The organism is Treponema denticola, from assembly GCF_024181605.1.
GTDB classification, from domain to species: domain Bacteria; phylum Spirochaetota; class Spirochaetia; order Treponematales; family Treponemataceae; genus Treponema_B; species Treponema_B denticola_B.
Window position 1 is genome coordinate 173,014 of sequence record NZ_CP054477.1, and the last position, 57,671, is coordinate 230,684.

Here is a 57,671-nt window from a genome sequence, read left to right on the forward strand (position 1 = left end):
TTTGAGCAAACCAAGCTCTGGGAGTATTGTAAACTCTGTCTTTTTCGCTTGATGTTCCGAAGATGTGTCTAAAGTTAAAACCTTCTCTGTCAGGATTCAGCTTATGCTCATTTACAAATTCCTTGATGCCTTTTGACCACATATAATAATCAGGCTTTTTAAAATCGATTTTTTCGATTGAAACCTGATTTGGAGCTACGGCATAGCAGTCATCGGGAATTCTTACGGCAACCCAATGATGGCCGCAGGGAATTTCCATGTACCAAATCTCATCGAGGTCGGCAAACAAAATACCGTTACCCTCGGCTGAACCGTATTTTTCGATAAGTTTTCCCAAATAGCTTACGCCTTCCCTTGCAGAGTTTATAAATGGGAGAATGATGTCGTTGATTGCATCTTCTGCAATTCCGTTTTTTACCAGCGGGTCATATGCAAGCACCCTAGCGTTTCCGTAGACACTTTCGGTAGAGCTCAATGCTACGTTTTTTTCGTTGATTCCCGCTTCGCCGTAAACGCCTTGGTTTTCTTTATCGTTCGGATAAGCTTGCGGAACGGAGGTGTAGCGGTATGCCTTTGTAGGGAGGGGGATTTCCACGCCTGTGTTTTTAGATTTATAAATCCGGTTTGCTTCGTTTACCGCCTTTTCTAAAACAAAGATTTTGGGGCTTATTGCCAAGTGGAAATCCTCATTTCTTGCAATAAGAATTGAGCCGTCGATGCTGGCTTTTTTGCCTACCAGCACTGTTGTACAGTCGGTGTGTGCCGAAAAAGATTTTATATTATTCATATTTTTCCTCATATGTTAAATTATATTTACAAATAAAACTATACCCTAAAAACGATATTTTTGCAATATTTTTTTTAAAAACTATTGACATTTTCTTTTATTTTTGATAAAATGGCCAAATCTTATGGGGGCGTAGCGAAGCTGGTTATCGCGCTGGCCTGTCACGCCGGAGATCGCGGGTTCGAGCCCCGTCGCTCCCGAAAAAGCTCACCGCCTTTAGTGGTGAGCTTTTTGTTTTTAAGGCTACCTATTTACGGGCAGTAGCGCAGGGGTAGCGCGCTTGGTTCGGGACCAAGAAGTCGGGGGTTCAAATCCCCCCTGCCCGATTTTAAAAAAATGGAGCGATTAGATCTGCGAGTAAGTTTACCAAGTTAAGATCTTCAATTCCAAATTCTTTTTTTCTGATTTCCACTACAAGATAAATTACGGCTTTTATCTTTCCTTTTAGGATAATAGGGAGAAGAATGACAGAATTCCAGTTGGGAATTCCTGTTATGTTGCTTTTTCCCGAAATATTTTCCCAGTCGATTTTGCACAGTTCTTTTTTTTCTGATATGACTTCAGCTATGAGATTTTTATTTACGGGAAATTCCGGTTTTGGAGTAGTCTTATATTTAAATACATTTTTGGATGTTTTTTCCTTAGTAGGGTAGACAAAAATTCCTGAGTCCGCACCGGCAGCATCGATTATCTTTTCAAGGCAAATTTCAAGTTTTTTTGTTTTTGGTATAGAACGCCGTATTAGAGAAGCGGTATCTATAAAACTTAGAATGTTTTTTGTGTCGTTTAGAGTGTTCCCGGTTAATATTCCGGCCAGCTTGTCGGCCTTTTTTTTACCGGGTGCAAGGCCTTCTTTCCATAAAACAGTTTGGTTTCTGCCCCTATTTTTTGCAGCATATAGGGCTTGGTCTACTTTTAACAATAGGTCTTTTTCCGTACTGCCGTGTTTTGGGAAGAGAGCTATACCTATACTGATGGTTATCCCAATAGCCGGATTATCAAAATGCAAAGCTTCTACCTGTTTTCTGATTTTTTCTGTGATTATCAATGCTTGTTCTTTTTCGGTATTGGGAAGTAGGACAATAAATTCCTCTCCGCCTACTCGTCCTAATATCTGTCCCTTTTTTAATATGTTCAATACGGTATTCGCTACAGCTCTTAAGACCGTATCGCCTGTTTGGTGTCCGAAAGTATCATTTATTTTTTTAAATTTATCCAGATCATACATTAGTAAAGCAAAACTGCTATTCTTTATTTTGGAAGCCGTTAAAAGATCGCTTAATGCATCTTCAGTATATTTTTTGGTTAATGCAGATGTTAGTTTATCTGTAGCAGCTTCTTGTTGAACTTTATAACTTTCTATCAAAAATGCAAATATATTCTCGATACTAAGGCAAAAACTGATTCCAAAATTACCGAAGTTATTTATTTCTTTATTTGATACAAAAACCAAATAACCTGTTACGGTATTTCCAGTTTGCTTATTACAATGATAATTTATTGGAATAACAAGATGTGATGAAATTTCGTCATCGGTTTTGATATTTGTAATTTTGTATGTAGATGATTCTATCAATTGTGCAATTTTTTCTATGGTTTTATTTTTACCGAAATTAAATAAAGATTTTATTTTACCGTCATTTGTAGTTATAAATATATCAGCTGAATTTGCAAGAAGATTTAAAGTTGTAAAATTTAAAAGAATTTTTATGTTTTGTAGAAAATCATCTGTAAATTTTTCTATTATATTATCAATCGATTTATTTTTAAATATACTGGATTGTTTTGTTTGTGCTATAATATTTAAGATAAATGCCGGATTGTTTTTTAGTTTTTCAATGTTATTTTTTGATAAAAGCCGTTTTGTTTGTTCATATGATAATGCCTCAATAAATTTTTTATAATCGGGCTTCATGTTTTTATTGATATAGTCACAGATGATTAATGGAGGTAATCCATAGTGGTGGGCATTAAAATAACTTTTTCTGAATTTTAGAGGTATCTTCTTTATAAAAATATCTATTAGTTTTTGAGCTTCGGCAAAGTTAATCATTGCCATGTTAATATTATTATTAATATAGATTAATCCGAGTTTTATGTTTATATCTATACTTAGATCCAAGATATATTTATTTTCAATTAAAGATGCTGCTTCTATAAGTTTTTTTTCCGCATTTTCAGGATCCATATATGCTTCTAAAAATAATAGAGGTGCTTTTATTAATGGATAATCACTGTGACACTTTATCCCGAGTACCATGTTGATTATTTTTCTAAAATCAATGTCATATCGGAAGATGATGGTTTTTCTTAAATAATAAATCAGCTCATAAAACACGAGATATATATTATTCAATAATTCCGGATTGGAAATTATTTTGTTGAGGTCATCTTCCAGTTGTTTTGTTGAATTTATTTTACCTTGTGCAATTTTATTCAGGTTAATACATAATGATGAGAAAACGGATTCAACGCTTTTGTTTTCATCTTTACTGTCTGTATTTTTATCTTGAATTTTATTTGCAGTTTCGAAACTTCCCATTGCATAATAAAACATAGCTTTTGTTTGATTAAAAATATTTATTTCGTAAGAATCTTTTAATATATTTTTATTTTTTAGTGTTTTTTCTATTTGGATTTCAATTTCTGATGTTTTATCATACATGCACATGGACAAGAAGATATGATGCATAAAGCTATAAGCAAAAAATATTTTATCGTTATAAGAATTTTGTATTATTTTTTTTATTGCCTGATTACAAATCCCATAGGCTGTTTCATAATCATAAAAATGTGAATAGGTAATACCTAGATTAAGTAGAGCTATTGTTTGTGAAAGTGAATTCCCTGATATACTATTATTTTTTAAAATTTTTGTATAATATGTTATTGCTGCATCAAAGTTCCTATATCTTTGTTCTTGGATGATAGCTAAGTTATTAAAGAGTATGTCTTCAATATTGATATCGCCTATTTCTTTTGCAGTTTTAAGAGTTTCCAAATAAGCTTTTTCTGCCTCTTTATATTGGCCCAAATAAAACTGATTATTTGCCAGATCCAATAGTGCTTTTGTTTTTATTAATTTAAATTCTTTTAAATTACCGCATTTTAATATAGTTTTTTTTGCTTCATCTATGGCTTCGGCATGTTTTTTTTTGTACTGTAAAAATACTATCCGTGCCTTATCAAAAAATAATTGTATATAAGTATTATTTGCTTCAGCGGTAGACTTTTCAGCTAGGGCTAACGATTTGGCAATTTTTTCGGAACTAGATCTGAATTGAATTTCTTGAATCGTTTTTATTATGTGGACTTTGGCTACAAATATTTTATTCGCATTCGATTTTGTTATTAATTTTTCGGCCGATTTTATTTTTCTTTTACATTCTATTAAATTATCATTTTCCAGATATGATTCTGCAAGGATAAGGAGTATATTCAGTTTTTTATTGTTGTCATCGTTTGGGATAAATGTATATATTTTTTCAAAAATATCTATATAGGCTATGTGAGTACATTCTTTCTTTATTTTATCTTTATATTGTATACAATAATTTACCGCCTCTTCAAATAGTTTTGCATTTTCTGCATGCCATAGAAATTCATAAATATCGATTTTTTTTAGTCCCTTCATTTTTTGTATTATTTTTTTATGTATTTCCATTCGGTATTGATAATCGAGTTCATCATATAAAGTTTTTTGTAAAATTTTATTGACAATTCCATATTCATCTGTATATGGTTTTGTGGCTTTTTTTATGATGTTTTGATCTAAAAATTTCGGTATGTATTTTTTAACGGATGTGTCTGTTATATTTAAAATTTCCGGTAAAATTTGTATTTTAAAACTGAATTTGAAGATACATAAGTCTTTTAAAAAAAGTAATTCATGTTTATTAAGGTCCTTTATTTGTCTTTTTACGGCTTGCTGTATGTTTACAGATATAGGTATAGGGATGGAAGGGCTAGATAAATTTACAGAGAGCTTACATAGTTCGGTTCGCGTATCCTTTTTTAATTCACCGGATATCGTAAGCTCTTTTAAAGCTTCATTAGTAAATAGGGGATTACCTGATGTATTTAAATATATTTTTTTTAATAATATTTCAGGTACGTTTTTTATATTTATCGTGTTTCGTATTAAACTTTCAGTTTCTGCTTCAGATAGGTTTTGAAGATTTATTTTTTTTATAGATGCTTGATTCGATAATGTTTTAATAAGTTTTTTTGCGTGATGATTATTATTAACTAAACTTTCATTTAGAGATTGTATCAGTACTATGTTTCTTTTATCTGAATTTTCTATTGTTATGTATAATATTGTTTTTGTTATAAATTCGCTTATCAAGTGTATATCATCAATAATAAAAACTATCGGTTGCGATGATGCATTTTCTATTATTAATTTTGTTATTAGGTTTATAAGTTTGTATTTAAGTACGCTTATTTTTGTTATATCTTCGTTGGCCTCTATTTCAGATTTTAAAGCATCAAGAATTGAATTTAATTCTTTTTCATAATTTTTTTGAATCAATGCATTCTTTAAAAATAAGCTTTTCATGAGATGAAGAATAAATTTGATATCATCCATATCACCAAGACTTGGAATATAATAAACATCGTTTTTTTCAAGCAATAGTAAAAAATATAACTCATATAAGAAAAATGTTTTACCTACACCGAATGCGCCTGTTATCAATATATTTCTGTTTTCGAGTTTAGACGGCTTTATTTGTTTAAATATGGAAAATATTTCTTTTCTTTCCTTTTCACGATCGATAGAAAACTGATAATTTTTTTCAATACTTATCGGAGTCGAAACGCTATAATTTGTATTGATCTTGGAATTAATGTCCGATATTATTTCATAAAATGGATAAGTTTCTTTTTTTACTTTTCGTGCATTAATTTCGTTATATATATTAAGAAAACATGAATAAAGCTGTTTTTCATTTTTATTGTCTAATTGATGTTTTTTTATCTGTTGCAGTTCCTGAAAATATCTTTCATGATTCTTTATTATATTCTTTTTTAAAAGCAAAGATAGAATAATTGTTTTTAAAATATCATAATTATAGGTAAATGTACGAATTTCCGAATCCGTTAATAAACTTATTTGATGTGAATATTGATTTTTTTCTGTAACAATATCTTTTGCCTTTAAAAAAACTCGGCCGTTGTTTCTTACCACATAAATATTACTTAGATCAAAATTATTATATACTATTCCGTATGTTATTAAATAGTTTAACTCCTTCAATATTGCAACAAAAAGTTCAAAAATTTCTTCTGTTTTAGCATCAAGTAAGAAGTCCATCATAGGTTCTTTTTTTTCTATATATTCAATTGTATATAAGTATATGTCTCCATTTACCATTTTATCATCTATGCTTATTAAACGTGTAAAATCATAATTTTTTATATGAGCTGTTTCTTTTAACTGCTTTATCAGGATAAATTTTTCTTTGATAAATTGCATAAAATCTTCATCCATATTTGAAGCATATATTAGTCTTAGCTCAAACACTCCGCCTTTATCGGAAGTTAAATCTTTAACAATAAAACCGGCGTTGTTTTTTAATTCTAACGGGAGTTCTTTAATAATTCTATATCTGTTATTTAATATTTTCATTTAATTCTCCCCTATATATTTGCAGATATCATATCCGCTAAAAATTTTAAAAAATTGAATTTGCTTAAGTTAAATTTAGCATGTTTTTCGGGAGCCGCCAGGTAAATTACTCCTATGATTTTTTCGTTTTTTATCATGGGAACAACCATCACTGAATTCCATTCCGGCATACTGGTTATGCTGTTCCTTTTTACGATTGAGTCCCAATCCACTTGGAAAATATCCAACCCGTCTTCAGCGACTGTATGAACCAGTGATTCATTAATCGGATAAGATTCAAATCCTATTTTGGTATTAATCTTAAAGATAGATTTATCCGATTTCTTGTTTACAGATCTAAGAATAATTGCTCCGCTCTCAGCTTCAAAGAATTTAACTATTTTTGCCAGAAGCGCTTTTGTCAACTCTTGTTTAGGTATATTCAGCTTTAATATATCACATAGTTCTATTGTAGTGGTTACATTTTCACTAAAAGAAGCTTCATCTGCTATAACAACACCTGTTTGATTTATTTTATTTCCTTTCTTATTAATTATAGATGGATTCCATATGGTAGTTTTGTTCCTGCCGGTATTCTTGGAATGATATAAGGCTTGATCTGCACTTGTAAGCAGTTCTGAGGCCGATTTTCCATGCTCAGGAAACGCCCCAATCCCAAGGCTTATTGTAATGGTTTTCTCAAACTCGGTAAAAATTAATTTTTCTATTTTTTTTCTAAAATGTTCGGCTATTTTAAAGGCTTTTTGTGAGTCGGTATCGGGTAAGATTACGGTAAATTCTTCACCGCCGTATCTCCCCAATATCTGTCCTCGATTTAAGGAATCCAAAATTGTTTGCGATACTCTTTTGAGGACTATATCGCCTACAAGATGTCCATAGGTGTCATTTATATTTTTAAATTTATCCAAGTCATATAAAATAAGAGAAAATTTTGAATTAGAGTTATATGCATTTTTGATAATATTTTTTAAAAAAATATCAAAGGCTTTTCTTGTATAAGCACCGGTTAGTACATCATAAGCAGAGGATTGTTGAAAGTTTTTGTTTTCAACAATCATTGTAAAAAGGTTAGAATGTTTTTTACAAAAAATTCTTCCCTCATGAGAAAAGTTATTTATGACTTTTTCGGATATAAAGATCATAAGACCTAAAACTTTATAATCATTAGCACTAAAATTTTGTTTAGTGACAGGGATTACCATACACGGTTTATGTAAAACTTTTTCTATTGTAGTTATATTTTGGTGTCCGAATTTTATTATAGCATCAAATATCTTCTGAAAATCACCGCTGTCATCTTTATGGTGTAAAACAAAATGCGGTTCATCAGATTTACTTATATCTAAAAACTCGTAAGATGAGGCAATTACATTTAAAGCTAAAAATTTCATTACGCAAGCTATATTTTGCTCATAATTGTCAGTAAAATTATTAACAAGTTCAACTGATGTTGTATGTTCATAACCTTCATTTTTGAGATAGGTCTCTATCAATTCCTTTTTAAATTTTTTATCTTTTTTTATTATATTTATATGTTCCAGCTTTAATATTTCCTTTAGCTCGGATGTTTCTATATTTCTGTTATATTTTTTTTCTTTTACTATTGTTTTTCCTTTTATAAAATCGGAAACTATATCGAAAGAGCGGCTTAAGTTCCAATTATTAAATAGTTTTGTTTTATATTTTTCGGGTGTGTTTTTAATTATATCTGCTATTTTATTCTGAGTTTCTAAATAATGTACGATAGCTAAACTTTGCATTCCGGCTGCATAATAATAATCGGCTAATGCCTTATTAATAAATAAAGTTATATTTATAAGATTTTTATGGTTTATAATATGGAGGTTTTTTTGTAAAACCTGTTCAAATTCGGTTTTGTTTAAATAAGTTTTTAAATAACTCATACCCGAAATTTGAAAATCATATAATCTCGGCATATCGAATTTGATTATCTGTATTATTAAAGGTATAAAATCAATATCCGGACGTTTTATAATCATTGTAATAACGATATCAAATAAATTTTTAGTCAATTTTCTTTTACTTGATTCTCTATTTTGTTTGGGACGTATATATGAATTAAAAATTTTTATTAAATTATTAATATCGCTTTTATCTTTTTTAATGATTTTTAAGGCTTCAAGCGTAAAATATACCATAAATACTCTTCCGCTAGGTTGGTATTTTTTTATTTTTATGCTTTTTTTTAAATATACTATTGCTTTACTATTACAACCGAACTCCTGATGCATTCTTGCAATTAAGGTATAAAATATAAAGTTAGTCTCATACACAGATTTTATTTTGTTTTCTCGAGCTATTTTTATATACATTCTTTGATATTCACAAAAATCTTTATATCTATTTAGATTTTGTGCAATTTCCATAAGTGTTATTATACATGGAAGTTTTAATATTGACATATTGTAAGTAAATATTTTACCTTCCGCATTTTTTGCATATTCATAAGCTTCATAATTATTTTGAATTTCAGCAAGGATTTTTGCATAGTTAATTGTTGCAATAGCTTCAGTCGATAAAAAACCGTGTTTTTTTGCCAAATTTATAACATTTTTTATGTATGACATGTTTTTTTCAATATTCGGATGTATCTCCCAATATATTAAAGATATATTGTACATTGCAAGAATCCCTGTTTTAATGTTGCCGGATAAAAATGCAAGTTCTTTTGATTTTTGAAAGTATTTTATGGCCATCCTTCTATCCGATTTTCTTTGATAAATATAGCCTAAGAATATATAAGATTCAGCTTTATAAGCCGTATATTTGGGATTGTTTTTTGTTACCTCCAGTATTTTATGTGTGGATTCTTTAAAGTCACTATTTTGTTGTGTTATGTGATAATACAAGCATTTTGCGTGTTGTAACCTGAGATTTATGATATCTTTGGGGGATTTTTCATAAATGGCTGTCAATTTTTTTATATATACAAGAATTTCACTATCATTTAAATAAGGATATTCATATCTTACCATTAGATTGTAATAATACGATAAGAGATCCGTATTCTTTACTTTTGGCAAATTCTCGTCAAGGCTTAATTTTATTTCAGCTTCTTTATCTTTTAATCCCATCTGATTATAAAGTTCAAATATTTTTAAAAGTATCTTAAATCTATTTATAACATTTTGGCTGATTATGGCAGATGGAATTTTTTCATATATCTTTACTACAGCATCTATATTTTTGGTTTTCATTTTTTGTTTTATTACATCAAGGTAACAATCCAAAACTGCTTTGTTATTGCCGGATTCTTCCAAGTGCCAAATGAGTTCATTTATATCAGCGCCTGATTCTTTTTTTAAAATGTCGGCTATTTTTTTATGCTGCAGCATTTTATGTTCAGGATCTATAAGTCCATATAAAATATTGCGCATGATTTTATTTGTAATTGTGTAGCTTCGTATGTCTCCTGATTGAATAATGGTAATCAAGCCTTTGTTTATAAGATTTTTTATAGTTTCATCTATTTGTTTTGGCGGCAGGGGTGAAAGTTTGTACAGATAGTTTATTTTGAATACATTTTGAAATAAGGATGTTTCAAAGTATAGTTTTTTTTCGGTCGATGAAAGAGCATTTAATTGATTTGTTAATGTTTCTTCAATTGATTTCGGAATTCTTTTTTGAAATTCATCAGTATATAGTTTTTTAGAAATAAGCCAAGCGCCTGTAAGTATATTCTTATATATCGTTCCCGAATTTACGAATTCCTTTATCATTTCCATTATAAAGGATTGGCCCCCTGCAGTATATTTATATAAAACAGGCCCTAAGTGTACCGGAGGATATTTTAAAACTAAAATATTTTTTAGCATTTCTATAGTTTCTTCTTCAGAAAAATAATTCAGCTCAAAAGTTTGACATTTTTTATTACTATTTGATATGCTTAAAAAGTTCTTAAATTTACGTGAAACAGGAACAACCGCTTCGTTATAGGATAAAATTACACCAAGACGTTCGGTTTCTGTAACTTCAGTCACTAAATATAGAATCATATCAAGCGTAAAATCATCTGCAAATTCCAAATCATCTAAGATAATAAAGACTGGAAGCGGACCAATAGTTTTAAAAAATAAATTTTTAGCCTCATTGAAAATTTTAAATTTCATACTCTCATATTCTTTTTTTCCATTATCAATGGGCTGCTGATCTTTGATTTGCTTTATGTTTCTTATAAGCTTTTCTCTTTCTGTTATATCCTGAAGGGAATAGAAATTTAAAAAAATCTTTTCTAAAAAATCTTCCAAAAAATGATCAGGGCTTGAATTTTTAAAATTATAATTAGAGTATATATTTGCTCCTTCTAAGGCTAACCTGTATTCGGCTTCTTTTAAAAACCTTGTTTTACCTGTCCCCTGATTACCCTTGATAAGAAAGAGTGTTTTTTGCGCTTTTCCTGAACTTATTTCTTTTATTGATTGAGATATCATGTTTATTTCATTTTTCTTTCCTACTAATTTAGGCTTGAAGGTTATGCTGTTAAGAGGAGGAATAACATCTACAGGGTAGTTCCGGCCGAGTTTCTTATTTATATCTTGAATGATGGTGTGTATTTTAATTTTCTCATTTTTATTTTTATACCGAATTTGTTTTTTTGCTATTTCATACAAAGTATTAAAAATATCTGTGTCATTTTTATTTAAATTTTTATAATCGGATTTTAATTTTGTAATAGCCGATGATAAACTCGTATAAATTTCTTGTCCCGTAAGAAGTGTAATTATAAAAAAAATAATCGTCTCTACATTTTCGCTGGTTCCCGTATAGTCTTCAGCTTCTTTAAAACGTATCGAGGCATTGTTCTCAAGTTTTGCCGATACAATATCTTTTATTCTTACTTGAAATCCATCTTTTTTTTTGACTATCATTACATTATCATGTGTAAATATATCGTATTCAAATCCTCTGTTACTAACATGAACAAGGCTTTGGCAAACGGATACTACTATTTTAAGGATATCCTCCATTGAGCATTGTTTTACGAATTCTAAAACAGGTATTGCATTTTCAATATATTCTGTAGTAAAAATATATAAAATTTCGTCAGGACTTGAAGGCGGTAAAGAAGGGTAAGCCAGAAACAAACTCGAAAAGCCGTAATTTTTAAGATAAAAATAGTTGTCGATACTGCTTATGGTGATAAAGTTATCTTTAAAAAAAGCAAATTCTTCTTTTGATAGGTCTAAAGAAGAGACAACCTTTAGGTTAATCTTAGTATTCTTTGACCACGAATCTACAGCCAAAAATTCCTGTACATGAGATATAGCATTGTTTATTTTACCTATAACTTTATACCTGCTATTTATAATTTCCATAGAAAATACCTAATATGATACTTGGAACTAAATTAAGGCCACACTATCGCAAGATACTACCACATTTTATCAAAAAAGTCTAGCCTTTTTAGTCTTTGTATTTTTGAAAACTATACGGTATTTGGAACCCCTTTGTCAAATCTAAAAACTTGTGCTACAATGAACTATGCTGATTTCCGAAATACAGGGTCCTCTTACAAATATTGCCGGAGTAGGTGCTGCCGCAGTCTCACAGCTAAAAAGGCTTGGTGTAGAAAATGCCGGAGACCTTTTAAGGCTTTTCCCGCGGGATTGGGAAGACCGCTCAAAAATAAACGTTTTTTTGGATTGGAACAGGGTGCAAAAAATACACGTAGAAATTACAGTTGCAGGCCATGAATGGTTCGGCTTCGGAAAAATGAGAACCTTAAAACTGATAGTTGCCGACAAAAACGGAATGACTGCCTCCCTTATATGTTTTAACCGCCCATTTTTAGAAAAAAGCTTCCCTGTCGGATCTCGTGCCTTTGTATATGGCTCTTTTTACCGCAAATACGGGGAAATTCAGTCCTCCGCATTCGATCTTGAAAAACCCGAAAACATGCAGGCTAAGATACTGCCCGTTTATCCCCTGACTTCAGGGCTTGGACAGGCAAAACTGCGGAAAATAATTGCTTCCGCCCTAAAAATGTATGCCCATGGCATAGATTCCGAGCTTCCCGATTCTATTTTAAAAAAATACGGCCTTCCGCCTAAGCAGGAAGTGCTTTTTATGCTCCATACTCCAAAATCTATGGCAGAGGTAGAAAAAGGCCGCTATGCCCTCATCTTTGAAGAGTTCTTTTTGTTTCAATATGCCATAGGAATGAGGTCTATTGAAAGGCGAGGAAGGCTTCCCAATCTTGAAGATGAAAGAAATATAGATAAAACCGTCAAAAAAGAACCTGTTTTAAGGCCTCTTCAAAGTTCTCTTTTGGCAAGGCTCAACTTTAAGCTTACCCAAGACCAGCTTTCGGTTTGTGCCGAAATAAACGAAGACTTGGACGGCCCTAATCCCATGGCCCGCCTTATGCAGGGAGATGTCGGCTCAGGGAAAACCCTTGTTGCCTTTTTAGCCTGCTTAAAGGTAATAGAACAGGGAGGGCAAACGGCATTTTTAGCTCCTACAGAGCTTTTAGCCCGTCAACATGCCGAAAATGCAGCCCGTCTCTTGGAGCCCCTCGGTATCCGCCTTGCCTTTTTAACCGGAAATACCAAGGCCAAAGGAAGGAGCAGGCTTTTACAGGAATTGCAAAAGGGAAATATCGATTTGATAATCGGCACCCATTCTCTTTTTTCTCAAGGGGTGCAGTATAAAAATTTAAGGCTTGCCGTAATCGATGAGCAGCACCGTTTCGGTGTTCTCCAGCGTTCGGCCATAATCCAAAAGGGAGCTGAGAGCAATGAAGAAAAGAGGAGTCCCCACCTTCTTATGATGAGTGCGACCCCTATTCCCCGCACCCTCGCTCTTTCTATCTTCGGAGACTTGGATATTTCGACCATTAAAACCATGCCGCCCGGAAGAAAGCCGATTATCACCTATGTTGCAGGGGAGGATAAGGCTGAAAGGGTTTATAACTTTATCGGACAAGAGATTCTACAGGGTAGACAGGCTTATTTTGTATATCCTTTAATAGAAGAAAATGAAGACCTTTCCTTAAAATCAGCCGAAAGGATGTTTGAAGAATTAAAGACGGGCTTTCCCAATCATAGTTTGGCCCTGATTCACTCCAAGGTTGCGGAAGAAGAACAAAAAAGGATAATGGAAGAATTTAGGTCGGGGAAGCTTAATATTTTGGTTGCAACCTCTGTGGTGGAAGTCGGCGTGGATGTTCCCAATGCGACCTGTATGGTAATAGAACATGCCGATAGGTTCGGCCTTTCCGCTCTTCATCAGCTTCGCGGAAGGGTCGGGCGTGGAGACCTGCAAGCCTATTGTTTTTTAATTTACGGAAAAAAAATTACCGAGGACGGAAAGGCCCGGCTAACCGTAATGAAAGAAACAAATGACGGTTTTATAATTGCCGAAGAAGATTTAAGGCTCCGCGGTCCGGGAGATATAGGAGGGGTTGAGCAGTCGGGCTATCACCTAGGCTTTACAATTGCCGATCCTGCCAGAGATTTTAAAATCTTGCAGGAAGCCCGAACTGCCGCCTTTGCGATGCTTGAGCAGATTAAATTTTAGAGACCGTCTAGCATCCTCTTAATCTGCATTTGCGGCTTGTCCGCAATGTCAGGGTGAAGCGGGTGTTAGAGCCACTTATTGTTATAATAAATGCTCCTTTATCTTTTCCAAACATCATATTACTAAAGTAATCTAATTTCAAATCCCAATCATATAATAACTCAGGATCGCAAACTCCGTTTTTCTTAAAAAATTAACATGTGCACATTATCACTGTCAAAATTATCCATAATGTTTGCACTATGTGAAACCAACACAAAAGTTTTATTATTGTTTTTCACCAGCGACTGCATAATTTCATAAAGCCATAAGCGTGCTTCGTTACTTAAAGCAGAATCAGGTTCGTCCATTATAAAAGCATCAGCATTACTATTTAATAATTTCAAGATATGTACAATTTGTTTTTGACCGGCACTTAAATTTTCACCAAAGTTTTCAACTTTTGTTTCAGCATCAATACCGACAAGTTGCAAAATAGTACTTACATCAATATTTAGCTTTCCAGAATTTTCAGTGATGTTTTCTAACACTGTTCCATTGCGCAAGCATGTTGTATTTGTAATGTAGCATAATTTTTTCGGTGCAGCCGCAGAAAGTGTACCATTCAATTTTATTTCAGGGATATATGTATGCTCCAATCCGCAAAGACTATTCAGTAATGTCGTTTTTCCTTTTCCGTTTGCACTACGAATTATATTTATTTTGTTGTATTCAAAATTAATGCTTTCCCTTGAATCCTCCCAAATTATTTCTGCGCTTTGCGGCAAATTCTCCGGCACTGCACCGGAATGCTCTTTTGCATAAAGATTATTTATTCTGTCAATAGATGCACTTGCCATACTTAATTGATTCTTAGCATGTAAGCATGAATAAAAATATTTCAGTGCTTGCGAAATCAATGTACTGATTTGTACCACAAGACCTGCTGTAATTGCAGTATCTTTTTGTTTAAAAAAAAACAAAATAATGAATGATAATAAAATAGTTATCGTACTTACTGTTGTATACAAAAAACTTGAAATCTGGCTATGGTATGCAATCTGAATGGAGGTTTCATTCAAGACTTCATTTACTTCATTGAAGTCATCTAAAGTATTCTTTAATCTTTGATTTGCAAAGATATACTTAAAATTATTATACATGTTGATAATAAAACTTTCTTTATGCACATGCGCTTCTCGCTGTGCATTACTATCCTTTTTTAATATCTTATCAAAAATGTATGAAACAAAAAATAAAATTACAAATGCAATCAAAAGTAAAACAGTAATAAGCATGCTTTTAAAAAACAAATACACACAGTAAAAAATAATTGCTAAAATATTTATTGCGAGTACCGGGAAAAAGCCAAATAGAATCGGCATGAGCCTATTTATATCATTATTCAAAAGTTTAACTGTATCAGCCGCATTACATGAATACACATCATACCATTTCAAATTTAAAAACTGATATATCAGTCTTTGAGACAAATCAGCATAAACTTTTTTTCCTACATGCTTTGCTAAAAGCACATTCAAAAAATTCACACACACTAACAAAACTATAACTAAAATATATTTCAGAAAGCCATTGTAATTTTCCGGTATCGTTTGATTTGAAAAATAAATATCAATAACTTTTTTTAAATAATATGTTTCAAAAAAAGTTATTATAGCAATACCCCCATGAACACAAAACCACAGTATTTGAACTTTCCAAAATAGCGCACCAAGCCATTTAATTAAATCTTTCATAAATCCTCACAGTGCTCACATTCTTCAGTATACACACAATACTTTTCATGCAAGGCTCTTGACTCATCTAAAACAGTCCTAAAGTTCCCATAGCAAAACAAATTATCTTAAGAGTGTAGCATATTTATTTTTAAATATCAAGATAAAAATATTCTTTTCTCATAAAAAATTAAGTATTATAAACACAAAACAGTCCAGAGGACTTATATTTTATCACATCCTCAATGAGTTAAAATATCTAATATAAAAGTTTTGTTTTCCTGATTAAGTTTTTATGTATATTTATATTTTAGAAAGCTGGTTTATAAGGCCAGCCATATCCTTAGGGCAGCTTGCACTTATTTCGATTTTTTCCTTGCTTATAGGATGAAAAAATTTTAAGGAATGAGCATGGAGGGCAAGACGCGAGATTATAGGACACTCTTCATATTTGTCGCCTCTCCAATTCTTTTTTAAGGCCGATATGTAGACGGGCTCTCCGTTTCCGTAAAGATTATCGCATAGGATAGGAAGCCCAAGGTGTTTTAGGTGAGCCCTTATTTGATGGGTTCTGCCCGTTATGGGACGGGCTTCCAAAAGGCAAAAGCGGCTGAATTTTTTAAGAAGGCGGAATTCGGTTAAAGAATCTTTTCCTTTTTTTTCGTCTATGACGGTGCGGTGCAGCTTATCCCCGTCTATTCTAAGTTTTGCCTCAGTCTTAAAATTTTCTTCTTGAGGAATGCCGGCCGATACCGCATGATAGATTTTTTCGATTTTGCGGTTTTGAAAATCATCGTTTAAAATTTTATGGGCTTCCGCATTTAGGGCATAGATGATGAGGCCTGAAGTTTCCTTATCGAGCCTGTGGACAGGATAAATTTTTGTTTCTTCCTTATCCTTGTAAAGTTCTTCAAGCATCTTATCAAGGCGGGGTGCTTCGCTGTCCCAGCGGTCGGCTCCTACGAGGAGGCCGGCACTTTTATTTACAATGAGAATATCCTTATCTTCATATAGAATTTCGTAAAGCTTTTTTTTCATTATAATTCCAAGTTTGTGATTTTTAGCCTTGATTACCGGTTAGAAAGCTGTCGGTACCTTTCCGTAAAATAAGCTCAAGGCTCCATCGGTCGAAATTAAAACGTCTTCTTTTGTATCGCCGTTTGTATCATCGTCTGCCTCAAAAATAATCAAGTCCAATTTGTCAAGATTAAAATCTTTTTTTTCGTTGACTGTTTCGGCTCTAAGCAAGGCTTTGGTATTGTACAAAAAAATCCAGCCGATTTCTTCCTTTAAAATTGAAAACTTTAAAACCGAATTTTTGTTTAGGGCAAAATTTTTTACTTCCGTTTCTACGCCGTCTTTTACCATGAGATTAAAATCCCTTACCCTCCCCATGCTGACCGTTTTTGCTCCGCCGTCAAAGGCATAGACTTCGTATGGCTTAAGTTTGGTAAAGTTTTTTTCGTCATGGCTTATTTTTAAGTCTCCGTTTAATGGAGAAATAAACCTGAAAAACCCCGGAAGAGGGGTAAAGTCTGATCTATCCAAATCGACGGTAGCGGAGCTTAATCGGAATAAAAAATCTCTTTTTTTATAATCGGCTTCATGCGGATAAATAAAAAGCTCCGTTGTGGTGCCTCCGCTCCAGTTTGAAGTTTTAAAATCTTTTTCTCTATAATGTGTAATTTTCATAAGTTAAATCCTTTTTGCGATTAACGATAAAATATTATCCCGACCCGTTTTTTTTGCAGCAGAGCTTATTATAATGAGATCTTCGTTAAAGTTAAAAAAAGAGACCCAAGCATTTTTTGCCTTTATCTGATCATTTTTGCCTATCTTATCGGCCTTGGTTCCGACTATTACAACCTCAATATTTAAGCCGTGAAAAAAGCCGATACTTTCTTTTTCGGTTTCGGTAGGTTCCCGCCTCATGTCCATTAAAAAAAAGATGGTCTTTAAGAGAGGGCGGTTTGTACAATATTCGTAGAGCATCTTGTCGATTTGCAAGGTCATTCCGCCTGAAAGTTTTGCATAGCCGTAGCCCGGAAGGTCTGTGAGCACAAACATGTCTTTTGGAGCCGGCCCTGAAAACTTTTTAGTCTTAGGGTTAAAATTTAAAGAAGCCGGACGGTTTACCAAGAAAAAATTTACTTCTCGCGTCATTCCGGGGCGGGAACCTGTCTTGACCAAATTTTTTCTGTTAACAAGCATATTTATAAGGCTCGACTTTCCTGCATTGGAGCGTCCGAAAAAAGCAAATTCCGAAACACCGATTTCAGGAAACTGTTCAGCCTTAACGGCACCCTTTATAAATTCCGCATTTATAATTTTCATAAAAGAAATTCCGAAAAAGCTTTGAGGGTAGGGGGCATATCGTTTGAAAGCACCTTCTTTGCAAGGGTTTTTCCGAGCTGAACACCCTCTTGGTCAAAGCTGTTTAAGTTCCAGATAAAACCTTGGAACATCACCTTGTTTTCATAATGAGCAAGGAGGGCACCGAGGTTTTCGGGGTTTAGCTCTTCCCCATAGATTAAACTTGCGGGGCGGTTGCCTGCAAAGTCCTTGTTTTTGTTTTCATCGGTTTTTCCTGCTGCAAAGGCCATAATTTGGGCTGCCAAATTTGCATTCAGTTTTTGCATATTGGTTGAGCCATCGCTTTCGATATCAAGACCGATCTGGCTTTTTTTAAAGCCTATAAACTGCAAGGGGATTATATCGCTTCCCTGATGAAGGAGCTGATAAAAAGAATGTTGTCCGTTTGTTCCCGGCTCTCCGAAAATTACGGGACCCGTTTTATAAGAAACTTTTTCGCCGAAACGGTTTACCGTTTTTCCGTTCGATTCCATGTCCAACTGCTGGAGGTGGGCAGGGAAGCGGGAAAGGGCCTGACTGTATGGAAGAATGGCCGTTGCCGAGCAGCCTAAAATGTTTCTTTCATAAACACCGAGAAGGGCATCCAAGAGGCTTGCATTTTCTTTTATTTTTTTGTTTAGTGAAAGCTTATCTCCTTCGGCTGCTCCTTTTAAAAAGGCCTCTACCGTTTCCATGCCGAAGGCAAGGGCGAGTACTGCCGCTCCGCAAACCGAAGTTGAAGAATATCTTCCGCCTATAAAATCGTCCATATAAAAGGAAGTAAGATAGTCGGGGTTATTTGCTAGGGGGCTTGTTTCGCTTGTAACGGCAAGCATTTGTTTTTTGCAGTCAAGGCCGTTTTTTTCGAGAACGGATTTTACAAATCTTTCGTTTGCCAGAGTTTCTTGAGTTGTGCCGCTTTTTGAAACGAGGATAAAAAGGGTGCTTGCAAGATTTATGGAGTTTAAAACTTCGGCTGCATCGTCGGGGTCTACATTAGAAATAAAATGAGCCCTCATCTTTGTATTTGCCCGATTTTTTAAGGCTATGTACATGGCTCTGGGGCCTAAGTCCGAGCCGCCTATGCCGATCTGAACCACATCAGTAAAGACTTTTCCTTGAGAGGTTTTAATCTTGCCGGAATGAACAGCCTCGGAAAATTCTTTTATTTTTTTGAGCTCGTTGAGGTAAAAGCTCCTCATGTTTACACCCTTATAAACTACATCATTTTTTAATTGGCCGCGGGTGAGCTGATGGAGTACCATACGGTTTTCGCCCGTATTTATAAAATCTCCGTTGAGTAAGAGCTCATACTTTTCGATCAGCCTTTGCTCATCGGCTAGGGACTGCAAAGCTTTAAGAATCTCATCGTCTACAGGCTTGGCCGCATAATTGTATTTGAGGTTTCCGCCCATTTTAACCGAATAATTTTTTACTCTTTCAACCGAACTTTCAATATTGAAAATATCTGCGAGCTTTAAATTTTCAGCTTGTTCTTTATGAACTTTTTGTAATTGTGTAAAAGATGTACACTTATCTAAATTTTTCCATTCCATAAATTCTATTCTAACCTTTTTTGAGAAAAAAAACAACTTGTTTGGCAAAGCTTGTTTGGAAAAGCTTTAATTGGAGCAGTCTATAAGCCAGTCTTTAATCGTACGTTTTTCTTCATCAAAACTTGAACCGATTGCTATAATTTTTTTACCGCTGCCTGAGTACTTGTCTTTGTAGCCTTTTTCTTTTATTTGTTTTACGGCATTTTCCGCCGTTTCATTTGAGATAAGCTTAAATTCAAAGATATAAACCTTATCTTGAAATTCTACAATGCAGTCAGCACGTCCGGTTGCACAATGAACTTCCGTATGCACAAACTGGTTCATCAATGCAAACACAAGATAAACCGCTGTCTGATAGTTTTGTTCACGCACAGCTAAATCTTTTTCGGTTAAGGTGTCGTAGGGTATTCCTGAAATTATTCCCTTCATCTTTTGCATAAAGCCGTCTACATCTCCGGCTTCAATTTGCTCATAAAATTCCCAAATCGAAAGTCCTGTTTTATCTGTTCTTATCGGTGTGTAAGCCGGAAGCAAGTTATCCAAAAAGCCGTAACGCACTTCATCATTCGGAAAGCCCAAGCGGTACAGCCTCGAAAAATCGTTATAATCTTTAATCGTTAGATATCCCGATTGAAAAAGAATAGGCAAGGGATTTATTGTATCGGCTCGATAGGCTTCCAGACCGGACTCGTTCATCTTTACATTTCCGTCTAGGTCGGGAATATTATAATAAGCTTTTTTTAAATACTCGACCAAAAAGGTAGGAGTACCTGTTGCAAACCAATAACTTGAAAACTCTCGGGAAGCAAAAACATTTAAAAGACTGAAAGGATTATACATTGCCTTTCCCTTTCTTGCAAAAAGGTAGCCGTCATATCTTTGCTTTAACTTTGTAAGAGCTTCCTCATAAGTCAAGCTATTATTTTCTGCGAGGGCTGCAATCTCAGGTTTAAAATCGGTTTCAAGCTCTTCTTGCGAGATACCGCAGATAACCGAATAATCCGACAATAGGCTTAAATCACGTAAGTTGTTTAAATCGCTGAATATGCTGACCTTACTGAATTTTGTGACTCCGGTCAAAAAAGCGAAGCGGAGGTATTGGTCCGCACTTTTTATAACGCCGAAAAAACCTTTGAGGATTGTGCGGTAGGTTTCGTTTAAGGCTTCATCCTTCCACATCGTTTGAAGGAGTGGTTTATCATATTCATCGATAAGAATAACAGCCTGCTTGCCGGTTTTTTCATAAGAGCGGTTTATCACTCCGAAAAAGCGTTCGGTAAGAGTATTTTCGGAATCCTTACTGCCGTAAAGTTCTTCCCACCTGCAAAGATGATTATTTAAAAGGCTTTCCAAGTCTTCCCTTGTTTCGTATTTTGCAAGGTTAAAATCCAAATAGAGTACAGGATATTCCTGCCAGATTTCACGTTTTCCTTTTTCGGCTTCTTCAAGTTTTTCGATAGCCAAGCCTTTGAAGAGTTCTTTTTGCCCCAAAAAATAGGCTTTTAAGGTGGAAAGCAAAAGGCTTTTCCCGAAGCGGCGCGGGCGGCTTAAAAAGTGGACTCGGCTTTCGTTTACTAATTTCCAAATAAGCTCCGTTTTATCTACATAGACAAAACTTTCTTTTCGTATAACTTCAAAACTTTGGACGCCTATGGGCATTTTTCTAATCGTACTCATGATTGTATTATATCAGAAAAATACGTGGTTTGCAATTGAAAAATAAAAACCTATTTCTGCTATTGACAAAAACGGATTAAAGCTACATCATATAAGGTATGAAGTTATCTAATATTTTTACATCATCGCGGCTGGTGCTGGCGCCCATCATCTATGTTTTGTATTTTTTACCGGATTGGGTTCCTTTTATAAGTCCTAAAATTACCATTCTTATTATAATTCCGATTTTTATCTTTATGGAATTTACCGATTTTTTGGACGGCTATTATGCAAGGCTGCATAATCAGGTGGATGATTTCGGAAAAATATTTGATCCCTTTGCGGATGTAGTTGCAAACATAACGGTTTTATTTTGTTTTTTGATGGACGGCTTTTTGTTTGCTCCCTTCTTTTTGATTATAGTTTACCGCGAATTCGGCATCATGTTTTTGAGGATGAAGGCCCGCGGCGAAGGCATAACGATAGGGGCTAAGATGGGCGGAAAAACGAAGACCGTGCTTTATATTGTTGCGGCAAGCGTTTCAATGTTTTTAAAACTTGAAAAGATTTACGCATTTTTACCGCCGATACTTACCCGATACATTCTTTATTTTAACTGGCTTCTTTATTTTGCGGCGGTCATTTTGTCGCTTGCTTCATTTACCGATTATATTACTTCATATTTAAATACAAGGAGAACTGCTGATGAATAATCAGGACGAATTCAAATTTGAAATTACAAAAAGCTACGGAATTATCTCCGAGGGGAAGGGCGGTTGGAACACCGAACTCAACGAGGTATCATGGAACGGCCGAGATCCTAAATTCGATATAAGGCCTTGGTCCCCCGATCACCAAAAAATGGGAAAAGGAATTACCCTTACAAGGGATGAGCTTATAGCTTTAAAGAAGCTTTTGGACGAGGCCGGGATCTAGCTTACGAGTGAGAATTACATCATTTTTTGGCAGGCTTCAACCGCAAGGCGATCGCAGGCTTCGTTTAAGGGATTTCCTGCGTGGCCTTTTACCCAAATCCATTCAGGCTTAATCGAGGCTGAAAGGGAATCCAGCTCTTGCCAAAGGTCTTGGTTTTTTACGGGCTGTTTGGAGGCCGTCTTCCAATTATTTTTTTTCCAGTTAAAGATCCACGAGCTTATGCCCTGCTGCACATATTGAGAATCGGTGTGCACCGAAATACTTTCATAGTTCAAGGTTCCTCCGGACTTATCGGCTAAAAATGCAGGCTTCTCTTTTACCTTTTTTAAGGCCCTTATAACAGCCATGAGTTCCATTCGGTTATTGGTGGTAGATTTTTCGCCCCCGTTTTCTCTGCATATTTCTTCTTTTGAATCTTTGTTTACCATTATATAGGCCCATCCTCCGGGGCCGGGATTTTTGGAGCAGGCTCCGTCCGTGTATATTTCAATATTCATTTTTGCTTCCTCGCTTTGTATCTTTCATAGATTCTTAGTATTTCTTTTTGAGTTTCTTCCCAGCCTAGGCAGGGATCGGTTATGGATTTACCGTACTCGCCGGCATTCTTTGCTTTTTCGATCGAGGTGCTTCCCTCTTGGATAAAGCTTTCAATCATACAGCCCCTTATATAGTCAAGAGGTTCATTTTTATCGAAGCGGAGCTTTAAACTTTCTTCAAAGATGTTTATTTGTTTTTTCGGGTCCTTTCCCGAATTTCCATGGGAACAGTCTATTACTATGCTCGGTTTCAGCATTTTTTCTTTCATAAGAGAAGCCGCTTTTTTAACTTCTTCTCTATTATAATTGGGCTTTGAAATTCCTCCCCTTAAAACCAAGTGGGTGTCCGGATTTCCGGTTGTGTGGATTATTGCCGAAAGTCCGTTCCTGGCAATGCCTACAAAGGCATGGGGCAGGCGGGAAACAATTACTCCGTTTATAGCGGCCGTTATGTCTCCGTAGGTTGTATTTTTAAAGCCGACCGGCATTGAAAGTCCTGAGGCGATTTCCCTGTGGATTTGACTTTCGGCCGAGCGGGCACCTATCGAAGCCCAGCTTACAAGGTCGGCAATGTATTGGGGAATCATAGGGTCTACCGTTTCGGAGGCGGCAGGAATGCCTATTTCGGCAAGCTTAATCAAAAATTTTCTTGTCTTTTGAATGCCTCCTTCAATATTGATAAAGCCGTCAAGTTCCGGTTCTACGATAAGGCCTCTCCAACCTAAAACGGTTCTGGGTTTTTCAAAATAGGTGCGCATTATAATATAGAAAGAATCGGAGCATTTCTTTTTTAGCTCTAATAGGCGCATAGCATAATCCTCGGCTGCCTCCGTGTCATGAATCGAGCAGGGGCCGACTATGAGTAAAAAACGCTCATCCTTTCCGTTTATTATATTGCTGATAGTTTTTCGGGCTTCGGCTATAAAAGAATAAAGAGAATCGGATGCGGGTATTTTTTCTACCATTTCGGCAGGAGAACTTATGCAATGAATTCTCTCGATTCGGAGGTCTACAAGGTTTTTTATCATCTTTAAAAACTCATCTTTTTTACTTCTCTTTGAGAGTATGCCTCTTCTAAAAGGCCGTCTATTTCCATTCTTTCGAAAATTTCGGCAGCATCTTTGAGGTTTGAGTGTAAAATAGGGTGTTTGGGTGAAAACATTACACAGCAATCTTCATACGGTAAGATTGAAGTTTCGTAGGTGCCTATTTCCTTGGCTTCTATCGTAATTTCTTCCTTATCAAGGCCGATGAGGGGCCTAAAAACAGGAAATTCCGCATAAGAGTTTGTTACGGTCAGGTTTTCTACCGTTTGACTTGCAACCTGAGCAAGGCTTTCTCCCGTGATAAGGCATTTGGAATTTATACCCCTTGCCGTCATATTTGCTATTTTCATCATGCATATTCTCATCATTAAAGTTAGATAGGCCTCGGGGCTTTTTTCTCTGATTTGCTGCTGCACCTTTGTAAAAGGAATTATATTGAGGTATCCGCCGAGGCCGTAAGCGGCTAAGATTTCAGCCAGTTTTTCAACCTTAGCTTGAGCTTCAGGCGAGGTATAAGGATGAGAGTGAAAATAGATATAGTCCAGCTTCATCCCGCGGGTAAGCATTTTAAAGCCTGCAACGGGGGAGTCTATTCCTCCCGATAGGAGCAAAAGCCCCCTTCCCGAACATCCGCAGGGAAGACCCCGCCGTCCCTTGTGCTCAAGGCCGTAGATAAATGCTTTTTCTCTTACTTCAATGGAAATTACAATGTCGGGATTATGAACGTCTACTTTTAAAATCCCTTCAGTATGGATTACCCCTCCTACTTCCCGTGAAATTTCGTAGGATGTCAGGGGGAAGTTTTTTTCTCCTCGGCGGGATTCTATTTTAAAGGTTCTAGCCCCTGCATCCCGAGCCCTTATAGCCTCAGCTCTGGCTGTTTCGGTAATGGCTTCAATAGTTTTTTCGGCAGGAAGGGCTTCTGCCCAGCCTGTAATGCCTATGAGTTTATTTAGGGCTTCTTCGGTTTTTTCTTTAAATTCGGGCTTGACGCTTACATACATTCTTCCGGCTCGAACGCGTATATTGGGTTTAGCCTCCGGTAAATAGCTGCGTAAATTCTGCGAAAGCCGTATTTCAAAGTCTTTTAAATTCCCTTTTTTTAGGTTAATCTCGCCTATTTTTGCAAGGTAGAAAAGTTCTTCCATATTTTTATATTTTATCGTAAAAATGCAAAAAAGTCCATCAGGGGGAATTTTATTAATTCCCATCTTGACCATTCGGCAAAAAAGCTGTATCATTTAAGGATTGAGGTATGTATGAAAAAGATTAAAAAAATTGTTTTTTTTGTTATGTTTGTGTTTGTAAGTTTTTCTGCCTTTGCTTTCGAAGAAGGCTTTACTCTGGGACTTAAAGCTAATTTCTCCGGCTCTTACACTGACCCCCATATAAATGAGGCTGATAAAGAATATCTGGGCGCCGCTTTTATGAGGGGTATGGCCGGTTTTATTATGAACGGAGAGGCTGAACTTACCTATATTTTTGATTCAAAAAGATATTTTAACTATACAAATAATAATATCTTCGGAGGTCTCGGGCTTGCCTTTAACCTCGGTATAGGACAGGGCTTTTCAGGGCAGATTTCAGGTCAGTATAATGAACTTATAGGTAAGGATATTGAAGTTTATTGCCGCGTCTACATGACGCCCATAGTAACTTTTGGAACGGCAGTTAAGGCTATGCTTTTTAAAAATAGGTTTGCAGTCGGTTTCGGTCTGGGCGGAAGAATGCTTGCCGATCCCCAGCCCACCTATGAACTGTATACCAATTTGACGGACGAAGAAGCAAAGAAGCTGTATAACAATGGTAACGGCCCCGACTTTTATCCCGAGACGGGAACGCTCTATATCCCTGAATCCATGATGAAAAAAATGAATCCGCTGGGGCTTGTACTAAAAACTTCGATAGAATATAATCAACCCGTAATTACCAGAATGGATATTATGATAGGAGCCTATGCATCCTATACCGTTTACAAGCCTGGCCATGTCGCTTTGCCGAAAAAAATCGCAAAGGCTGCCATCGAAAACGGTAAGAATAAAGGCATAGATGTCAATTTTGAACGGGACCCTATAAAATCCTTTTTTATGAATAGTGTCGATTTCGGTGTAAATTTAGGACTCTTATTTAAAATTTAAGGAGGCGTTTATGAAAAGGAAAAAATTCTTTGTTTTAAGTTTGCTTATTTTTACGGCTGCTTATATATGTTTTTCATGCCAGCCGGCCTTAGGTTCTTCGTGGTACAAACGTTCCATTAAAGACGATGGCGATAAAAAAACGCTGACCGTACAATCGATAACGGTATGCGGAGTAACGCTGTATCCTGAAGCCAACGGGGAAGACTTTATAGGAAAAGTAAATGCAAAAGATTCAATACTGTATCCTGATGATGTAAGTGCAGCTGTAAAGGACAATACCGGTGCTGCTGTTGAAGTTTCAATAACGATAAAAGGACCAGGCGGACAGGCCAATTTAAAAGAAGGGGAACCTGTTACCGTGCCCATCATGTTGAAGACCATAGACGGTTCAAATCTTGAAATACAAAACTACCTTTTTTTAGAGCAGGACAGTTCTATGGCAGGAAGCGGAGGTGATCCTAACCCCAAAGACCCGCACGGTAACAGTAAATTTATTATAAAAATCAAAACAGAACACATGGAAGCCGATCCTTGGACTTATTATAAAGAAGGAGAGCCCGACAGCAGTGATGATGGAAACTTTGATTCAGCTAAATTCGATAATTGGATTCTTAATATGCCCAATATGGACGGCATTGTTGCCTCGTACAAGTTCAGGGAAGGAAGCTGGAGCGGCAGTCCTGAAATGGTCGACAACGTTCCGTCCGGAATAGGTTCGGGTATAAAAAAAATTTGGGATGTAAAAGTTTATCGTTATAAAAATAGAACCGATCGATGGTCCGAAATAGGGTATAAGCCTAATCATGACCCGAAAGACGAGCGCTTTCACTTTTTTAAATTTACGGCAAGTTCTGCCGGAGGCGCAGTCGGCGGGGAGCACGGCAGCTCCATGTTCTGTGTAGACCGATATTCCAAATTTTTGTTTTATTACAGTGAACCGTCTGAGATGCCAAGTATATTTGGGAATAAGGTTCCTAAAAATTGGACGGATTATGCGGCGCCCTCAACGGGAATACATGAACAATTTTCCGAACCCTTTTATCTGACCGACCCCGTCGGCTTTGTAAAAGAAGACGGTTCCGTTGTTCTGTACCAATGGATAAAGGATAACATAAATAATGCAGACTATAAACCGAAACAGAATCCTGCTTATACACAGCCTGCCGGAAGAAAAGCCAACAAGGCGGGTTTTTCTCCATATAGAGAAAAGCTAAAAATAATAAAAAAGACCATAACCAAAGATAAAAATCCGAAATATACGGCTGTTAAACCGGTTATTTTGGAACAGCCTAAAGATGCTTATGCAAAACTAAACAGCCCCGAACTTGTTTTTGAGGTAAAAACGGCACCCGTACCCGACGGCGAAACACTCTCATATCAATGGTATAAGGCCGAAAATAAGACAGACGCTGGAACTGAAATTCCAGGTGCAACGGAAGCATCATACAAAATAACCGATACCTCAACCGAAACAAAATGCTATTTTTACTGTATCGTCAAAAACACGAATACGGATAACAATAAATCGGAACAAACTGAAAGCGAGCGGGCAAAATGCCACATAACTGACGGACAAATTCAGTCCGATGCTTTAAACCCTGAAATAACGGAACAGCCTAAAGGCAAAACCCTTCGCCTTAACAGTGCAGAACAGCTTACCCTTAGAGTAAAAGCTGAGTCCAAAGACGGAGGCACCTTATCATATCAATGGTTTAAGGCCGTCTCATCTGAGGCAGAAGGAACGGCCGTAACAGGAGCCGATAAAGCCGAGTACACCTTTACACCCGATACCACCTCAGCCGGAATAACATACTATTATTGTGTAGTTACAAATACGAACAATACCGTACACGGAGAACAGACTGCAAGCAAAAAAACTGCTTATGCCGCAATCGAGGTCGAGCAGTCCTATAAGATTGAATTTTTCGTAGATGGAGAGGGCGGAGCCCTTACTGCCTTGCACAACGGGAAACCCATCAAATCCGGGGATTATGTAAAAAAGGGTGAGAAGGTCAAATTTATCGCAGCTCCGAAACTCCGGCACATTGTTAAAGAATGGGAAGGGGTTATTCCCGAAGCTTCCATTGCCGATAAAACATATGCCGTATTAACGGTTGGAGCGGCAAATGCTGCCGTTTCGGTTTCTTTTGAGCCGAAAATGCGCCTTACTATAACTCCTAAAATTTCCAATGAAAGTTTACAGTCATGGAGTACGGCAGACGGTGATCACTTTAACCATAAATATATTGATGGGGTTCATATTTCGCATAAAAGTGCGGTTCAGGTAAGCGGTGGAAGCAATGTTACAAAATCGTGGGATCATATGTTTCCTATTAAGAATAAGAGCGGAAAATGGATTATCGTGAAATCGGAGGATTTTATCAACATAGGAACCGCTAAATCAGCGGAATCCGGCTGGTTAAATACCGAATTTTCTTCATTTACAGATTTAAAAATAAGCCTGACCAATTACCTACTCAAGGCGAACCGTCACGATTATTGGTATGCAGAATGGACAACACTTGGTGGTGGGGATGTATATCCTCTGCAAGCCATCGACGACAACAGCATTTTTCCGCTCGTTTATAATGAAACTACAGGGATGTGGACGGTAGACAATGCTAATGTTAATATAAAACGCTCTGATGACATTCCGTTACCTGCCGAATTTGCAGGAACGAAACCGAATCCTGACCGCAAAATTTCCTATAAGGGCGTAACAATTACCTATGACGAAAACTTTACCCTTCGTGACGGTGAAGAAAAAGACTTTGTCATTACGTATAAGGTAGATAACCATGATGAAACACGCTCGAAAGGCACGGTAAAGGTAGTTTATACAATCAGCTGGAAGTAAATTTTAAAAGCCGAAGGCTCTACGTGAGCCTCCGGCTTTTTCCAAGTTTAGGAATCTTATGAAAAAATTAAGTTTAAAGCTTTTAGGTTTGTTTTTGTTTCTCTTTTGTTTTGTGAATTTCCTAATAGCCGGGGACTTAGGGGACCATAGTATAAAAGCTAATCCTGAAAATCCCGACTGCATTTACGAAAAGGCAAGGCTGGGTGATTGCCTTATCCATATGGCAAAAATTACCTCTCCCTCAAAGGGGTCGGCACCGGCAGTTGAGATCCTTTTTATTTCCGATTTTAAATGGGAGTCTTGTTCTCCTCATGAAGACTGGGGGAAAGAAGGGAAAACTTATCAATATCGGGAAACCGAGGTGCCGGGGTCTTCCGTGTTTTTAGGCATAACAAATAAGATAAGCGATGTAGTTTATTTCAAGGTAGAAGGGGGGCATCCCTTTGATTTACCTCTTTATGATGACCCGGCTGAAGCTAAAATCCTTGAACGTTTTATCTTTTTTAAATTTACCGCTTATGCGGCTAAAGGCGGCCTTTTTGAAAATGCTCTCAATAACTTAATGTGTGCACTTGATACCCATACTAAACTTCTTTACACCTATGGAATGCCTAGCGAGTACAAAAAAATAATCGGAAACAATTATATTCCGCAAAAATGGCTTCCCTATGAAATACATCCGAATACGGCTGATTCGAAATTAAAGTTTTATGAGTATGATCCAATCGGCTTTGTTTCTCTCGAAAAAACTCACAACTTTTTGGGCGTAAAGACAAATGTTCACTTATATGATTGGTGGAATGAATCTGTAGGAGCCGGCTCTTCGATGAAGACCGTAAAAGAAAAACGCTTTATGCCCCGTCTTTCCGGAGAAGCTCTTGAGGACTGGACTATCCGAGATGCCTCTAAGCCTGTCCGTTCCCCGTATAGAAAATTTTAATCAGCCTTGTTATTCCTATTGTCAATATTAAGACGATGACCGACACGAGGGCTGTAAAACCGCCGGGGGCGACATTTAGGTGATAGGACAAAACCAAGCCGAGCATTATGTCTGCGACACTTATCAAAATAGAAAAAATCAATGTCTTTTTAAAGCTCATTTTTAATTGAAGAGCCGTTGCGACCGGTAGAGCTATCATCGAGCTTAAGACCAACATTCCCACTATTTTTAATGAAACGGCTATCGTTGCCGCTGTTAGACCTGAAAACAAGTAGTTGATAAGGCGGACCTTAACACCCATTATTTTTGCAATATCTTCATCGAGGGCTATGTAGACCATCTTGTGATACATGAGGCCGAGAGTAACCAATGACAAGATACTTAAAGCAATCACGGTAATCAAATCCGAAGAAGAAACGGTTAAGACGCTTCCGAATAAATAGGTTTCGGCATTTGCTCTAACGGTTCCTGAGCTTATGAGGGTAATAGCGATTCCGACACTCAAGGACAAAACTATTGAAAGGATTAAATCTTGGTATTCTTTAAAAGCATTCCGCAGGGCTTCTATCAGTGCCCCTGCCGCTGTCGTAAAAATAAAGGCACCGAGGATGGGGTTTATTCCTGAAGCGAGGGCGAGGGTGACGCCTGCAAGGGAGCTGTGGGAAAGGGTATCCCCTATGAGGGAGTATCTTCTGAGTACTAAAAATAAGCCGATTGAAGGACAAAGTATTCCTATAAAAAAAGAAACGATAAAGGCATTTTGCATAAAGCCATATTGAAGCATTTTATTTTTCCCCCTTTGGTTTAAATTGAACAAAGTTCGGATTAAAAAATTCCGAAGTATATTGTTGAGGATTACACAAATGGCCTTTTCCGTTTTTTATGTGAAATATTTTTGTAGAATTAAAAATAGCTGCATCCAAATTATGGTCAACCGAAATGACGGTCAGCCCCTTTTTAATGTTTAAATCTTTTACAAAAGAATAGATTTCTTTTTGTCCCTGAACATCTATTCCGGTAGAAGGTTCATCTAAAATTAAAAGGTCGGGATCCCCGATAAGGGCACGGGCGATGTAGAGCTTTTGAAGCTGGCCTCCCGAAAGTTCTCCTACAAGGCTGTTTTTGTATTCGGTTAAATTCACTCTTTCCAGGGCTTTTAGAGCACAATCGCTTTCCCTTATCTTTAATATTTTTCTATAAGAATTTAAAAGTTCAAAAAGCGTAATCGGGAAATCGTTTAGGTTTTCTTTTTTTTGCGGAAGATAGCCGATTTTTTTTGCATTGATAATAATTTCACCTTTTTGTATTTTCAGCAATTTTAAAATCAGCTTTAGGAGGGTGCTTTTTCCGCAGCCGTTTTCTCCCACAATCGAAATATAATCGCCTTGTTTTACTTCCAAATTTATATTTTTTAAAACTTCTTTTTTTGAATTCGGATATTTAAACTTGAGAGAATTTATTTTTACCATAGGAATCGCATTTTACTTCTTTTTTTTAAAGATTGCAAGACGGACTTGTATTTATTAAAGATTGTTTATTTCGTCTTGTTTTAAGCCCGTGGCTTGCATAATGACTTCGTGTGCCACGCCTAGATCAACTAAGTTCTTTGCTGTTTCGAGTTTTGTTTGATATACGCCTTCTGTATAGCCCTCGTGTTTTTCTGATGCCATATCGTGTTGATATTTCATGCGGGATTCATAGAGCCATTTGTCTCTAGGACTCATTTCCATTACTTCAATAGCTGCATTTGCTTTTTTCATCGTTTTGGAATTTTGTGCCAACATCTTTCTTACCTCCCTATCATCTGTTTCAATAAATTTCAGCCAGCTTAATAAGCGTTTTGTTTTAATGTCCGTATAATTTGATTCTTCTAAAAGCTTTGCTGTTTCAAGATTTATAATATGAATCTCAAGTTTTGAAAATAAAGGCTCTTTTGTGTCCTTTTCCATAACGAAATATTTATTGTGCAAACGCTTATTTTTATTAAAGCCTTTTCCTATCAAATTTATTGTAATACATTTCGGAAGATTTGTATAGTCTTGACCTTGTTTTATACTTTCGTTATACATTTTTGACCAATAATATACGCTTCTTTCAGGAAAATCTCCTCTCCTCCTATTCTGTATTTCAATATTTATAATTGTTTTGTCTTTTAGTCTTAACTTTATATCCAAGATACCTAGTTTTTCAGTCAAAATTTCTTTATGAAATTCTTTATCCAAAAGTTCTAATCCTGCGATATTTTCAGGTAGAATGTCGAGTATACATTCCAGCAAATTTTGTAGGATGTCTGTATTTTCCTCAGTTCCAAAAATACGCTTAAAAGCATAATCATTTCGTAGGGTTATTTTGAAATTTGTATCATCTTTCATTTGTTCCTCTCATACCTCCTATTATATTTATATGAAAAAATAAGATTTATGAGTAAAATTTAAAAAATATTTTGTAATTTCTAATTAAAAAAGCTTAAAAGTTAGCCTATTGTTATTTTTATTTGTTTCCTATAAAATAAACTATATCTTCTTAGAGGTTAGTTATGATTCATAAACGCCTGACAGGGTCGGTGCCGAAAAGTAAAAAATGGATATTGCTTTCGGCTCTTTCTTCATGGATTTCTCTATTGTGCAATACGGCTATTACCTTTGTAACTGTGCGCTTTATTTTCGGCCTATATAATTCTTCGCTTGATAAAAAAACGGTTTTTGTGTTGTTGTTCGCAGCTTCGGCTGCCTTGATAATAAGAGTTATTGCCGTCCGTAAGCGTTCTTACTTTTCGTATAGGGCAGGAACCGAGGTTAAAAGAACTTTGCGCTCGATGCTCTACGATAAATTTATTTCGCTAAAGCTTAATTATTCTCAATATATAAGCATGGCCGAGGTTACTCAAATAGGCACTGACGGAATCGAACAGCTCGATTCTTATTTTGGGGCCTATCTGCCTCAGTTTTTTTTCAGTATGGCGGCACCGGTAACTCTTTTTATAATTCTTGCACCGATAAACTTTTTTGCCGCCCTTGTGCTTTTTGTCTGCGTGCCCTTAATTCCCCTTTCGATTGCAGCCATTCAAACGGTTGCAAAGCGTATTTTAAAAAGATACCTTGACGTTTATACCGGGCTCGGAGATTCCTTTTTGGATAACCTCCGCGGCCTTATCACCTTGAAAGCCTATTCCGACGATGAAGCTCAGCATAGGGAACTAAATGCCGAGGCGGAAAATTTTAGGCGGGTAACGATGAGGGTTTTAACCATGCAGCTTAATTCCATCTTTGTGATGGATACCGTTGCCTACGGAGGGACTGCTCTCGGAACAATCGTCAGTCTTTATCAGTTAAGAGCCGGAAATCTTTCGATAGAAGGGGCATTGCTTTTTATTTTGCTCTGTGCCGAATTCTTTTTACCTCTGCGGGCACTGGGCTCGTTCTTTCATATAGCGATGAACGGCATAACCGCAGCGAACCGCCTCTTTGAATTGATGGATGTAAAAAGCGATTCGGCTTCAGTTTTAAGCGAAGCCGAACTTGAAGAAACAGCAAAAAAAATTAAAGGGTCTCAGCCCGGCAGTCAGCCTGATTCTCTGCAGGGCAATTTGCCTTCACTCGAAGTAAAAAATTTAAACTTTAATTATAACGAATCAAAGCAAGCTCTAAAAAATGCTTCTCTTGAATTTTTAAAACCGGGCTTTTACGGCATCGCAGGAGAAAGCGGTTCGGGTAAATCCACTGCGGCGGCCTTACTTATGGGCTTACAAAAAAACTATTCCGGTGAAATTCTCTTATCGGGAATAGAAGCAAAAAAACTCCCCGACGAATTTAGAGCTAGGTATATGAACCTTGTTTCTACCGAAAGCTTTTTATTCGGAGCTTCGGTTAGAGAAAATCTTTTAATAGCGAAGCCTTCTGCAAGCGATGAAGAATTGATGAGCGTATTAAAAAAGGTTCTCTTAGACGAATTTATTTTAAACAGAAAATATTCGGAAGACGGTAATTCGGGTTTGGATTTTTATATTGAATCGGGCGGAAAGAATTTATCGGGCGGACAGATTCAGCGGTTTGCTCTTGCGCGGGCTCTCCTCCATGATACAGACATTTATATTTTTGATGAGGCTGTAAGCAATATCGATGTCGAAAGTGAAGAGCTTATTTTAAGCACTCTTTATGAATTAAGCAAAATCAAAATAATTATCTTTATTTCGCACAGGCTTGCAAACATTGAAAACGCAGACCATATCTATGTATTTGAAAAGGGAGAAATAAAAGAAGAAGGAACTCATTTAAACCTTATTGAAAAAAACGGCATCTATGCAAGGATGTATTTACAGCAAAAAGATCTTGAAAAAATACGGATGGGTGTAAAATGAAAAAAAGTGAACTTATAAAAAAATTGATAGTATTTGTAAAGCCTCTTAGCGGAGTTATGACTATAACGGTCATCTTAAGGGTTTTGGGCTTTATCATTGCAGCGGCCATCCCTGTTTTGGGCGGAGTCGGCATTGTCTCTCTTTTAGACTTAAAGATTTTTAACGTTTCGGTTTCCTTGAATTTTGTAATCATAGGCCTCATCGTCTGTGCCGTAAGCCGAGGTATCTTTAGATACGGCGAACAGCTTTCGGGGCATTACATAGCCTTCACCCTTTTGGCCTTGATACGGGATAAAATTTTTACGGCTATGAGAAGACTCGCCTTTGTAAAATTACAAAAAAAGGATTCAGGCAGCCTTTTGTCTATTATAACCGCCGACATAGAATTGCTCGAAGTTTTTTATGCCCACACAATAGCACCGGCAGCTTCTGCAGTTCTCTACTTTATTTTTGCCTTAATTATCTTTGCTAAAATACACATTGTTTTGAGCCTTACGGTTGCCCTTATTTATATAGTTATCGGCTTTTTCCTTCCCCTCCTTTTTGCTAAGATGGATGATGGGGCCGGTGTAGAATACCGAAAAAAAATGAGCTCCCTTAATTCTTTCTTTTTGGATTCCCTCCTCGGAATAAAAGAGATTATCTTTTTTGACAAGATAAGGGAACGAAAAGAGAATATTGAAAAAAGAGGCGAGGCCATAAGCGGAACCTTTAAGCTCTTAAAAAACTTTGAGGGTAAAACATTTGCAATTACGGAAGCGGCTCTTACTCTTTGCAATTTTTTAATGCTGGGCATTTCTGCCTTCCTTTTGGTAAACGGAAAAATCGACTTTGCCGCTTTTTTGATTTCCAATCTAATGCTTCTTTCAGGTTACGGCCCGATAATTGCGGTTTCAGGTTTGGCTGTAAACTTGCAGCAAACCTTTGCTTCAGCAGAAAGGGTTTTTTCTCTGCTTGAAGAAAAACCGGAACTTGATGAAGTTACAGACGGCGAAAACCTAAGCTTTGAAAAAGCCGAAGCCGATAACATCAACTTTAGATATGACGACATGGAAGTTTTAAAGGATGTAAGTATCTCCGTTAAAAAAGATGAGATAGTCGGCCTTTGCGGCAAAAGCGGAAGCGGTAAGAGTACATTGCTCCGCCTAATCATGCGCTTTTTCGATCCCCTGTCGGGTGAGGTAAAGATGAACGGTATCGATATTAAAAAGATAAACACGGCAAGTTTACGGGAGGCTGTTTCTTACATTACCCAGCAGACCTATATTTTCAAAAAATCTATTTATGAAAATATCCTCCTTGCAAACAGGAATGCTTCAAAAGAGGATGTTATCGAAGCCGCCAAAAAAGCTGCAATCCACGATTTTATTATGAGTCTACCTGAAGGCTATGATACGAAGATGACAGAGCTTGGAGGAAATCTTTCGAGCGGTGAAAAACAGCGTCTCGGTCTTGCCCGAGCCTTTTTGCACAAGGCTCCGCTTTTGTTACTCGATGAGCCGACCGGAAACTTGGACAGCTTAAACGAAGCCCTCATTTTAAATTCGATATACCAAGAAAAAAAAGACAAAGGCGTTTTAATCGTAAGCCACCGCAAATCCACCGTGAACGCCGCCGACAAAATTGTCTACATTGAAAAGGGAAGGGTAAGGTAAAAAAATAAAATCCCCCATCGGAGGGGCGGAGTCTTCCGATGGGGTAAGACTTGTTTTAATTTTGATTAAGGTTACTATAGCTATTCAGCGTTCACTATTTGGACAGCAGTATAATCTGAAGATTTTGTTCCCACTAAATAAAAATCATCACCGTCTTTACCAATAGTCAGCGTATTTCCTTCTATTTTGAAGGTTGTAGTTTCATCTTCATTATCGTCAAATATTATCTTGTTGCCTGATATTGTGTATTTCGCTTTCTACAACTTATATAATTCACCTTCTGCTGCTAAAAGAAGGACAGCTAAAAATATTTTATTTTTCACTAAAATCTCCTTAAGGTCACTTGGATATTTTGTTTAAAGCTTTTAAGAAAAAAATCTGCCATTCTTAAAAACTTTGCAAGTGCCTATGGAGCTATACCATACTGTCAAGCCCTTGATAACTTTCTGAATCTTACTCCCTCTCTACCATCATGGTTGTAATAGTTTTTATAAAATATTTTTATAAATTTTACAATAAAACACAAATAAATAATACAATAATTATGATAAGGAGAAAAATTTATTATGAAAGAAGAATTTTTAAATCCCAAGATGGATTGGGTATTCAAGTTGATGTTTTCTAAAGGAAAAAAGGGTAATAAGGCTCTTATAAGCTTTTTAAATGCTTTTTTGGAAGATTCTTACGGTAAAATCAAAAAAGCGGATATTTTAAATACCGAGCTTATCCGTGAAACTCCAAATGGAGAGACTTATCATCTTGATTTTTTAATTAAAACGGACACAGGCCTTATTATAGACCTTGAGATGCAGCAGTTTTGGAAAGCAAACTATCCTAGACGCAGTCAAATGTATCTTTTGCGTTTGGCTTCCCGTTTTTTGAAATTGGAATCAAAAAAAGATGACCCTTTTTATGCCGTAAGTATTTCGGTTTTCGGTTGTAATGTTCCTAAAAATGCAAAACTTGTAAAAATGTCTGAAAATTCCGTTATTCAATACATTTACATTGAATTAAATGAGTTAATAGGTTATACTATAAAAAAGAGCCTAGAAGATTATACCTTAAAAGATTTTTGGATAAGGTTTTTGACTACTTATGAACAAGACAAAAAGAGCGGTATGCTGAAAAAATTATGTGAATTAGCGGAGGGCATCAGGATGGCAGAAGAAACAATTCTTAAGGTAACTGAAGAAGAAAGACGTATAGCTAGAGAATTATCTAGGGAGAAATATCAGATGCTCTTAGAAGCTGAAAGAGGTGATGCCAGAAGGGAAGGTCTGGCCGAAGGCCGTGCAGAGGGATTTGCTGATGGTGAGTATCAGGCAAAACTCGATATGGCAAAATTGATGAAGACTATGAATTACTCCCTAGATGATATTCATAAAATTACAGGCCTTGCTATTCAGGAAATCAAAGAGTTTTAAGAGTTGTATTAATTTAAACTTTCTGAATCTTACTCCCTTTCTACCATCATATAAAGCAGGGCGTTTATAATGGAGGCGGCGACATTGCTTCCGCCCTTGGTGCCTACGGTAGAGATTTGGGGAAAGGGTTTTGAACGCAGTGCTTCTTTCGATTCGGCAGCTCCTACAAAGCCTACGGGAACGCCGATAATAAATTCGGGGGAAACTTTTTTTTCTTCGCAGAGCTCCAAGAGCCTAAAAAGAGCCGTCGGGGCATTGCCTATGACAAAGGCCTTGGCTCCTTCTTGGACTGCAAGGTCTACGGCTGCCGAAGAGCGCGTTATTCCGTTTTCTTTAGCCATCTTAAAAACCCTCTCGTCATCAATCAAGCATAAAAGTTTATTTTCGGTTTTTGAGAGGGCGGGTTTATTGATGCCTGTCAGCACCATCTTGGTATCTGTAAAAATAGTTATGCCCTTTTGAAGAGCCCTTTTAGCCGATTCTATAAAATTATTTTGAAAAACGATTATCTTTCGGTACTCGACATCGCCCGTAGTGTGAATCATTCTCTTGGCTATAATTTTTTCTTCTTCCGTAAAAGAAACATCCTTCATGCTCTCTTCAATTATATCCATGCTCTTATTTTCTATTTCCATTGGTTTTTTAATGTACATTGATTTTTTCCTTTAAGATGCTTTTGGGATATTTATAGATTGAGCCGCAGTTATGGCAATAAAGCTCTATTTGCTCAGGGCCGTTTTCGTACATGTCTGCAATTTCTTTTTCAGGTAAGGTAAAAAGTTTATCGCGGAAATTTTCTTTCGAGCAGGGACAATAAAAGTCTATCTTTCTTTCGATTAAAACTTGAGGATTACAGTCACGGAAAAGGCCGAAGATGACATCTTCCCTGTCTCCGCCTTCTGCAAACCATTGGCCTATCGAGGGGCAGGCAGCAAAGGCTCTTTCCGCCTTTTCTATCAAGGCTTCTTCGGCTCCCGGCATTAGCTGAATATACATTCCGCCTGCCCCGATAATTCTTCCTTCTTTGTCGAATTGAATGCCCGTATTAAATCCCGTTACCGTCTGCTCGGATTGTAAAAAATATTCGGATAGGTCAAGGGCTATGTTTTTGTGTTTTATTTCGACGATTCCGGTTAGGGGTTCCCTAGTGCCTTCAGGGAAGCGGATAACCGAGATTTTTCCTTCCCCGAAAAGAGGTTTTAGGTCCCATGTTTCTAAGGGAGTATCCGGCCTTATGGGGTCTTCCAAAAGATAGCCCCTTACAAAGCCTTCGCTAAAGGCTTCGACACTAAAACCTACAAGGGGGCCTTGGGTATCGCATCTAAATATGATCCGGTCTCTTCCCTTCATTGTCGGAATTAAGAGTGCCCCGCAAAGTGAGGCGTGGCCGAGGGCCAGGCTTTCTAAAATACCTAAATTGTGCTGTACCCGCATCTTATTTACAAAACGGGTTCCGTGAAAAAAAGCTCCGCGGATTTGGCCTTCGCCTAGCATAAAGACCGTCATTCCATCTTCGTGCATGGTTTTAAATTTTTCGATTAAGACGGGATCGGTTATCGGTTTATCTATCATAGGCGGATTATATCAGAGTTTAGGCTTTTGTACAAGGATTGACACCTTCCCTTTTTTTGTATAAAATATCCTGCTTTTGTATATTTTAAATGTTTTTAAGGAAGAAATTATGTCAAACGAAAAGAAATTATTACATTGGGCGGATCAGACTGCCGAAAAAATCATAAGAGAGAGGGGAGACCTCGATGTTTATACCTGCGCTTCCGGTATTACGCCTTCGGGGACTGTTCATGTAGGAAATTTCCGCGAAATTATTTCCGTCGATTTGGTTGTGAGGGCATTGCGCTCCCGCGGAAAAAATGTGCGCTTTATTTATTCTTGGGACGACTATGATGTATTCCGAAAGGTTCCCGCAAATATGCCCAAGCCCGAAGTGTTGGAAAAATACCTCCGCTATCCGATTACGATGGTTCCCGATACATTTGAGAGGGATGAAAATTATGCCCGCCACCACGAGCATGATGTAGAAGCCGTATTGCCCCGCGTCGGAATTCATCCCGAATATCTTTATCAGGCCGAACGCTATCAAAAGGGACTGTATGCCGAAGGAATGAAAAAAGCCTTGGATAACAGGGAAGAGCTTAAAGACATTTTAAATACTTACCGAGATGAGGCACATAAAATTACCGAAGAATACTGGCCCGTTTCTGTTTTTTGTACAGCCTGTAATAAGGACACGACAAAGATAGAATCATGGGACGGAGACTGGACGCTTAAATACTCTTGCGAATGCGGACATTGCGAAGCCGTGGATCTGCGTAAGGCAAAATCTGTAAAGCTGGGCTGGAGGGTTGACTGGCCCATGCGCTGGGCTTTTGAGAAAACCGTTTTTGAGCCGGCCGGAAAGGATCATCATTCACAAGGAGGTTCCTTCGATACGGCAAGTTTGGTTTCCGATCGCATTTATAATTGGCCTGCTCCCGTAAGTTTCCGATATGATTTTATCGGTTTAAAGGGAGTGCCCGGAAAGATGGCCTCTTCTAAGGGAAAGGTTGTAAGCCTTGCCGAAGTACTCGAAGTTTATCAGCCCGAAGTTGCCCGCTATCTTTTTGCGGGTACAAGGCCCAACACCGAATTCGTTATCAGCTTTGACCTTGATGTAATTAAGATTTACGAAGACTATGACAAAACCGAGCGCATTGCGTGGAAGGCAGAAAAGGCTAAAAACGATGAGACATTCGAAAAAGAATATAGAATCTATGAGCTTTCTCAAATAGACGGAATGCCTGAGTGTATTTCCTATCAAATTCCTTTTAGGCATTTATGCAATCTTTTACAGATAAATTCGGGCGATATTGAAGCCGTAATAAAGGGGCTTCCCGATGTAAAGCCTGCTCAAGCCGATAGACTGAGATCCCGTGCCGAATGTGCCTGGAACTGGATCACGGACGGGGGTGCTCCCGAAGAATTTAAGTTTGCTTTAAGAGCTGACGGCTCAAAGGCTGAACTTTCCGAGCCGGAAACAAAGGCGATTAAAACGATAAGGGATTCCCTTTTACCCAAAATGGACGCGATGGACGAAAAGACATTTTCGACAGCCCTTTACGATGCGGCAAAAGAATGCGGCTTGGAGCCCAAGCAAATGTTTGTTGCCGTTTATCAAGCCCTTGTTTCAAAGGATCAGGGCCCGCGCCTTGCCGGCTTTATGAAAACCATCGGCAAAGAAAGACTGGAGAAAATATTTAAAGATTATTAAAGAGCGAAGGCTTTTATTTTTTTGCAAATTGTGCTAACATTCTTTTTATGGCTAATGATAACTTGTACACACGCAAGATAGAACCTGCACCCGATAAGCCTGTACAAAACGGAAAATCGAATTTCGGCACTTTTTCAGGCTGCTTTAAAAAATTCGATATAAAAGGACTTTATCGGGTATTCGGTAATCTACCCATTCCCAGAATAATTACCAATGGGCGGATTTCGGGGACGATGAGGTTTCTATTCTGCGATGATGAGATAATAGGCGAAATAGTATTTTTTTCGTGCTATATTTTCTCCTTTATGGAAACAACCTTTTGGGTTCGTAAGACCCAGCAAAAATATGCCTATCGGCAATACCTGCCGGGCGGCTTTATTCATATTCCTAAGCACATAAGATACAGTGTTACTGCCTGCCGTAAGCCATATAGATATGCCCGTATTTTTTCCCGTCTGTCGCACGGAAAACTTCATGCCGATTTTGACTTTTCGGCCCGTGATTCCCGTCCCTCATGCGAAGGCCGTTTGGATTTGGATATTCGGGATAAAGAAGCCTTGGATTTTTCGTGCGTAATTCCCAACTATGTAAGCCGGCGATGTATGGCTATGTACATGCAGACAGGGACGGTAAAGGGCTGGATAAGTTTGGGTTACAACGAAGATATTCAGCTAAAAAAAGAAACGGCCGTGGGCGTTTTTGATGTGAGAAAGTCCTATACCGGTTTTAGGTCAAAGCGCACCCTTGTAAACGGACTAGGCAAGCTGGATGATAAGTCTTTGGTTTTTTATCTTGCAAATTCGATAGCTGCTGACAGCAATAAGTATAATGATAATATGATGCTCTATGACGGGAAGCGTACCCCTCTTCCTCCGGTAAAAATAACCCGTCCCTTCGGCATCATGGGAAAATGGATAATACAGGACACCGAAAGCATGGTCGACCTTGTGTTTCTTCCTGTTTCAAAAAATTACAAAAGGGTAAATGCCGCAGTTTTTAGGACGGAATACAGTACCGTTTACGGTCATTTTGAAGGTACCCTGCTGACGGCTGACGGAGAAGAATTAAAGCTAAAATCTTTTCCCGGCATAGCTAAAAAATACAATCTTAGAATATGATGCTTAAAATAGAAGGGGTTGAAATCGAATGGGCCGAATCAAAGGGGCGGAAACTCAGACTTACCATATCGCCTAAGACGGCTATTCCCTGTATCCATGTTCCGAAAAACTATTCTCAAACTAAAGCCTTGGACTTTGTAAAAGAAAACATTGCGTGGATAAAAAAACATCAGGCACGAATAGAGGAAAAGATTTTTAAGAAGAATATAAAAGCCTCATTAAAGGACGGCTCCACGGTAAGTTTATGGGGAGCCGACTATAAAATCAAAATACTGCGTGCTAAAAAAAATGCAAGCGTCGCAGTCGATGATGATTTTATCTATTTAAAAGAACCTCCCGGAGCGGATCCCAAAAAACGGCCTTCAATTTTGAACCGCCTTTATAAAAAAGAATTGGAACTTTATGTTGAAGAAATCTTGCCCTTTTGGGAAGCTAAGATAAAGGAAACCGCCTCCGAGATAAAATACAGGGATATGAAAAGCAAGTGGGGTTCCTGTAATTCTTATACGGGTATAATTACCCTAAACACAAAGCTTGCTGCCCTTCCTTGTGAATGTGCCGAAATGGTGCTTGTGCACGAGTTCGTTCATTTTAAGGAAAGGCTCCACAACGACCGCTTTAAGCGATACATGACTAAATATCTTCCCGACTGGAAAGAAAGAGTGAAGTTGTTGAATTCGGAAGATTATTAGGGGAATCGATAAGGGTTAATGTGTAATGAGTAATTAAGTTATCAGCTATCGATTACCGATTATTCATTACACATTAACAATTAGTTTAAACTTTAAACTTTCCGACCTCTTTAGAAAGATTTTCAATGCTCTCTTTATTCTTTTGACTTATTGTGTTTACTTCTTGCACGGCATTGCTAATCTGTACGGCACCGGAGGCCATTTCGTTCATACTGTCGGTGATGACGCGGGTAAGTTCATCGAGTTTTTGCATTTCTTTAGCTACATTCTCGCCGCCGCGCAGCATTTCGGCAGAACCGTCATTTACTTGATTTGTTACCATATTGATGTCGCGGATTGCAGTAAGTACTTCCTTGCTGCCGTTTTCCTGCTCGCGCATAGCGTTCATTAGATTTTGACTCATCGTTTTGACTTGTTCCGAAAGAGCAAAAATAGCGTTGAACTTTTCTTCTGCCGTTTTTGCAGAGAATGAAAGAGCTTCAATTTCTCCTGAAAGTATTTTAAGCGTTTCGGTAATGGTTTTACCTTGACTGGAAGACTCTTCAGCGAGCTTACGAATTTCGTCGGCAACAACGGCAAAGCCTTTTCCCGCTTCACCTGCGTGGGCGGCTTCGATTGCGGCATTCATCGCCAAAAGGTTGGTCTGGCTTGCAATGTGTTGTATAACACTTGAGGCTTCCAATAGACCGCCTGACTCTTCGGCAATACGCTGTGGGTAACAGTGTTTGCTCCCGTAACTGTTTCCTTGCCGTCGGCTGTGGCGGAAGCAAGAGTTTTTATAACGTCATCGGTTTTACCGAGGGTCTGTGTGATAGAAGCTATGTTTCCTACCATTTGCTCGACGGCGGAAGAAGACTCTGCAACACTCGCCGCCTGATTTTCAATATTGCTATTCAGCTGTTTTATGGTGCGGATAATTTCTTCGATGGTAGCCGCCGTTTCGCTGACGCTTGCGGCTTGGGTAAGAGCCTGTTGTTTTACCCCGTCTATGTTCGCACTTATTTGGTGCACAGCACTTGCCGTCTCTGTCATATTGCTTGCAAGTTCGTTACCGATATTTGTCATGTCTAGAGTATTCTTGCCGACAGTTTTAATCGACGAGCCGATTTTAGAAATTGTTTGATTGAAGTATTCCGATAAATCTGTAACTTCATCGTTGCCGTGTACGGGCAGGCGCACGGTTAAATCACCTTCGCCTTGGGCTATATCTTTAAGGGCTCCAACGACAACCTTTATAGGTTTGACCATGGCGCTGGCGGTAAAGAAAACGATGATGAGGGCTATCGTCAGGATGATTACTCCGATAATAATCATTTCAAGCCTAAGTTCATTGACCGTTCCCATAAATTCTTCTTTCGGAGCATTTATGATAACCGTCCAGCCGGTGGTTTTCATCGTGGCGTAAGAGGCGATCTTATTCACGCCCTTGTATGTGTAAAAGCCGATGGAAGGCTCGTCTATTTCGACTGCCATCTTTTCGAAAGCGGCAAGGGAAGTAAAAGCAGCATCTTTTTTTGCCTCTTCATTGAAATTCATACGGTTTTTTACCAATTCCCTATCTTTATCGGCAATGGTAGTTCTGGTAAGTCCCAAAATGTAGCAAACCCCCGTTTTACCGACGACGATATCCGCTATGTCTTCCGATAGCTGTAAACCATTGACGTCGGCGGATAAAATCCCGACGACGGTATGGGCAGAATCGAAAACTGGAACTGCAAAAGTCATTACGAGTGTTCCAGTCGCTCTTTCTATGTACGGTTCGGTAACGAATTTTCCTCCCGAAAGAGACTTTTGAAACCATTCCCTGTCGCTTACATTAACGGAACCTCCCGCATAGTAAAAGTTTCCGTTTTTATCGGTTATATTCAGTTCTTTTATTCTGTTATTAAAAGCCGCTTCTTTTGTTAAATACGCCGTTTTCTCTTGATATGAAAGAGAGTTGTCTCTGAGTATCGGTGTACGTGCAATACCTTCTAAAAATTGAAAAAACGCTGTAACCCGCCCATCAAGAATTTCTGCCGTATCGGTTGCCTTATCTATAAGGTGCGTTTCCACCTTTTCGGTTACGGCTTTACGAGCGGTGCGTATAGCAAAAAAAGCCAGTATAAAACTGACTGCAAAAATAAGCAATCCAAATACAATTAATAGTTTTGTCCTCAATGATCCCTTTTTTTTCTCTTTCATTGTTAATCTCCTCTTTTAGGTGTAATGCATTTTGTTTTTTGGATTGATGGGTCTCAATCCTTAAGACATCCGCTGAAAAATGTACATCCTTGTACATTTTTCAGCTTAGAGTTTTAAACTTGCGTCTAAAACTCTTGGAAGCTTGGAACCACCGCCGTCCATGGCGGTTGGGGAATGTACATCCTTGTACATTTTTCAGCTTAGAGTTTTAGACTTACGTCTAAAACTCTTGGAAGCTTGGAACCACCGCCGTCCATGGCGGTTTATTGAATACATTTTTTATGTTAAGGCTTAGTTTAACAGAATATCGTGTTGCAGCATGGACAGTATTATAGGCTAAAGGTATGAAACTGTCAACTATGTATGTTGTTTTGCCGTTTATTCAAAACAGAAAATTGTGTATTGGTTGTCTTTGTGTTTCTGCTCTGTTGATTTTTTTAAGAAAATGGTGTAATATAACTTTTGTTTGTAAATTTGTATCTGTTCTGTATAAAGAAAATTATAGTTTGGAGAATGTATATTATGAATAAAATATTACCCGTCAAACATCTTTCTACAAAGTTTGTTATAGGTGTCCTGCTGGATACTTTTTGGGTTACGGTTGGAAGTGTGCTTGCGGCAGTTGCATTGCAATTTTTTCTTATTCCGGGAACAATTGCGCCGGGAGGTGTCAGCGGTTTGTCGGTTGCAATCGAAAAATTGACCGGTATAAGAGTTTATATATTGAATTTAATTATAAATGTTCCTTTATTTATTTTTGGAGCAAAACTTTTGGGTAAAAAATCGGCTGTTTTTACCCTTTTGTCTATTTTGGTGCTTTCAGGGGTTTTGGCTGTCTTACCCCAAGATTTTGTGTTTACTAATGATCTTTTTTTACAGGCAACATTTGGCGGAATTCTTTTAGGAGTAGGTTTGGGGATTGTGTTTAAACGTGGAGCTACTACAGGAGGGACAGACCTTGCCGGAGCTATTGTAAACAAGCATTTTCCGGGTTTAAGTATAGCAAAGGGTATGGCTATCGCCGATTTTGTAATAGTAACATTTGCAGGTGTTGTCGATAATAATCCTAACACTTCGCTTTATTCTTTAATAGCTCTTTTCTTTTGTACAAAGATAGCTGATATGATTCTTGACGGTTTAGGCTACTTTAAAGGCTTTTTTATTGTGAGCTCTAAGCCGGCTGAAATCGGGGATGCTCTTATGAGTAAACTTGAAAGAGGTGTTACCCTCCTCAAAGGAGAAGGCATGTATTCAAAGCAGGATCGTCCTGTTCTGCTCTGTGTTGTAAGCCGGGCTCAATTTGTCAGAGCAAAGGAAATTATTACCGAAATAGACGAAAGAGCTTTTATCATGGTCTGTGATATGCAGGAAGTTTACGGTCTCGGTTTTAAGCAAAAAATAAAGTAAACTTAGCCTTACAGGTTTGATAAGTCATTGACGGCAGATAGTTAATTATGGTATAGTTAGGTATGGATTTAGGAATTTTTATTACGGATAATAGATTAAAGTTTTCACAAGAGCTTGCGAATAAGCTTAGGGATAAGGGCTTAAAGGTTTGTTTGAGTTCGGAGTATAAAGAAGATAATAAAGAAAGCGGTGTTACTACCGAAATCGAATGGAACCGCTCGTCTCTTTTTTCTCTTCAAGCTATTCCGCTTAAATTAAAAAATATAAATATTGCAGCCGATACGTCAATTTTGATTTTTGATGCTCCTGCTTATTCTAAAATATATCCGGGGACGGATGCTATCTCTATAGACAAAACGATGAGCGATCTTGTTTCGGCAAATGCAGCTCTTTCCCTTGTTCTAAAAAACTACTATATTAAAAAAGCGCAAGGCCGGCTAATCTTTGTTCACCGTGATGCTGATGTTCCTTGCGGTAATCCCAATATTTCGGCAGCCTCTGCTGCTTTTGCCCGTATTGCGGAAGAAACGGTTGATGCCGTAAGAAAGACGGAGCTTCCCGGTGTGCAAACTCTTTTGGTAAAATTAGAAGGTTTTGAAGATGAGGTTTTTGCCGATTGGTTATGCAATCAGATAGGTTTACCGGTCTTGTCCCGAAGTCCCGGCCGATGGGTAAAAGCAGGGCAGCGCGGCTTTTTCGGTAAGTAAGAATTTACAGTTGGGAGCCTCTAAAAACATCAGTTTTTAGAGGGTTTCCTTAAATTTAATTTGCGATGTTTTTCATAAGTCATTGATACATAAGGACTTATGAAAAACTCGTCGGGTATCTCTAAAATCCAACAAGGTTTTTAGAGATACCCAGTTATATGAATGGGGCTTTTAGCCAGGTAAGTTCGTGTTTGTTTGCCGTAAGATGAACAATCTTTGAGTTCGGAATTGCCGCAAATTTTTTAACGGTTTCGTTATCGGGTTCTCCCTGCATTTTTATTGTGCAAATAAATTTTTCGCAAAGTCCCGAGTCAATCCACTTTATAACCCAATCATAAAGCCTCGGAGGATAGCAGATTACATCGGAGCAAAGCCAATCTATTTTTCCTATGTCTTCCGGCTTTAAGGTAAAGGCATCATGCTTTATAAATTCTATATTTTTCTTTGCCATTAAATCAGGCCTCAAGGGGCTTCGGTCGATTGCGATAATCTTGCAGCCTAAGCTGTCCAAGACCCAGCTCCAGCCTCCAGGGCAGGCTCCGGCATCGAGGCAGATAGAATCGGCTGCGGGCAGAGAATTCTTTTTTTCGGAAGAAGCTGTGGGCAAGGCTTCGGCCTTTTCTGCAAGGCCGTTTTTTTCTTGGTGCTTTTTTAAGTAAAAATTTAAGAGGGTTAAGGCTTCCCACATTTTTAAGTAGGCTCGGCTCGGCGGATTTATCTTATCTTCCTTAAAGAAAATTTCTCCCCGTGGGAAGGGACTTGAAGTTTTTGCCGAAGCGAGAATTTGATTTTCGTTTAAGAGGGTCCAGATCCCAATTTCGGCTGACGGAACATCGTAGGGAAAATCCCTTTCTTTTTTGCTGATAAAGGGAAGTTTTTTTTCGATGAGCTCTGCCCGCCTAAAACAGTTAAACGGAACAAATGCCCAGTTTCTTTGAATTGAGCGCAAAATATCGGCAGCCTCGCTTATACTCGAAAACTCTGCCATAAACGGTTCTTTCATACAAAGGCGGCTCCAAAAAACATCTTTCGGAAAATTTTCTCTGTATACTATGTTACCGTAGACAGCGGCATCTTTTGGAAGACGGGTAATTTCCATAGGAGCTTCTCCATGTGGAATTCCTAATTCATCGAGAAGATGATTTTCAAATTGAGGAACGGTAAGCCAAGCCCAGCCTTTTAATAATTTTATACGGGAGTCATCTTTATTCGGCATAATCTTTAGTATTCTTTTAAAAGTATATTTTCTTTTTTTTGCTTTAGCTTGTCAATCGGGTTCGTTTGTGCTATTATTAAATTGCGTAATATCGTTTTTTATGGAGGAATTTTAAAATGTTTCAATTAAAAAAGAATAGTTTTATTTTTGTGCCGGTGTTGGCTGTTTTATTGCTTTTTTCTTGCAACGCAAAAGATGAAGCTGCCGTTGAACCTAAGCCTAATGAAGCGGTGGTAGATGATGTTTCCGAAAATGTGAATATGGAAATGGATGAATCATTGCTTGCAGAAAAGTCTCTTGAAAAGGTAAAGTATGACAGCAGTTTGCAGGTAGGATTTGCAAAAAAACAGAGTGCGCCTTCTGCCCACCAAAAGTATTTAAAAGATAAGCTTGTTTTTAAAGCTTTCCCCTTCAATAAGGTGCAAGAAGGAACGACCGCTGTCGTCGGAAGCGATCTTTGTTTATTCTATCCTAATGCAGAATTAAAATCTCAAGAAGACTTAAAAAAACTGCCTGCGGGAATTCCTGTTCCGTTCGGCACGGTTTTAAGTATTGAAGAAGAACCGGTAAGACTTCCGTTCGATGCCGATGATGAGTTCGATTTCGGTGTTTTTAAGTTTCAAGAAAATCAAAATTATTTTTATCAGACAACATGGAACGGAGAAAAAGGTCTTGTTTTTGGAGCTGATCTTGCAGGTATTGGGAATGATTTAAAAATAAATCAAGCTATTTCTATGCGTTATTTAACAAACGGTGCTCCTAAAGAGTTTTATACGGTATTCGGTTATGAATTTTTAAGCAAGGCTCATCAAGCTGTTTTGGAAAGGGATAGGTTAATTTTTGAAAAAGTTAAACCTGATGAATATGATCTGCATATGATGTCCGCTGATGATATGATTGCCTTGTACAGAAATCATTATGGTTATCATTACGAATCATATGAAGATAATTATACGCCGACTCTTCGTGGAAATGACGGCACTACGGTTTTTATTACCACCGATTTGATGGCCCATGCAAAGCATCTTCTTTTTGATAGGATATTACAAAATATTGAAGAGAATTTTTTTACGCCTAGACTTCTTGAACTTGTAACAGCCTTTGACGATAGTTTAAATAATGTAAACAAAAAAGGCTTTCCTACGGCAAGACCTGAAACCTTAGAAAAGGCTAAACTATATTTTCAAACTGCCCGTGCCCTCTTGGAACTTGCTCCTAAATCCGTAACAGAAAAAGATAAATACGGCTCTGATGAAACTGTTTATAAAGAGCCCAATAAAGATGAAGTTCTTTCAAAATATCCCAAAACGGTAAGTGAAGAAATAGATCTGATTGATAAGGCTCAAGGCCCTGCCGTTTCTCCTCTTTTTACTTTTGAAGACGGTGCTTTTACAAAAGAAGATTATTCCCAATATAAACCGAGAGGACACTACACAAAAAACGGTATCTTGTCTGCTTATTTTAGAGCAATGATGTGGTTCGGACATGCTCATTTTTTAATTGCAGATAAGGGGCCTGAAGTTTTGGAACAGGATGGCAAGACTGCTTCCGATGCTTATGCTCTAACTTTGAACATGGAACCCATAGCTCTTTTGATTACCGAGCTTGTAAAAAATGATGAAGAGCTTTATAAAAAGTGGTCAGCTCTTTTTGATCCTATAACGGATTTAATCGGTCTGTCCGATGATTTATCTTTTAAAGAGGTCTTGCCTCTCTGGAAAAGCTATGATGTAAAGAACTTTGAAAAATGGGCAAGCGATAAAAACAATTTGTTCGCATTTATGAAATCGGCTCATGAAAAACTAAGACCTCCGGCTATAGCCGGGGCTTCCGCTTTTTACACAGCTTCCGAAGGTAGCGATGAAGAAAGAAAGCCTCCAATGGGTTGGAGACTTTTCGGTCAGAGATTTACTCTTGATTCTTATATTCACAGCTTGGTAAGCTCTCCCAGACTGTATGGCCGTGCACATGTTAAGGGGCTTGATATTATGAAGGGGCTGGGTTCGCAAGCTGCCGATTTATTACTGCAAAAAGACTACTCCGATTTTCCTAAGTTAAAAACGATTCTTGATAAAATTGAAAAAGAAGCCGTATCTTCTCCCGACAAAATATTGGGAAAAACTTATTACGGTAAGACACTAAACGAGATAGGCTTGCAAGCTCGCTTTGAGCAAGGTTCCGGCTTTTATTTTACCGAAAGCCCGTCATGGAGTGTAAAGTCCTTATTGTCGGCTCACGGAACATGGGCAGAGTTAAGGCATGATACTATTCTATATACAAAACAGGCTTTTGCAGAGCTTGGAGGCGGCCCCGATGCAGAACTTACCTACAGAGTGAAGAAGATTCCCGCTCCGGTTCACTATATAGAGCCTAACTTAGCATTTTGGAAAAACGCTGCTTCTTCTGTGGATGTTCTTATAAATGCATTAAAGCCTTATAAGCTCATAGATGAAAATAATTTACAAAAGCTTGAAATGTTAAAAGACGCTGCCTTACATGCTGCCGATATCGTTAAGCTTGAAATTGCGGATAAACCCGTTTCTGAAAAAGACCTAAAATGGATATCCTTGATGCCCGGCTTCCTTGCCCGTATTCTTATGCCTTCCATAAATGCAGTTGTTGAGCCTGAGCAGCTTCGTATGGCCTTGGTTGCCGATGTGTTTACAAATGGTGAACAAGGCTTTGTTCTTGAAACAGCTGTCGGTATTCCCTATAGAATTTATGTTCCCTTAAACGATGCTCAAGGCGGAAAAAGAATAGCTGTCGGTTATTGTTTTAATTACTATGAATTTGAACAAGACATATCTAACCGTCTGACAAATGAAGAATGGAAAGAAAGGGTTTATTCTAATGAGGACATGGAAGACTTAAAGCCTTTCTGGGCTCAGAATATTTCTTTTTAAAAGAAGCCTTTTTACCGGACATGAATTTTAGATAATATGAAATTTATAAAATTTCTAAGTACCGTTTTTTTTATTTGTTTTTGTTTGACGGCTTGTATCGGCAAAAAAGACGGGGTGGAAGATACTGAAAAAATTTTCCGAACATGGAGCTCTGATGGGGAAAAGCCTCCTAAGACGAGGTTTATCCCCAAGGAAGCTTCTTTGCCGGACGGAGCAAAGCCTTGGGGCGGGACGGTGAGCCATCATCTTCTAACCGATGCCTTAATAGATGATTGGTTTACCGAACTTGCCGAAGCAAGAAAGATAAAAACTTTTTATATTTTAAGCCCTTCTCATTGGGGCCTTTCTCTGTACGATTTTTCTTTAACAAACGGATCATGGCAAACTAAGGACGGCCTTGTCAACTCCGAAAAGGATAAGGCTGAACACTTATCCCGCCTTTTTGATGTGCCCTTTGATGATAAGGTCTTTGTTTATGAGCACGGCGTTTCAATCTTGATTCCATACATAAAAAAATACTTTCCCGATGCAAAGGTTGTTGCCATCGCTTATTACGGAGAGCCTCCCGTAAATATGAATCTTGCAACTAAACTTTATGAGAAGGTAACAAAAGTTTTTTCTATCAAAGATAAGGATTCCTTCCTTTTAATTTCTTCCGATTTTTCGCATAAATCCGATATAGAAAAAACAGCTGAAAAAGATGCAAAGTCCCGCTATTTTTTGACAAGTTTAAAACCTTCTGCTTGGACGCTCGGTATCTGCGATAACAGACCTGCAATGTATTTGCTTTCAAAATTATTTACAGAAAAAACTCAATGTACAATTCAAAGAAATACTAATGCCTATAAGCTAAGCGATGAAACTGATCCTGAAGACATAACAAGTTACTTCTTTACATACTTTTGGGAGAAAGAAGATTAGTCTTCCTTCAAAATATCGGCTGCGACTTCATTAAAAAAGTCTTCGGCTTTTTTATTATTTTGACGTCTTATCACATCTTGAACTTCGGCGATTTCTTCAAGCTGTTTTTGAAGAAACTTCGTCTTATCGTTGTCTATAACTATTGTTTTCCCGTCAAGCAATATCATTTTTACTTCAGTAAAGGTGCCGAATCGGGCCGGCCTTTTGAAGGTTTCAATTTCAATGCTGTGTATTGCCGAAAAATTTATAATTTTTGTTTTTGGAAAAAAGAATATCCCTGCTTTTTGAATAGCCTGTTCTTTTGTGATATTAAAATACCACGAATTTTCGAAAAGACCCGCAGCTAAAAATAGGGTTCCAAAAATAAGGGCAATTATGGAATACTCTCCCTCTTTCATGGAAGATATATTCAAATAAAAAATTGCGCCTCCGATTACAAGAGCTGATATGCGGAGCCATAATTTCAAAGTAAAAAATTTTACTATCCTGTCTTTTTCTTGTTTCATAAGCTTAACCTATTATTTCAATTTCGGCGGCCTTGCCATTTCTGTCCGCTGAATCTTCGCCCTTGGGATTGGGCATCTTAAACACCCTGAATTTTACCGGGGTTCCTTCTTTTATAAGTTTATCCCTGCATTTTTTATCGATGTTTGTGAATGAAAAGAAAAAGTCTCCATTTTCGTTTTCGATAATTCCGTAACGGTTCATAAGCCGTTTTATTTTTCCCTTTATTTTTGGCGTTTCATTTTTGCGGCCTATTGCCTTTATCCAATAGTTTGGCGGTATTCTGTCGTCCGGCCTTAGTTCAAAATCATCCGATAGAGCATCGATTATTTCTCTCAATGTGTTGTGGCTGTAAGAGCGGGGATCGAATTCAGGCATAAAGTTACGGATAGAATTTCCTAGGTCGGAAAGGCTTACCCAGCCTTCTTCGGTCATACGGGAATTTCTATAAGCATGGCATATAAGGTCTTCGAGGGATTTAAACTTTTTACCGCTTTTTGCATCTTCTTCGTATTCTTCAGTTTCATCAAAGTTTTCAAGATATTTAAATTCGTTACAGGCATTTACCCAAAGAGGTTTTGCATTGGACTTTCCGACGCCCAAAACATAGAGCCCATACTCCCGCAATTTGAGGGCAAGGCTGTAATAATCGGAATCGGTAGAAACTATGCAGACAGCATTTATTCCTTGATTGGTGTTTGCAAGTTCTATGGCATCCATTATGATTGTGTTATCGGTTGCATTAGGACCGTTTCTAAATTGCTGGACGGGCCGGATAGGTACTTTTTCAAGCCAAGGTTTCCAGCCGTTCATGTTGGGAGTCGTCCAGTCCCCGTACAGTCTTTTTATTAATACATCTCCTTCTTTTGAAACTTCTGAAATTATCGAGTCGAGATAGGAAGGTGCAATGTTGTCTCCGTCAATTAAAATAGCATATTTTTTTTCCATTTTGTTATTTCCTTATTCTATTATTTCTACCTTTAAAAGGTTTGTAGATCCTGCCTTGCCTATAGGAATACCTGCCGTAAGGATTGCTATGTCTCCTTTTTTTACATGGCCTGTGTCCTTTGCAATTTGCGAACACACATCGAACATGTTGTCGGTCGATTTTATAGGATCGGCTAAAACCGGATATACGTCCCAGTCGAGGGCCATCTTTCTCATAACCTGAGGCGATTCCGTTATTGCGATAATCGGTACCTTTGGTTTAAATTTTGAAAGAGCTCTGGGGGTTATTCCGGAAGCGGATGCCGTTATGATTGCATTTGCATCAAGGGCCAGGGCAGTGGAGCAGGTGGCTCTTGCAATTGCATTTGTGATTGTTGTCTCATGAAGAGAAGCATTTTCAGCAAATAGTTTTTCATAATCTAATGTTTCTTCTATAGAGTTTGCAATTGAGGTCATCATGGCCACGGTTTCGACAGGGTATTCGCCTGCTGCGGTTTCTCCAGAAAGCATTACAGCTGATGTTCCGTCGAGAATAGCGTTTGCAACGTCTGTAACTTCGGCTCTGGTGGGACGCAGGTTGTGGGTCATAGATTCGAGCATCTGAGTTGCGGTGATAACCGGCTTTCCTGCAAGGTTTGCTTTTTTTATCAGCTGCTTTTGAAGATGGGGTATTTTTTCGGGCTCTATTTCTACACCCATATCTCCCCGGGCTACCATTATTCCGTCGGCTTCCGCTAAAATTTCATCTATGTTGTCCAAGCCTTCTTGATTTTCTATTTTTGCTATAACGGCGATTGTACTTTTGTGTTTTTCCAAAAGTTTTCTTATTTGGATAATATCGTCGGCTCTTTGTGTAAAGGATGCGGCAATAAAATCCACATCGTTTTCAATTCCGAATTCGATATCGGAGATATCCTTTTCACTCATGTAAGGAAGGTTTACCCTCAAGCCGGGAATGTTTACACCTTTTCGGCTGCTTAGGGTTCCGGAATTTACTGCGACACATTCTATGTCCGTATCGTTTAAAATATCGATAACCTGTAACTCCAATAATCCGTCATTTATAAGGATTCTGCTTTTAGGTTTAATTTCGGCGGCAATATTCTTATATGAGATGCTGCATATTTGATTTGTTCCGATTACATCTCTGGTTGTAATTATAAATTCCTGACCTTGCACAATTTCTACAGGCTTTTCAAAAAGGCCCAAACGGATTTCGGGTCCCTTAGTATCCAGTAAAAGTGCAATAGGCATTTTTAACTCTTCTCTTATTTTTTTTATTCGATCTATTTTAACCTTGTGTTCTTCATGGCTTCCATGCGAAAAATTAAGGCGGCAGACATTTAAACCGGCTTTAAACATTTCTGCCAAGACTCTTTCCGAGTCGGAAGCAGGCCCTATTGTGCATACTATTTTTGTTTTTTTCATGGGATTCCTCCAAAACTTCTGATATTATGATACTATAAATCGCAAAAAAATTCAAATACCTAAGATAAAACAAATTGTTTTAAGCGGAGGAGTTAAGCTGAATGAAACTCGGCATTTATAAATTCTTCATACAGATATCGGATAAAAAACAGGTTTCACATTCCGGTTTTCTGGCCTTGCAGATATAACGTCCGTGGAGGAGAATCCAGTGGTGGGCATTTAGTAAATATTTTTTTGGAGTAACTCTAAGTAAATCTTCTTCAACTTGAATCGGAGTCTTGCCCGATGAAAGACCGATACGCGGGGCTGTGCGAAGGATATGGGTATCTACTGCGATTGCGGGTTTTCCGAAACCCATGTTTAAAACCACGTTTGCAGTCTTGCGGCCGACTCCGGGAAGTTTTATAAGTTCTTCCATGCTGTCGGGAACCCTTCCTGCATACTCATTTTGAATTATGCGGCTTAATTCAAAAATACGTTTAGCCTTTGTCGGATATAAATTTATTGTTTTAATGTATTCGCGGATTCCTTCTTCACCCAGTTCTATCATTTTTTGAGGCGTATCGGCTGCCTTAAAAAAAGGCCCCGTTGCTTTATTTACGCCGACATCAGTCGCTTGTGCAGACAGTACCACCGCTACCAAAAGGGTAAAAATATTTGCAGAATGTAATTCTCCTTTCGGGTTAGGGTTATTTTTTTTAAAGCGGCGGTATACTTCTTCGATTTTATCTTTATCCAATAAATTCATTTTTTTTCCTTAACGGTTTTAGTTTAGGTGAGCCCGACAGCTTGCATCCCATGATAAAAAGAATCGGAACCAAAATTAAAAAAACCGGTACTACCGTGATAAATGCAATAAACAAATCGTATTTATCGCCGACTATTCCCATAATAAAACTTGCAGTGCTGTAACCGGGAACTCCGAAGCAGGATAAAAAAATCATAAGGGCTGTTGCGTCTACAGGAAGGATGGCTGCGGCAAAGGATTGGATTGTCGGCCAAAGGCAGGCAAGGCAAAGTCCCATACAAAATAAAAACACCGCCAAACCGAAAAGCGAGTTTACAAAAACAAATAATAGGCTGACTATAAATGAAGCAATCGAAGAAACTATTATCGCTTTTTGAATGGAAACTTTTTTTAAGACCTTGCTGTTTAAGGATCTTCCGATAAACATTCCGAGGGCAAAGCTCGCCGTTACAATTCCTGCATAAAAGGCAGAGGCTTTTAAATAAAGCTGAATTAATGTAGCCGACCAAAAGGCAAAAGCTCCTTCGGCTCCTCCTGCAAAAAAAAGGGATAGGCCGAAAAGCCAAAAGGAGGGTAGGGAAAATATCTCTTTAAAGGCAGCCTTGCTTCCGTCCGAAGGAGGAAGTTTTATTTTTTTTGATGAAGGATAGGAAAAACAAATCAATAGAGCAAAAATAGATAGGCCTATGTAAATGTATCTCCAGTTTATTCCTATCGAAAGAAGATAGCCGAAGCCTATCAGACCGGAACAAGTTCCCAAGGGCCAAAAGGCATGCATCATATTCATCTTTGCTCCCGTATCGTTCGGATATAAATCGTTTACTATGGGAGTCAGCAGGGCTTCCATATTTGCAACACCCAAGCCCATACAAAGAGCACTTAAAAGAGCCGTAAAAAAGTTTATGCTTTTTGAAAAGAAAAAAAGCCCTGCGGTTAATATCAAGAGAGCTGTGCGCAAAACTTTTATCTTGCCGAATTTGGCAGCAAAGATGGGGCTTATAAAAAGAATTATCATCTGCTCGATAGCACAAAGCATTCCGAATAATCCCGCTTCCGTAAGCGAAAAATTTAAGTCTCTTTTAATATTTACGAGGCATATCGAGATTGCAATAGAAGAAAGAGAATAAACCAAGAAACTAAGGCCTGAAACATTAAAGGTTCTTTTTCGTAGATCTTTCATAAGGAATTATCGATATGATATTGTTTTTTATAAGAATAGTCAAGGCGGAGTGTTTTGTTTAAAATTCATCACAGGATGTTTTGTAGCTATATTTCCTGTTGAAATGGGTTTATAAGGGATATCCCTTGATATGTTTGCCCTGAATTTAAATCTTCGGATATAATCAATTTACAATTAGCTTTTTCAGCAGCAGCAATAATTAATGAATCCCAAAAGGATATCTGTGATTCTATACTTATGTTTATAGCATTTTCTGTCAATTGTAAATCACTTGTTATAATTTCCATATTCTTAAAATTGTGAACTATGGTTTTTATAAGAGTTTTGTCTATGTTCAATTTTCTAGTGGCGGCAACATAGAATTCATTTATTACTTGTGTGGATATTACCGGCTTGTTTTCATAAATTACCTTTCTTAATATATTGCGTGCTTTATTCATTTTATCATTGTCTCGATTGTCAAGTGCATAAACAAATATATTTGTATCAATAAATATTTTATTCACGATATAACTCATCCCTTGTCCATTGTTTTTTTTCCGTAGAAATATAAACCTTATCCATTAAGGAAAATGTATCATCAAGCCATTCGGTTTTTTGAGGGTGAATTGTTTGTTCAAGTAATTTGCGAATCAGGCTGTTGAAAGAAATATTTTGATGTTTAGCATATTCTTGTCCGGCTGTGAGTATATCTTCATCAAGGCTTAATGTTATATTTTTCATTGTAACCCTCCTGTAATTATTATATATAATTTTCCCAAAAAAAACAAGATTTTATTGACAAAAAAACTATCAAAAAAATTCCAATTGAGATTGCTGCTTATCTTCAAAGCTGTGAGTCATTTGATAACATTCACTTCTTGAATCGCAATAAATGCATTCATGAGAGCAGCCCCGATAAATATTCATTCCGTTTTTAGGAGATAAAATTCCTTTTGCTTTTACAAAGTGCATGAGATATTATAACATAAAATCTTGACAAGGTCTTGCTGGCAGTAGACTTAAAAATAAAAAATATTTATAATCTATCGAAAGAATTCCTGTTCTTATTTTAAGAACGGAATTTTATTCGTGCGGAGGGTTTAATACCCCGACGCTATGCGTCGTAACAAAAGGTATTAAAGCCGACTGCAACTACCTTATGAGAACAACATACCCCGATGCTCTGCGTCGGGGTATGTTGATTAGGAAGTGATTATGAACTCTAAATTTTTTACGATTTTAGGATGGGTTGCAACCGCAACCGCTATGGCAATGTATGTTTCGTATATTCCGCAAATAAGTAATAATTTAAACGGAATGAAAGGAAATTGGCTTCAGC

At 37.5% G+C, this 57,671-nt stretch carries 42 protein-coding genes, 2 tRNA genes and 2 pseudogenes (2 of these 46 only partly in view); 19 read left to right on the forward strand and 27 right to left on the reverse strand.

The genetic code is table 11. The features are described 5' to 3' along the window. Positions 1–787, reverse strand: the 5' portion of a protein-coding gene (locus E4N80_RS00775; RefSeq protein WP_253699699.1) for a C69 family dipeptidase. 665 nt of this gene lie to the left of the window's left edge; only the first 787 of its 1,452 coding nucleotides appear in the window; its start codon is at positions 785–787; the stop codon falls past the left edge of the window. A gap of 126 nt (positions 788–913) precedes the next feature. Here E4N80_RS00775 and E4N80_RS00780 point away from each other — a divergent pair. Next, positions 914–987 (forward strand) — tRNA-Asp (locus E4N80_RS00780). A gap of 54 nt (positions 988–1,041) precedes the next feature. Next, positions 1,042–1,113: transfer RNA gene (locus tag E4N80_RS00785), tRNA-Pro, on the forward strand. 2 nt (positions 1,114–1,115) lie between these two features. Here E4N80_RS00785 and E4N80_RS00790 read toward each other — a convergent pair. Further along, complete coding sequence (locus E4N80_RS00790) at positions 1,116–6,419, reverse strand: diguanylate cyclase (protein WP_253699700.1); 5,304 nt, start codon at positions 6,417–6,419, stop codon at positions 1,116–1,118. An 11-nt stretch (positions 6,420–6,430) separates the two neighbouring features. Further along, positions 6,431–11,755, reverse strand: a complete 5,325-nt coding sequence (locus tag E4N80_RS00795) for a diguanylate cyclase (protein ID WP_253699701.1) — start codon at positions 11,753–11,755, stop codon at positions 6,431–6,433. 166 nt (positions 11,756–11,921) lie between these two features. Here E4N80_RS00795 and recG point away from each other — a divergent pair, with 166 nt between their 5' ends. After that, the gene (recG, locus tag E4N80_RS00800) at positions 11,922–13,958 is read left to right on the forward strand and encodes an ATP-dependent DNA helicase RecG (RefSeq protein ID WP_253699702.1); all 2,037 of its coding nucleotides are present in this window, start codon (positions 11,922–11,924) and stop codon (positions 13,956–13,958) included. Positions 13,959–14,143: 185 nt separating this feature from the next. Here the strand turns inward: recG and E4N80_RS00805 are convergent, their stop codons facing one another. The 6 genes from E4N80_RS00805 to E4N80_RS00830 all read right to left on the reverse strand — a co-directional run bounded on the left by E4N80_RS00805 (position 14,144) and on the right by E4N80_RS00830 (position 21,258). Then, positions 14,144–15,694 carry an ABC transporter transmembrane domain-containing protein gene (locus E4N80_RS00805; RefSeq protein WP_253699703.1) on the reverse strand — a complete coding sequence of 517 codons (1,551 nt, stop codon included), beginning with the start codon at positions 15,692–15,694 and terminating at the stop codon, positions 14,144–14,146. Between the two features lie 282 nt (positions 15,695–15,976). Beyond that, on the reverse strand, positions 15,977–16,711 hold the full coding sequence (locus E4N80_RS00810; protein ID WP_253699704.1) for an RluA family pseudouridine synthase: 735 nt from the start codon (positions 16,709–16,711) through the stop codon (positions 15,977–15,979). Between the two features lie 39 nt (positions 16,712–16,750). After that, complete coding sequence (locus tag E4N80_RS00815) at positions 16,751–17,365, reverse strand: HutD family protein (protein WP_253699705.1); 615 nt, start codon at positions 17,363–17,365, stop codon at positions 16,751–16,753. Positions 17,366–17,368: 3 nt separating this feature from the next. After that, a complete protein-coding gene (gene yihA, locus E4N80_RS00820; protein ID WP_253699706.1) occupies positions 17,369–18,007 on the reverse strand; it encodes a ribosome biogenesis GTP-binding protein YihA/YsxC in 639 nt (212 codons plus the stop codon). Further along, entirely contained in the window at positions 18,004–19,581 is a 1,578-nt protein-coding gene (locus tag E4N80_RS00825) for a glucose-6-phosphate isomerase (protein WP_253699707.1), read from the reverse strand. Before E4N80_RS00825 ends, yihA begins: the two co-directional genes overlap by 4 nt. Positions 19,582–19,647: 66 nt before the next feature. After that, positions 19,648–21,258 (reverse strand): ATP-binding protein, encoded by a 1,611-nt coding sequence (locus tag E4N80_RS00830; RefSeq protein WP_253699708.1) that lies wholly within the window; start codon positions 21,256–21,258, stop codon positions 19,648–19,650. Between the two features lie 98 nt (positions 21,259–21,356). Between E4N80_RS00830 and pgsA the strand changes: the two genes are divergently transcribed. Both pgsA and E4N80_RS00840 read left to right on the forward strand, forming a co-directional pair. Next, entirely contained in the window at positions 21,357–21,950 is a 594-nt protein-coding gene (gene pgsA / locus E4N80_RS00835; RefSeq protein WP_253699709.1) for a CDP-diacylglycerol--glycerol-3-phosphate 3-phosphatidyltransferase, read from the forward strand. After that, on the forward strand, positions 21,943–22,173 hold the full coding sequence (locus E4N80_RS00840; protein WP_253690514.1) for a YdbC family protein: 231 nt from the start codon (positions 21,943–21,945) through the stop codon (positions 22,171–22,173). The genes pgsA and E4N80_RS00840 overlap by 8 nt, the downstream gene beginning before the upstream one ends. Before the next feature lie 14 nt (positions 22,174–22,187). Here the strand turns inward: E4N80_RS00840 and rnhA are convergent, their stop codons facing one another. Genes rnhA through thiI form a run of 3 tightly spaced genes read right to left on the reverse strand, consistent with a single transcriptional unit; the run spans position 22,188 to position 24,903 of the window. Then, the gene (rnhA, locus tag E4N80_RS00845) at positions 22,188–22,670 is read right to left on the reverse strand and encodes a ribonuclease HI (protein ID WP_253699710.1); all 483 of its coding nucleotides are present in this window, start codon (positions 22,668–22,670) and stop codon (positions 22,188–22,190) included. After that, positions 22,667–23,737: a 3-deoxy-7-phosphoheptulonate synthase gene (locus tag E4N80_RS00850; RefSeq protein ID WP_253699711.1), complete on the reverse strand. Its 1,071-nt coding sequence runs from the start codon at positions 23,735–23,737 to the stop codon at positions 22,667–22,669. The genes rnhA and E4N80_RS00850 overlap by 4 nt, the downstream gene beginning before the upstream one ends. A 2-nt stretch (positions 23,738–23,739) precedes the next feature. After that, the gene (thiI, locus tag E4N80_RS00855; protein ID WP_253699712.1) at positions 23,740–24,903 is read right to left on the reverse strand and encodes a tRNA uracil 4-sulfurtransferase ThiI; all 1,164 of its coding nucleotides are present in this window, start codon (positions 24,901–24,903) and stop codon (positions 23,740–23,742) included. A 111-nt stretch (positions 24,904–25,014) separates the two neighbouring features. Here thiI and E4N80_RS00860 point away from each other — a divergent pair, with 111 nt between their 5' ends. The 3 genes from E4N80_RS00860 to E4N80_RS00870 are packed head-to-tail and all read left to right on the forward strand — an operon-like array spanning position 25,015 to position 29,690. Beyond that, entirely contained in the window at positions 25,015–25,893 is an 879-nt protein-coding gene (locus E4N80_RS00860) for a hypothetical protein (protein ID WP_253699713.1), read from the forward strand. 10 nt (positions 25,894–25,903) lie between these two features. Then, positions 25,904–28,750 (forward strand): hypothetical protein, encoded by a 2,847-nt coding sequence (locus tag E4N80_RS00865; protein WP_253699714.1) that lies wholly within the window; start codon positions 25,904–25,906, stop codon positions 28,748–28,750. A gap of 58 nt (positions 28,751–28,808) precedes the next feature. Further along, on the forward strand, positions 28,809–29,690 hold the full coding sequence (locus E4N80_RS00870; RefSeq protein ID WP_253699715.1) for a hypothetical protein: 882 nt from the start codon (positions 28,809–28,811) through the stop codon (positions 29,688–29,690). On the opposite strand, the gene E4N80_RS00875 is transcribed toward E4N80_RS00870, so the two are convergent. From E4N80_RS00875 to E4N80_RS00885, 3 genes are read right to left on the reverse strand one after another with little or no spacing between them, the layout of a single operon-like run. Continuing rightward, positions 29,656–30,474, reverse strand: a complete 819-nt coding sequence (locus E4N80_RS00875; protein ID WP_253699716.1) for a metal ABC transporter permease — start codon at positions 30,472–30,474, stop codon at positions 29,656–29,658. The two genes, E4N80_RS00870 and E4N80_RS00875, sit on opposite strands and share 35 nt — an antisense overlap. A gap of 1 nt (position 30,475) precedes the next feature. After that, a complete protein-coding gene (locus E4N80_RS00880; protein ID WP_253699717.1) occupies positions 30,476–31,159 on the reverse strand; it encodes a metal ABC transporter ATP-binding protein in 684 nt (227 codons plus the stop codon). A 54-nt stretch (positions 31,160–31,213) separates the two neighbouring features. Then, positions 31,214–32,062, reverse strand: coding sequence for an Rpn family recombination-promoting nuclease/putative transposase (locus E4N80_RS00885; RefSeq protein ID WP_253699718.1), 849 nt, complete (start codon positions 32,060–32,062; stop codon positions 31,214–31,216). Positions 32,063–32,226: 164 nt separating this feature from the next. On the opposite strand from E4N80_RS00885, the gene E4N80_RS00890 reads away from it, so the two are divergent. The 3 genes from E4N80_RS00890 to E4N80_RS00900 all read left to right on the forward strand — a co-directional run bounded on the left by E4N80_RS00890 (position 32,227) and on the right by E4N80_RS00900 (position 37,126). Further along, positions 32,227–34,047, forward strand: coding sequence for an ABC transporter ATP-binding protein/permease (locus E4N80_RS00890; protein ID WP_253699719.1), 1,821 nt, complete (start codon positions 32,227–32,229; stop codon positions 34,045–34,047). Continuing rightward, positions 34,044–35,702 carry an ABC transporter ATP-binding protein gene (locus E4N80_RS00895; protein ID WP_253699720.1) on the forward strand — a complete coding sequence of 553 codons (1,659 nt, stop codon included), beginning with the start codon at positions 34,044–34,046 and terminating at the stop codon, positions 35,700–35,702. The genes E4N80_RS00890 and E4N80_RS00895 overlap by 4 nt, the downstream gene beginning before the upstream one ends. A gap of 566 nt (positions 35,703–36,268) precedes the next feature. Further along, complete coding sequence (locus tag E4N80_RS00900; protein WP_253699721.1) at positions 36,269–37,126, forward strand: Rpn family recombination-promoting nuclease/putative transposase; 858 nt, start codon at positions 36,269–36,271, stop codon at positions 37,124–37,126. 29 nt (positions 37,127–37,155) lie between these two features. Here E4N80_RS00900 and E4N80_RS00905 read toward each other — a convergent pair whose 3' ends face one another. Together E4N80_RS00905 and E4N80_RS00910 are read right to left on the reverse strand one after the other, a co-directional pair. Further along, positions 37,156–37,779: a precorrin-8X methylmutase gene (locus E4N80_RS00905; RefSeq protein ID WP_253699722.1), complete on the reverse strand. Its 624-nt coding sequence runs from the start codon at positions 37,777–37,779 to the stop codon at positions 37,156–37,158. Next, entirely contained in the window at positions 37,769–38,698 is a 930-nt protein-coding gene (locus tag E4N80_RS00910) for an Hsp33 family molecular chaperone HslO (protein WP_253699723.1), read from the reverse strand. Before E4N80_RS00910 ends, E4N80_RS00905 begins: the two co-directional genes overlap by 11 nt. A gap of 109 nt (positions 38,699–38,807) precedes the next feature. Between E4N80_RS00910 and lysS the strand changes: the two genes are divergently transcribed. From lysS to E4N80_RS00925, 3 genes are read left to right on the forward strand one after another with little or no spacing between them, the layout of a single operon-like run. Further along, on the forward strand, positions 38,808–40,394 hold the full coding sequence (gene lysS / locus E4N80_RS00915; protein ID WP_253699724.1) for a lysine--tRNA ligase: 1,587 nt from the start codon (positions 38,808–38,810) through the stop codon (positions 40,392–40,394). A gap of 47 nt (positions 40,395–40,441) precedes the next feature. Then, the gene (locus tag E4N80_RS00920) at positions 40,442–41,512 is read left to right on the forward strand and encodes a DUF2804 domain-containing protein (protein ID WP_253699725.1); all 1,071 of its coding nucleotides are present in this window, start codon (positions 40,442–40,444) and stop codon (positions 41,510–41,512) included. Continuing rightward, a complete protein-coding gene (locus E4N80_RS00925) occupies positions 41,509–42,204 on the forward strand; it encodes a YgjP family zinc-dependent metalloprotease (protein ID WP_253699726.1) in 696 nt (231 codons plus the stop codon). The genes E4N80_RS00920 and E4N80_RS00925 overlap by 4 nt, the downstream gene beginning before the upstream one ends. 85 nt (positions 42,205–42,289) lie before the next feature. Here E4N80_RS00925 and E4N80_RS00930 read toward each other — a convergent pair. Further along, positions 42,290–44,388: pseudogene (locus E4N80_RS00930) on the reverse strand (methyl-accepting chemotaxis protein). Positions 44,389–44,910: 522 nt separating this feature from the next. Here E4N80_RS00930 and E4N80_RS00935 point away from each other — a divergent pair. Both E4N80_RS00935 and E4N80_RS00940 read left to right on the forward strand, forming a co-directional pair. Then, a complete protein-coding gene (locus E4N80_RS00935; RefSeq protein ID WP_253699727.1) occupies positions 44,911–45,795 on the forward strand; it encodes a YitT family protein in 885 nt (294 codons plus the stop codon). A 62-nt stretch (positions 45,796–45,857) separates the two neighbouring features. Beyond that, on the forward strand, positions 45,858–46,502 hold the full coding sequence (locus E4N80_RS00940; RefSeq protein WP_253699728.1) for a hypothetical protein: 645 nt from the start codon (positions 45,858–45,860) through the stop codon (positions 46,500–46,502). A 154-nt stretch (positions 46,503–46,656) separates the two neighbouring features. Here E4N80_RS00940 and E4N80_RS00945 read toward each other — a convergent pair whose 3' ends face one another. Next, positions 46,657–47,718: an SAM-dependent methyltransferase gene (locus E4N80_RS00945; RefSeq protein WP_253699729.1), complete on the reverse strand. Its 1,062-nt coding sequence runs from the start codon at positions 47,716–47,718 to the stop codon at positions 46,657–46,659. 116 nt (positions 47,719–47,834) lie between these two features. Here E4N80_RS00945 and E4N80_RS00950 point away from each other — a divergent pair, with 116 nt between their 5' ends. Continuing rightward, a complete protein-coding gene (locus E4N80_RS00950) occupies positions 47,835–50,621 on the forward strand; it encodes a DUF3160 domain-containing protein (RefSeq protein ID WP_253699730.1) in 2,787 nt (928 codons plus the stop codon). Positions 50,622–50,657: 36 nt separating this feature from the next. Next, the gene (gene amrB / locus E4N80_RS00955) at positions 50,658–51,542 is read left to right on the forward strand and encodes an AmmeMemoRadiSam system protein B (protein ID WP_253699731.1); all 885 of its coding nucleotides are present in this window, start codon (positions 50,658–50,660) and stop codon (positions 51,540–51,542) included. Here amrB and E4N80_RS00960 read toward each other — a convergent pair. The 8 genes and pseudogenes from E4N80_RS00960 to E4N80_RS00995 form a co-directional block, all read right to left on the reverse strand. Then, on the reverse strand, positions 51,539–52,048 hold the full coding sequence (locus tag E4N80_RS00960) for a hypothetical protein (RefSeq protein ID WP_253699732.1): 510 nt from the start codon (positions 52,046–52,048) through the stop codon (positions 51,539–51,541). The two genes, amrB and E4N80_RS00960, sit on opposite strands and share 4 nt — an antisense overlap. Positions 52,049–52,052: 4 nt before the next feature. Next, the gene (locus E4N80_RS00965) at positions 52,053–52,994 is read right to left on the reverse strand and encodes an NYN domain-containing protein (protein ID WP_253699733.1); all 942 of its coding nucleotides are present in this window, start codon (positions 52,992–52,994) and stop codon (positions 52,053–52,055) included. 12 nt (positions 52,995–53,006) lie between these two features. Next, complete coding sequence (pyk, locus tag E4N80_RS00970; RefSeq protein ID WP_253690531.1) at positions 53,007–54,422, reverse strand: pyruvate kinase; 1,416 nt, start codon at positions 54,420–54,422, stop codon at positions 53,007–53,009. 115 nt (positions 54,423–54,537) lie between these two features. After that, positions 54,538–55,170, reverse strand: coding sequence for an endonuclease III (gene nth, locus E4N80_RS00975; RefSeq protein ID WP_253699734.1), 633 nt, complete (start codon positions 55,168–55,170; stop codon positions 54,538–54,540). Beyond that, on the reverse strand, positions 55,154–56,350 hold the full coding sequence (locus E4N80_RS00980; protein ID WP_253699735.1) for an MFS transporter: 1,197 nt from the start codon (positions 56,348–56,350) through the stop codon (positions 55,154–55,156). Before E4N80_RS00980 ends, nth begins: the two co-directional genes overlap by 17 nt. A gap of 86 nt (positions 56,351–56,436) precedes the next feature. Then, on the reverse strand, positions 56,437–56,856 hold the full coding sequence (locus tag E4N80_RS00985) for a PIN domain-containing protein (RefSeq protein ID WP_253699736.1): 420 nt from the start codon (positions 56,854–56,856) through the stop codon (positions 56,437–56,439). Then, positions 56,849–57,073: a DUF6364 family protein gene (locus tag E4N80_RS00990; protein ID WP_253699737.1), complete on the reverse strand. Its 225-nt coding sequence runs from the start codon at positions 57,071–57,073 to the stop codon at positions 56,849–56,851. The genes E4N80_RS00985 and E4N80_RS00990 overlap by 8 nt, the downstream gene beginning before the upstream one ends. A gap of 99 nt (positions 57,074–57,172) precedes the next feature. Continuing rightward, positions 57,173–57,304 (reverse strand): annotated as a pseudogene (locus E4N80_RS00995) (radical SAM protein); the annotation flags it as partial. Between the two features lie 243 nt (positions 57,305–57,547). Between E4N80_RS00995 and E4N80_RS01000 the strand changes: the two are divergent. After that, positions 57,548–57,671: the 5' portion of a SemiSWEET family transporter gene (locus tag E4N80_RS01000; RefSeq protein WP_002667363.1), read on the forward strand. It continues 137 nt past the right edge of the window; 124 of the gene's 261 nt are visible here — the first part of the coding sequence; its start codon is at positions 57,548–57,550; its stop codon lies beyond the right edge, outside the window.

Excerpts from the sequence above, each read along its gene's own strand:
- E4N80_RS00960 (WP_253699732.1), bottom strand. The coding sequence starts at position 52,048 with ATGAAACAAGAAAAAGACAGGATAGTAAAATTTTTTACTTTGAAATTA.
- E4N80_RS00950 (WP_253699730.1), top strand. The coding sequence starts at position 47,835 with ATGTTTCAATTAAAAAAGAATAGTTTTATTTTTGTGCCGGTGTTGGCT.
- recG (WP_253699702.1), top strand. The coding sequence starts at position 11,922 with ATGCTGATTTCCGAAATACAGGGTCCTCTTACAAATATTGCCGGAGTA.
- E4N80_RS00840 (WP_253690514.1), top strand. The coding sequence starts at position 21,943 with ATGAATAATCAGGACGAATTCAAATTTGAAATTACAAAAAGCTACGGA.
- E4N80_RS00815 (WP_253699705.1), bottom strand. The coding sequence starts at position 17,365 with ATGAAAATTACACATTATAGAGAAAAAGATTTTAAAACTTCAAACTGG.
- E4N80_RS00910 (WP_253699723.1), bottom strand. The coding sequence starts at position 38,698 with ATGATAGATAAACCGATAACCGATCCCGTCTTAATCGAAAAATTTAAA.
- E4N80_RS00940 (WP_253699728.1), top strand. The coding sequence starts at position 45,858 with ATGGATTTAGGAATTTTTATTACGGATAATAGATTAAAGTTTTCACAA.
- amrB (WP_253699731.1), top strand. The coding sequence starts at position 50,658 with ATGAAATTTATAAAATTTCTAAGTACCGTTTTTTTTATTTGTTTTTGT.
- rnhA (WP_253699710.1), bottom strand. The coding sequence starts at position 22,670 with ATGAATATTGAAATATACACGGACGGAGCCTGCTCCAAAAATCCCGGC.
- E4N80_RS00945 (WP_253699729.1), bottom strand. The coding sequence starts at position 47,718 with ATGCCGAATAAAGATGACTCCCGTATAAAATTATTAAAAGGCTGGGCT.
- E4N80_RS00850 (WP_253699711.1), bottom strand. The coding sequence starts at position 23,737 with ATGATAAAAAACCTTGTAGACCTCCGAATCGAGAGAATTCATTGCATA.
- E4N80_RS00925 (WP_253699726.1), top strand. The coding sequence starts at position 41,509 with ATGATGCTTAAAATAGAAGGGGTTGAAATCGAATGGGCCGAATCAAAG.
- E4N80_RS00885 (WP_253699718.1), bottom strand. The coding sequence starts at position 32,062 with ATGAAAGATGATACAAATTTCAAAATAACCCTACGAAATGATTATGCT.
- lysS (WP_253699724.1), top strand. The coding sequence starts at position 38,808 with ATGTCAAACGAAAAGAAATTATTACATTGGGCGGATCAGACTGCCGAA.
- pgsA (WP_253699709.1), top strand. The coding sequence starts at position 21,357 with ATGAAGTTATCTAATATTTTTACATCATCGCGGCTGGTGCTGGCGCCC.
- E4N80_RS00795 (WP_253699701.1), bottom strand. The coding sequence starts at position 11,755 with ATGGAAATTATAAATAGCAGGTATAAAGTTATAGGTAAAATAAACAAT.
- E4N80_RS00980 (WP_253699735.1), bottom strand. The coding sequence starts at position 56,350 with ATGAAAGATCTACGAAAAAGAACCTTTAATGTTTCAGGCCTTAGTTTC.
- thiI (WP_253699712.1), bottom strand. The coding sequence starts at position 24,903 with ATGGAAGAACTTTTCTACCTTGCAAAAATAGGCGAGATTAACCTAAAA.
- E4N80_RS00875 (WP_253699716.1), bottom strand. The coding sequence starts at position 30,474 with ATGCTTCAATATGGCTTTATGCAAAATGCCTTTATCGTTTCTTTTTTT.
- nth (WP_253699734.1), bottom strand. The coding sequence starts at position 55,170 with ATGAATTTATTGGATAAAGATAAAATCGAAGAAGTATACCGCCGCTTT.
- E4N80_RS00890 (WP_253699719.1), top strand. The coding sequence starts at position 32,227 with ATGATTCATAAACGCCTGACAGGGTCGGTGCCGAAAAGTAAAAAATGG.
- E4N80_RS00790 (WP_253699700.1), bottom strand. The coding sequence starts at position 6,419 with ATGAAAATATTAAATAACAGATATAGAATTATTAAAGAACTCCCGTTA.
- E4N80_RS00895 (WP_253699720.1), top strand. The coding sequence starts at position 34,044 with ATGAAAAAAAGTGAACTTATAAAAAAATTGATAGTATTTGTAAAGCCT.
- E4N80_RS00830 (WP_253699708.1), bottom strand. The coding sequence starts at position 21,258 with ATGAGTACGATTAGAAAAATGCCCATAGGCGTCCAAAGTTTTGAAGTT.
- E4N80_RS00920 (WP_253699725.1), top strand. The coding sequence starts at position 40,442 with ATGGCTAATGATAACTTGTACACACGCAAGATAGAACCTGCACCCGAT.
- E4N80_RS00900 (WP_253699721.1), top strand. The coding sequence starts at position 36,269 with ATGAAAGAAGAATTTTTAAATCCCAAGATGGATTGGGTATTCAAGTTG.
- E4N80_RS00905 (WP_253699722.1), bottom strand. The coding sequence starts at position 37,779 with ATGTACATTAAAAAACCAATGGAAATAGAAAATAAGAGCATGGATATA.
- E4N80_RS00805 (WP_253699703.1), bottom strand. The coding sequence starts at position 15,694 with ATGAAAGATTTAATTAAATGGCTTGGTGCGCTATTTTGGAAAGTTCAA.
- yihA (WP_253699706.1), bottom strand. The coding sequence starts at position 18,007 with ATGAAAATTATAAATGCGGAATTTATAAAGGGTGCCGTTAAGGCTGAA.
- E4N80_RS00965 (WP_253699733.1), bottom strand. The coding sequence starts at position 52,994 with ATGGAAAAAAAATATGCTATTTTAATTGACGGAGACAACATTGCACCT.
- E4N80_RS00860 (WP_253699713.1), top strand. The coding sequence starts at position 25,015 with ATGAAAAAGATTAAAAAAATTGTTTTTTTTGTTATGTTTGTGTTTGTA.
- E4N80_RS00865 (WP_253699714.1), top strand. The coding sequence starts at position 25,904 with ATGAAAAGGAAAAAATTCTTTGTTTTAAGTTTGCTTATTTTTACGGCT.
- E4N80_RS00825 (WP_253699707.1), bottom strand. The coding sequence starts at position 19,581 with ATGGAATGGAAAAATTTAGATAAGTGTACATCTTTTACACAATTACAA.
- E4N80_RS00880 (WP_253699717.1), bottom strand. The coding sequence starts at position 31,159 with ATGGTAAAAATAAATTCTCTCAAGTTTAAATATCCGAATTCAAAAAAA.
- E4N80_RS00810 (WP_253699704.1), bottom strand. The coding sequence starts at position 16,711 with ATGAAAAAAAAGCTTTACGAAATTCTATATGAAGATAAGGATATTCTC.
- E4N80_RS00990 (WP_253699737.1), bottom strand. The coding sequence starts at position 57,073 with ATGAAAAATATAACATTAAGCCTTGATGAAGATATACTCACAGCCGGA.
- pyk (WP_253690531.1), bottom strand. The coding sequence starts at position 54,422 with ATGAAAAAAACAAAAATAGTATGCACAATAGGGCCTGCTTCCGACTCG.
- E4N80_RS00870 (WP_253699715.1), top strand. The coding sequence starts at position 28,809 with ATGAAAAAATTAAGTTTAAAGCTTTTAGGTTTGTTTTTGTTTCTCTTT.
- E4N80_RS00935 (WP_253699727.1), top strand. The coding sequence starts at position 44,911 with ATGAATAAAATATTACCCGTCAAACATCTTTCTACAAAGTTTGTTATA.